Annotated in this window: 46 protein-coding genes and 1 tRNA gene; 27 read left to right on the top strand and 20 right to left on the bottom strand. The window is 67.7% G+C overall.

Going from position 1 to position 48,448, the window contains the following annotated elements:
* Window positions 1–122 precede the first annotated feature (122 nt).
* The 17 genes from motA (at window position 123) to VSO01S_RS27120 (ending at window position 20,302) form a co-directional block, all read left to right on the top strand.
* Window positions 123–986 carry a flagellar motor stator protein MotA gene (motA, locus tag VSO01S_RS12315; protein WP_068642734.1) on the top strand — a complete coding sequence of 288 codons (864 nt, stop codon included), beginning with the start codon at window positions 123–125 and terminating at the stop codon, window positions 984–986.
* A 25-nt stretch (window positions 987–1,011) separates the two neighbouring features.
* A complete protein-coding gene (gene motB / locus VSO01S_RS12310; RefSeq protein ID WP_068642732.1) occupies window positions 1,012–1,881 on the top strand; it encodes a flagellar motor protein MotB in 870 nt (289 codons plus the stop codon).
* Window positions 1,882–1,907: 26 nt separating this feature from the next.
* A complete protein-coding gene (cheA, locus tag VSO01S_RS12305; protein ID WP_068642730.1) occupies window positions 1,908–3,962 on the top strand; it encodes a chemotaxis protein CheA in 2,055 nt (684 codons plus the stop codon).
* Window positions 3,959–5,140 (top strand): EAL and HDOD domain-containing protein, encoded by a 1,182-nt coding sequence (locus tag VSO01S_RS12300; protein ID WP_068642728.1) that lies wholly within the window; start codon window positions 3,959–3,961, stop codon window positions 5,138–5,140. Before cheA ends, VSO01S_RS12300 begins: the two co-directional genes overlap by 4 nt.
* Window positions 5,141–5,264: 124 nt before the next feature.
* A complete protein-coding gene (locus tag VSO01S_RS12295; RefSeq protein WP_068642726.1) occupies window positions 5,265–6,098 on the top strand; it encodes a CheR family methyltransferase in 834 nt (277 codons plus the stop codon).
* A complete protein-coding gene (gene cheD, locus VSO01S_RS12290; protein ID WP_068642724.1) occupies window positions 6,095–6,733 on the top strand; it encodes a chemoreceptor glutamine deamidase CheD in 639 nt (212 codons plus the stop codon). Before VSO01S_RS12295 ends, cheD begins: the two co-directional genes overlap by 4 nt.
* A complete protein-coding gene (locus VSO01S_RS12285; RefSeq protein ID WP_068642722.1) occupies window positions 6,730–7,827 on the top strand; it encodes a protein-glutamate methylesterase/protein-glutamine glutaminase in 1,098 nt (365 codons plus the stop codon). The genes cheD and VSO01S_RS12285 overlap by 4 nt, the downstream gene beginning before the upstream one ends.
* A gap of 31 nt (window positions 7,828–7,858) precedes the next feature.
* Entirely contained in the window at window positions 7,859–8,251 is a 393-nt protein-coding gene (gene cheY / locus VSO01S_RS12280; protein WP_068642720.1) for a chemotaxis response regulator CheY, read from the top strand.
* Window position 8,252: 1 nt separating this feature from the next.
* Window positions 8,253–8,900 (top strand): protein phosphatase CheZ, encoded by a 648-nt coding sequence (gene cheZ, locus VSO01S_RS12275; RefSeq protein ID WP_068642718.1) that lies wholly within the window; start codon window positions 8,253–8,255, stop codon window positions 8,898–8,900.
* Between the two features lie 468 nt (window positions 8,901–9,368).
* Window positions 9,369–10,511 carry a flagellar biosynthesis protein FlhB gene (gene flhB / locus VSO01S_RS12270; protein WP_068642716.1) on the top strand — a complete coding sequence of 381 codons (1,143 nt, stop codon included), beginning with the start codon at window positions 9,369–9,371 and terminating at the stop codon, window positions 10,509–10,511.
* Between the two features lie 14 nt (window positions 10,512–10,525).
* Entirely contained in the window at window positions 10,526–12,619 is a 2,094-nt protein-coding gene (gene flhA, locus VSO01S_RS12265) for a flagellar biosynthesis protein FlhA (RefSeq protein ID WP_068642714.1), read from the top strand.
* Complete coding sequence (gene flhF / locus VSO01S_RS12260; protein WP_068642712.1) at window positions 12,616–15,063, top strand: flagellar biosynthesis GTPase FlhF; 2,448 nt, start codon at window positions 12,616–12,618, stop codon at window positions 15,061–15,063. Before flhA ends, flhF begins: the two co-directional genes overlap by 4 nt.
* Before the next feature lie 27 nt (window positions 15,064–15,090).
* The gene (locus VSO01S_RS12255) at window positions 15,091–15,951 is read left to right on the top strand and encodes a MinD/ParA family ATP-binding protein (protein WP_068642710.1); all 861 of its coding nucleotides are present in this window, start codon (window positions 15,091–15,093) and stop codon (window positions 15,949–15,951) included.
* 53 nt (window positions 15,952–16,004) lie between these two features.
* Window positions 16,005–16,724, top strand: a complete 720-nt coding sequence (locus VSO01S_RS12250) for an RNA polymerase sigma factor FliA (protein ID WP_068642708.1) — start codon at window positions 16,005–16,007, stop codon at window positions 16,722–16,724.
* 229 nt (window positions 16,725–16,953) lie between these two features.
* The gene (locus VSO01S_RS12245) at window positions 16,954–18,690 is read left to right on the top strand and encodes a ShlB/FhaC/HecB family hemolysin secretion/activation protein (RefSeq protein ID WP_245684193.1); all 1,737 of its coding nucleotides are present in this window, start codon (window positions 16,954–16,956) and stop codon (window positions 18,688–18,690) included.
* Window positions 18,691–18,788: 98 nt separating this feature from the next.
* Window positions 18,789–19,478: a DUF6882 domain-containing protein gene (locus tag VSO01S_RS27885; protein WP_218002343.1), complete on the top strand. Its 690-nt coding sequence runs from the start codon at window positions 18,789–18,791 to the stop codon at window positions 19,476–19,478.
* 35 nt (window positions 19,479–19,513) lie between these two features.
* Window positions 19,514–20,302 carry a hypothetical protein gene (locus VSO01S_RS27120; protein ID WP_153305244.1) on the top strand — a complete coding sequence of 263 codons (789 nt, stop codon included), beginning with the start codon at window positions 19,514–19,516 and terminating at the stop codon, window positions 20,300–20,302.
* A gap of 252 nt (window positions 20,303–20,554) precedes the next feature.
* Here the strand turns inward: VSO01S_RS27120 and VSO01S_RS12235 are convergent, their stop codons facing one another.
* The 14 genes from VSO01S_RS12235 to VSO01S_RS12170 all read right to left on the bottom strand — a co-directional run bounded on the left by VSO01S_RS12235 (window position 20,555) and on the right by VSO01S_RS12170 (window position 33,895).
* Window positions 20,555–21,829, bottom strand: coding sequence for an amidohydrolase family protein (locus VSO01S_RS12235; protein WP_068642706.1), 1,275 nt, complete (start codon window positions 21,827–21,829; stop codon window positions 20,555–20,557).
* Window positions 21,830–21,838: 9 nt separating this feature from the next.
* Window positions 21,839–22,345: a DUF411 domain-containing protein gene (locus tag VSO01S_RS12230; protein ID WP_068642704.1), complete on the bottom strand. Its 507-nt coding sequence runs from the start codon at window positions 22,343–22,345 to the stop codon at window positions 21,839–21,841.
* Window positions 22,346–22,361: 16 nt separating this feature from the next.
* Window positions 22,362–23,285, bottom strand: a complete 924-nt coding sequence (locus VSO01S_RS12225; RefSeq protein ID WP_068642703.1) for an ABC transporter permease — start codon at window positions 23,283–23,285, stop codon at window positions 22,362–22,364.
* A 6-nt stretch (window positions 23,286–23,291) separates the two neighbouring features.
* A complete protein-coding gene (locus VSO01S_RS12220; RefSeq protein WP_068642701.1) occupies window positions 23,292–24,353 on the bottom strand; it encodes an ABC transporter permease in 1,062 nt (353 codons plus the stop codon).
* Entirely contained in the window at window positions 24,350–25,918 is a 1,569-nt protein-coding gene (locus VSO01S_RS12215; RefSeq protein WP_068642699.1) for an ABC transporter ATP-binding protein, read from the bottom strand. The genes VSO01S_RS12220 and VSO01S_RS12215 overlap by 4 nt, the downstream gene beginning before the upstream one ends.
* A 22-nt stretch (window positions 25,919–25,940) precedes the next feature.
* Window positions 25,941–26,882 carry a 5'-methylthioadenosine/S-adenosylhomocysteine nucleosidase gene (locus VSO01S_RS12210; RefSeq protein ID WP_245684192.1) on the bottom strand — a complete coding sequence of 314 codons (942 nt, stop codon included), beginning with the start codon at window positions 26,880–26,882 and terminating at the stop codon, window positions 25,941–25,943.
* 5 nt (window positions 26,883–26,887) lie between these two features.
* Window positions 26,888–27,877 carry a BMP family protein gene (locus tag VSO01S_RS12205; protein ID WP_174544726.1) on the bottom strand — a complete coding sequence of 330 codons (990 nt, stop codon included), beginning with the start codon at window positions 27,875–27,877 and terminating at the stop codon, window positions 26,888–26,890.
* Window positions 27,878–27,950: 73 nt separating this feature from the next.
* The gene (upp, locus tag VSO01S_RS12200; protein ID WP_068642695.1) at window positions 27,951–28,580 is read right to left on the bottom strand and encodes a uracil phosphoribosyltransferase; all 630 of its coding nucleotides are present in this window, start codon (window positions 28,578–28,580) and stop codon (window positions 27,951–27,953) included.
* Between the two features lie 53 nt (window positions 28,581–28,633).
* Entirely contained in the window at window positions 28,634–30,049 is a 1,416-nt protein-coding gene (locus tag VSO01S_RS12195; protein ID WP_084241836.1) for a URC4/urg3 family protein, read from the bottom strand.
* Entirely contained in the window at window positions 30,046–31,365 is a 1,320-nt protein-coding gene (locus VSO01S_RS12190) for a GTP cyclohydrolase II (protein ID WP_068642693.1), read from the bottom strand. Before VSO01S_RS12190 ends, VSO01S_RS12195 begins: the two co-directional genes overlap by 4 nt.
* An 83-nt stretch (window positions 31,366–31,448) precedes the next feature.
* A complete protein-coding gene (locus VSO01S_RS12185; protein ID WP_218002342.1) occupies window positions 31,449–31,934 on the bottom strand; it encodes a DoxX family protein in 486 nt (161 codons plus the stop codon).
* A complete protein-coding gene (locus VSO01S_RS12180) occupies window positions 31,931–32,707 on the bottom strand; it encodes an HvfC/BufC N-terminal domain-containing protein (protein ID WP_068642691.1) in 777 nt (258 codons plus the stop codon). The genes VSO01S_RS12185 and VSO01S_RS12180 overlap by 4 nt, the downstream gene beginning before the upstream one ends.
* A complete protein-coding gene (bufB, locus tag VSO01S_RS12175) occupies window positions 32,704–33,564 on the bottom strand; it encodes an MNIO family bufferin maturase (protein ID WP_068642689.1) in 861 nt (286 codons plus the stop codon). Before bufB ends, VSO01S_RS12180 begins: the two co-directional genes overlap by 4 nt.
* Window positions 33,565–33,595: 31 nt before the next feature.
* Entirely contained in the window at window positions 33,596–33,895 is a 300-nt protein-coding gene (locus VSO01S_RS12170; RefSeq protein ID WP_068642687.1) for a BufA1 family periplasmic bufferin-type metallophore, read from the bottom strand.
* A 153-nt stretch (window positions 33,896–34,048) separates the two neighbouring features.
* Between VSO01S_RS12170 and VSO01S_RS12165 the strand changes: the two genes are divergently transcribed.
* Both VSO01S_RS12165 and VSO01S_RS12160 read left to right on the top strand, forming a co-directional pair.
* Entirely contained in the window at window positions 34,049–34,630 is a 582-nt protein-coding gene (locus VSO01S_RS12165) for a sigma-70 family RNA polymerase sigma factor (protein ID WP_068642685.1), read from the top strand.
* Window positions 34,627–35,268, top strand: coding sequence for an NrsF family protein (locus tag VSO01S_RS12160; protein WP_068642683.1), 642 nt, complete (start codon window positions 34,627–34,629; stop codon window positions 35,266–35,268). Before VSO01S_RS12165 ends, VSO01S_RS12160 begins: the two co-directional genes overlap by 4 nt.
* 30 nt (window positions 35,269–35,298) lie before the next feature.
* Here VSO01S_RS12160 and pobA read toward each other — a convergent pair whose 3' ends face one another.
* The gene (gene pobA, locus VSO01S_RS12155) at window positions 35,299–36,483 is read right to left on the bottom strand and encodes a 4-hydroxybenzoate 3-monooxygenase (protein WP_068642681.1); all 1,185 of its coding nucleotides are present in this window, start codon (window positions 36,481–36,483) and stop codon (window positions 35,299–35,301) included.
* Between the two features lie 158 nt (window positions 36,484–36,641).
* Here pobA and VSO01S_RS12150 point away from each other — a divergent pair, with 158 nt between their 5' ends.
* Window positions 36,642–37,418: an IclR family transcriptional regulator domain-containing protein gene (locus VSO01S_RS12150; RefSeq protein WP_169804094.1), complete on the top strand. Its 777-nt coding sequence runs from the start codon at window positions 36,642–36,644 to the stop codon at window positions 37,416–37,418.
* Window positions 37,419–37,464: 46 nt separating this feature from the next.
* A tRNA-Asn gene (locus VSO01S_RS12145) sits at window positions 37,465–37,540 on the top strand.
* A 55-nt stretch (window positions 37,541–37,595) separates the two neighbouring features.
* On the opposite strand, the gene VSO01S_RS12140 is transcribed toward VSO01S_RS12145, so the two are convergent.
* From VSO01S_RS12140 to VSO01S_RS12125, 4 genes are read right to left on the bottom strand one after another with little or no spacing between them, the layout of a single operon-like run.
* The gene (locus VSO01S_RS12140; protein WP_245684191.1) at window positions 37,596–38,309 is read right to left on the bottom strand and encodes a hypothetical protein; all 714 of its coding nucleotides are present in this window, start codon (window positions 38,307–38,309) and stop codon (window positions 37,596–37,598) included.
* A gap of 20 nt (window positions 38,310–38,329) precedes the next feature.
* Window positions 38,330–38,878 (bottom strand): DUF4142 domain-containing protein, encoded by a 549-nt coding sequence (locus VSO01S_RS12135; protein ID WP_068642679.1) that lies wholly within the window; start codon window positions 38,876–38,878, stop codon window positions 38,330–38,332.
* Window positions 38,879–38,938: 60 nt separating this feature from the next.
* Window positions 38,939–40,255, bottom strand: a complete 1,317-nt coding sequence (locus VSO01S_RS12130) for an NAD(P)/FAD-dependent oxidoreductase (RefSeq protein WP_068642677.1) — start codon at window positions 40,253–40,255, stop codon at window positions 38,939–38,941.
* Window positions 40,256–40,257: 2 nt separating this feature from the next.
* Complete coding sequence (locus tag VSO01S_RS12125) at window positions 40,258–41,682, bottom strand: homospermidine synthase (protein ID WP_068642675.1); 1,425 nt, start codon at window positions 41,680–41,682, stop codon at window positions 40,258–40,260.
* A 191-nt stretch (window positions 41,683–41,873) separates the two neighbouring features.
* Between VSO01S_RS12125 and VSO01S_RS12120 the strand changes: the two genes are divergently transcribed.
* From VSO01S_RS12120 to VSO01S_RS12110, 3 genes are read left to right on the top strand one after another with little or no spacing between them, the layout of a single operon-like run.
* The gene (locus VSO01S_RS12120; RefSeq protein WP_068642673.1) at window positions 41,874–42,566 is read left to right on the top strand and encodes an FMN-binding negative transcriptional regulator; all 693 of its coding nucleotides are present in this window, start codon (window positions 41,874–41,876) and stop codon (window positions 42,564–42,566) included.
* On the top strand, window positions 42,563–43,687 hold the full coding sequence (tadA, locus tag VSO01S_RS12115; protein ID WP_084241835.1) for a tRNA adenosine(34) deaminase TadA: 1,125 nt from the start codon (window positions 42,563–42,565) through the stop codon (window positions 43,685–43,687). Before VSO01S_RS12120 ends, tadA begins: the two co-directional genes overlap by 4 nt.
* A complete protein-coding gene (locus VSO01S_RS12110; RefSeq protein WP_068642672.1) occupies window positions 43,684–44,643 on the top strand; it encodes an LD-carboxypeptidase in 960 nt (319 codons plus the stop codon). Before tadA ends, VSO01S_RS12110 begins: the two co-directional genes overlap by 4 nt.
* 27 nt (window positions 44,644–44,670) lie before the next feature.
* On the opposite strand, the gene VSO01S_RS12105 is transcribed toward VSO01S_RS12110, so the two are convergent.
* Complete coding sequence (locus VSO01S_RS12105; RefSeq protein ID WP_245684190.1) at window positions 44,671–44,913, bottom strand: hypothetical protein; 243 nt, start codon at window positions 44,911–44,913, stop codon at window positions 44,671–44,673.
* Between the two features lie 435 nt (window positions 44,914–45,348).
* On the opposite strand from VSO01S_RS12105, the gene VSO01S_RS12100 reads away from it, so the two are divergent.
* The 3 genes from VSO01S_RS12100 to VSO01S_RS12095 all read left to right on the top strand — a co-directional run bounded on the left by VSO01S_RS12100 (window position 45,349) and on the right by VSO01S_RS12095 (window position 48,304).
* Window positions 45,349–46,296: an adenylate/guanylate cyclase domain-containing protein gene (locus VSO01S_RS12100; RefSeq protein WP_068642668.1), complete on the top strand. Its 948-nt coding sequence runs from the start codon at window positions 45,349–45,351 to the stop codon at window positions 46,294–46,296.
* A gap of 239 nt (window positions 46,297–46,535) precedes the next feature.
* Entirely contained in the window at window positions 46,536–46,685 is a 150-nt protein-coding gene (locus VSO01S_RS27115) for a hypothetical protein (RefSeq protein WP_153305243.1), read from the top strand.
* 89 nt (window positions 46,686–46,774) lie between these two features.
* Complete coding sequence (locus VSO01S_RS12095; RefSeq protein WP_245684189.1) at window positions 46,775–48,304, top strand: TolC family protein; 1,530 nt, start codon at window positions 46,775–46,777, stop codon at window positions 48,302–48,304.
* The last annotated feature ends 144 nt before the right edge of the window (window positions 48,305–48,448 follow it).

Raw genomic sequence — 48,448 nt, 5'->3', positions numbered from 1 at the left:
CCGCGCCCTGGGCCGGCCCGGTCTCACCGCCGGCCTGGCCGGCATCAGCATGGCCCGCGCGGCCGTCACCTGATTTCTTTTTGAACTGTTGAACTGGGCCTGCGCGGCCCGAGGGGAACGACGTGCTCGTACTGGTGGGGTATTTGGTGGTGCTGGCCACCGTGTTCGGCGGCTACGGCCTCATGGGCGGGCACTTCGGCGTGCTCTTCCAGCCGGTGGAGCTGCTGATGATCGGCGGCGCGGCCCTGGGCGCCTTCATCGCGGGCAACAAGGGCAAGACCATCAAGGCCACCATGAAGGAGCTGCCGCGCCTCTTGCGCAGCACCAAGCGCGACCGCCAGCTCTACATGGACCTGATGGCACTCCTGTACGAGCTGCTGGCCAAGGCGCGCAAGGAAGGAATGATGAAGCTCGAATCGGACGTGGATGCGCCCGAGCAGAGCGAGATCTTCAGCCGCTACCCCACCATCCTGGCCGACAAGGGCGTGACGGAGTTCCTGTGCGATTACCTGCGCCTGGTGATCAGCGGCAACACCGATGCCTTCGAGATCGAGGCGCTGATGGACCACGACATCGAGACCATTGCGCACGAGGCGCTGGTGCCCGCGCACAGCATTGCGCGCGTGGCCGATGCGCTGCCCGCGCTGGGCATCGTGGCGGCGGTGCTGGGCGTGGTGCATGCGCTCGGCTCGGCCGACCTGCCGCCTTCGGAGATGGGTGCGCTGATCGCGCACGCGATGGTGGGCACCTTCCTGGGCGTGCTGCTGGCCTACGGCTTCGTCACGCCGCTGGCCTCGCTCATCGAGCAGCGCGTGGCCGAGGGCATGAAGGTCTACCAGTGCGCCAAGGTCACGCTGCTGGCCAGCCTGAACGGCTATGCGCCGCAGCTGGCGGTGGAGTTCGGCCGCAAGGTGCTGTTCTCGACCGAGCGCCCGTCGTTCACCGAGCTCGACGCGCACGTGCGCGAAGTCAAGGCCGCCAAGTGATCCGGGGCGCGGGCCTGCAACAGCCATGAAAGAAGAAAAGAAAGTCGTCGTCCGGCGCAAGGGCCGCGGCCATGGCGCCGCCCACCACGGCGGCGGCTGGAAGATTGCCTATGCCGACTTCATGACGGCGATGATGGCCTTCTTCCTGGTCATGTGGCTGCTGTCCATTTCCAGCCCCAAGCAGCGCGAAGGCATTGCGGAGCACTTTCGCATGCCGCTGAAGGTGGCGCTCTCGGGCGGCCAGCAGGTGGCCATGAGCGCCAGCGTGGTGCCCGGCGGCGGCACCGACCTGGCCCACTCCGACGGCGACGTGAAGCGTGCCGCCGACGAGGACGACGCCGACGCCACGCGCCTGGACGCGATGAAGACCAAGCTGGAGGCGATGATCGAGAACAGCCCCGGCATGAAGGCGCTGCGCTCGCAGATCCTCATCGACATCACCGCCGAGGGCCTGCGCCTGCAGATCGTGGACAGCGACAAGCGCCCCATGTTCGACCTGGCCAGCGCCCGCGTGCTGCCCTACATGCGCACCATCCTGCGCGAGCTGGGGCCCCTGCTCAACGAGCTGCCCAACAAGATCACCGTGTCGGGCCACACCGACGCCATCGTCTACAGCAACGACGGTTCCTACAGCAACTGGGAACTGTCCGCCGACCGCGCCAACGCCTCGCGCCGCGAATTGCTGGTGGGCGGCATGAACGGCGCCAAGGTGCTGCGCGTGGTGGGCCTGGCCGACAGCGCCCACCTGGACCGCGACAACCCGCGCAACCCGGTCAACCGGCGCATCAGCATCATCGTGCTCAACCACCAGACGCAGGAGCGCTTCGAGCGCGAGAACACCGGCGAGGCCACCATGGCCATGCCGGCCAGGCCGCCGGCCGGCCAGCCTTCCTGAGCAGTCAATTCGAGAAAAGCAAAGAGATGGATCTCAGTCAATTCACACAAGCCTTTTTTGTCGAGGCCGTCGAGCTGCTGGGCGAGATGGAGCACCTGCTGCTCGAACTCGACGTGGCGGCGCCGGACGCCGAACAGCTCAACGCCATCTTCCGGGCGGCGCATTCCATCAAGGGCGGCGCGGCCACCTTCGGCTTTGCGGCGCTCACCGACACCACGCACCTGCTCGAGACCCTGCTGGACCGCGCACGCCACGGCCAGCTGCAGCTGAGCCTGCCCATGGTCGACGCATTTCTGGAAACGAAGGACGCCTTGCAACAACAACTGACGGCCTACCAGGCAGGCCACGAACCCGAGCCTGAAATGGTGGCGCACATCTGCGCCGTGCTGCAGCAACTCGCGCTGGAAACCGAAGGCGGCGAGGCCGCGGCGCCCGCGCCCGCGCCGGTCGCTGCGCCAGCTCCGGTGGCGGCCCCGGCCGCATCGTCGCAGGAGGGCGTGCTCAACGTCGCCTTCTCGAACCTGTCCGACGGCGAAACCGGCCTGCTGGCCGACGAGCTGGCCAACCTGGGCGAGGTGCTGTCCAGCACGCCCGGCCAGGGCACGCTGCAGGTGCGCCTGCGCACCGCGTGCTCGCCCGACGACATCGTGGCCGTGTGCTGCTTCCTGATCGACGAATCGCAGATCCGCATCGAGCGCGAAGCGGCGGCGCCGGTGCAGGCCGAGGCCGTGCCCGTGGCCGAGGCGGCGCCAGTGGCAGTGGCCGCACCAGCAGGCGATCCGGCGCGCGCCAAGGCGAGCCCCGCTCCCGCCGCCAGCGGCGGCGGTGCATCCGCCAACGCGGCCAGCGCGTCGAAGGAGTCGAGCTCCATCCGCGTGGATGTGGAGAAGGTCGACCAGCTCATCAACCTGGTGGGCGAGCTGGTGATCACCCAGTCGATGCTGACGCAGGCCGCCACCAAGCTCGACCCGGTGGCCTACGAGCGCTTCCTGAGCGGCCTGGGCCACCTGGAGCGCAATGCGCGCGACCTGCAGGAATCGGTCATGTCCATCCGCATGATGCCCATGGACTACGTGTTCAGCCGCTTCCCGCGCGTGATCCGCGATGTGAGCGCCAAGCTGGGCAAGCAGGTGCGGCTGGACACCTACGGCAAGGAAACCGAGCTGGACAAGGGCCTGATCGAGCGCATTGTCGATCCGCTCACGCACCTGGTGCGCAACAGCCTGGACCACGGCATCGAGACGCCAGAGCAGCGCACCGCCAAGGGCAAGGATGCGACGGGGCAGCTGCTGCTTTCCGCGCAGCACCACGGCGGCAACATCGTGATCGAGGTGAGCGACGACGGCGCCGGCCTGAACCGCGACAAGATCCTGGCCAAGGCCCTGCAGCAGGGCCTGGCCGTGAGCGAGACGATGCCCGACGAAGAGGTGTGGCAGCTGATCTTCGCGCCGGGCTTCTCCACCGCCGAGCAGGTCACCGACATCTCGGGCCGCGGCGTGGGCATGGACGTGGTCAAGCGCAACATCCAGGAGATGGGCGGGCATGTGGAGATCATCTCGCGCCAGGGGCAGGGCACCACCACGCGCATCGTGCTGCCGCTGACGCTGGCAATCCTGAACGGCATGTCGGTGAAGGTGGGCGACGAGGCCTACATCCTGCCGCTGTCGTACGTGATCGAGTCGCTGCAGCCGTCGGCCGAGCACCTGCACTCCATCTCCGGCGAAGGCCGGGTGATCAAGGTGCGCGGCGAGTACCTGCCGCTCATCGAGCTGCACCGCGTGTTCGACGTGAGCGGCGCGCTGGACGACCCCACCCAGGGCATCCTGGTCATCGTGCAGGCCGAGAGCGGGCGCTTCGCGCTGCTGGTGGACGAGCTGCTGGGCCAGCACCAGGTGGTGGTGAAGAACCTCGAGACCAACTACCGCAAGGTGCCCGGCATTTCGGCCGCCACCATTCTTGGCGACGGCAGCGTGGCCTTCATCATCGACGTGGGCGCCATGCCGCGCATCCGCCGTGCACAGGCCGCGAGCGCCCTCGCGCTGGCAGATGCTGCGCGCGGTACCGAGGCGCTGCCGGCATGAGTCCGGCGCACGCATCGTCGCCAGGCTACCTTTCGCCGTTCGTGATGCTGGACCTGCGCCGGCGCGTGGTGGGCTACCGCATGACCTGGCGCGTCGGCGGCGGGCCAGGCGCCGACCGGGCGGCCGGCCTGCGGGCCATGGCCGAATGCCTGGCCGAGCACCTGAGCCCCGGGGGCCGCGGCTGGAAACTGGGCCGCACGCCACTGTTCCTCGACGTGACGGCGGACCCCTCGCTGCTGGCCTGCCTGGAATCGCTGCCGCAGGAGAACGTGGTGCTGTGCGTCGGTCCGCAGGACAGCGTGCACGACGCCTTGCCTGCGCTGCAGTTCATGCGCGACCACGGCTACGGCCTGATGCTGCGCGGCGCGGCCGAGCCGCCGCCGCCCGGTTCGCTGCGCGAGGTGTTCAACTATTTCGACGTGGGCGCAGGTCAGGATGCGCAGCTGCTGGAGCGCCTGGCGCAGGAGCAGGAAGAGGGCGGCTCGCCACTGCGGCTCATCCTCACCGAACCCGGCGAGCCGGCGCCGCGCCAGCAGGCCGACGAAGGAAATCTGCAGCCCGAATCGACGCTCATCATGCGCATCATGCAGATGCTCCAGCGCAACGAGGACGTGCGCCAGATCGAGACCGCACTCAAGCACGACGCGGTGCTGACCTACCGGATCCTGCGGCACATCAATTCGCCGGCCATCGGGCCGGGCGTGGAGATCCAGTCCTTGCGCCATGCGGTGACCATGCTGGGCTACGCGCACCTGTTCCGCTGGCTTTCGCTGCTGCTGGCCACCAGCAACTCGGCGGCCAACGCGCCTTTCCTGACCCGCAAGGCCATCATGCGCGGCCGCGCGGTGGAGCTGCTGGGCAAGAGCATGCTCGCGCCCTCCGACGCAGACAACCTTTTCGTGGTGGGCATGTTCTCGCTCATCGACCAGTTGCTCGGCATCCCCATGCAGGAAGTGCTGGCGCGCGTGCAGCTGGCTGAATCGGTGCAGCAGGCCATCCTGCACCGCGGCGGCGTTTACGGTCCGTTCCTCGCGCTGGCCGAGAGCTGCGAGCGCGAATCCGGCGACACCGCGCGCCTGGCCGAAGACCTCTTCATGAGCCCCGGCCAGGTCAACGCGGCCGTGCTGGCGGCGCTGGCGTGGTCGCAGGAAGTGGGCGCGGCAGAGGCGCCGTACTGAATCGTCTTTTTTGTTCCGCGCGCCCTCAACAAATGGTGCGAAGAGGCCGATATATCCAGTACTGATCGGGCCATTGACTTGCAGGCCCGGTCCGTACATTGAAAGCCTCGTACCCAGGGCGACCGTGAACTCAGAATTTCTCTTCACCGACGACGACTTCGCGCGCGTACGGACACTCATCCACCGGCGCGCCGGCATCGCCCTGGGCGAGCAGAAGCGCCAGATGGTCTACAGCCGCCTCTCGCGGCGACTGCGCGAGCTGGGGCTGCCCGAGTTCTCGGCCTACCTGGCGCTGCTGGAGTCCAGGCCGGACGGCGACGAATGGCAGGCCTTCATCAACTCGCTGACCACCAACCTCACGTCCTTCTTTCGCGAGGCGCACCACTTTCCGGCGCTGGCCGATTTCGTCAAGCGACGCAAGCACCCGATCGAGATCTGGTGCGCGGCGGCGTCCACGGGCGAAGAGCCGTATTCCATTGCCATGACGCTCATCGAAACGCTGGGCGCGCAGGCCAGCGGCGCGCGCGTGATCGCCACCGACATCGACACGGCCGTGCTGGCGCGGGCCGCGGCCGGCGTGTTCAGCCTGGAGCAGGCCAGCCGGCTTGGGCCGGAGCGCCTGCGGCGCTTCTTCAACAAGGGCACCGGCAGCAATGCGGGCAAGGCGCGCATCCGGCCCGAGGTGGCGGCCATGGTCAAGTTCTCGCAGCTCAACCTGCTGGACCGCCACTGGTCGGTGAAGGAGCCGGTGGACGCCATTTTCTGCCGCAACGTGATGATCTATTTCGACAAGCCCACGCAGAAGGCGGTGCTCGATCGCTTCGCGCCGCTGCTCAAGCCGGGCGGCCTGCTGTTTGCGGGCCATTCGGAAAACGCGTCGCTGGTGAACCAGGCTTTCCGGCCGCTGGGCCAGACCATCTATTCGCTGGGCGCGCAGCGGGAGGCCGTTGCCGCATGAGCGCTCCTTTCGCCGCGCCGGGCCAGATGGCCAGCCACCACTACTTCGACCGCGACATCGGCTGCCAGGCCGTGAAGCTGCTGCCCTCGGAGTACTACGTGACGCAGGACCACACCGCGCTGACCACCGTGCTGGGCTCGTGCGTGGCCGCCTGCCTGCAGGACGCCGAGGCGGGCGTGGCCGGCATGAACCACTTCATGCTGCCCGCCGATGCCGACGATGCGCCGCGCCGGCATGCCGAGGCCATGCGCTACGGCGAGTACGCCATGGACGTGCTGCTGCGCGAGCTGATGCGCCTGGGCGCCCGGCGTGAGCGCCTGCGCGCCAAGGTGTTTGGCGGCGGCGCCGTGCTTTCGAACATGACCACCCTGAACATCGGCGACCGCAATGCCGACTTCGTGCTGCGCTACCTGCGCGAGCAGGGCATTGCCGTGGCCGCGCAAGATCTGCGCGGCCCGCACGCGCGGCGGGTGTGCTTCATGCCGGCCACCGGCAAGGCGGTGGTGCGCAAGCTGCGCACCCAGGCAGGGGTGGTGCAGATGATCCAACGCGAAGAGCAGGCGCTGATGCGCCAGCTCGCAGGCGACGCCGCCGCCACCGCCACGGCGCGCGCCACAACCGGCAGGCCGGCATGAACAGCAACAACAATCCGAAGATCAAGGTCCTGTGCGTCGACGATTCGGCGCTGATCCGCAGCGTGATGACCGAGATCATCAACAGCCAGCCCGACATGACCGTGGTGGGCACCGCTGCCGACCCGCTGGTGGCGCGCGAACTCATCAAGCAGACCAACCCCGACGTGCTCACGCTGGACGTGGAAATGCCGCGCATGGACGGCCTGGAGTTTCTCGAGAAGCTCATGCGCCTGCGGCCCATGCCGGTGTTGATGGTCTCTTCGCTCACCGAGCGCGGCTCCGAGATCGCGCTCACCGCGCTGGAGCTGGGCGCGGTCGACTTCGTGACCAAGCCCAAGCTGGGCGTGCGCGACGGCCTGCTGAACTACACCGAGCTGATCGCCAGCAAGATCCGCGCCGCTTCGGCCGCGCGCCTGCTGCCTTCGCGCCGTGGCGCCGCCGCGAAGGCGGCCGCGGCCGGGCCGGGCGAGGCGCCGCTGCGCAGCCCGCTGCTCAGTACCGAGAAGCTCATCATCATCGGCGCCTCCACCGGCGGCACCGAGGCCATCCGCGATGTGCTGCAGCCGCTGCCTTCGGACAGCCCGGCGGTGATGATCGCCCAGCACATGCCGCCCGGCTTCACCAAGTCCTTCGCGCAGCGGCTCGACGGGCTGTGCCGCATCACCGTGAAGGAAGCCGAGCACGGCGAGCGGGTGCTGCCCGGCCACGCCTACATCGCGCCCGGCGGCTTTCACCTGTCGCTGGCGCGCAGCGGCGCCAACTACGTGGCCCACCTGGACCAGGAGCCGCCCGTGAACCGGCATCGCCCCTCGATCGACGTGCTGTTCGACTCGGTGGCCCGGCATGCGGGGCGCAATGCCATCGGCGTGATCCTCACCGGCATGGGCAAGGACGGCGCCGAGGGGCTGCTGCGCATGAAGCAGGCCGGCGCCTACACGCTGGCGCAGGACGAGGCGAGCTGCGTGGTGTTCGGCATGCCGCGCGAAGCCATTGCCATCGGTGCCGCGCACGAAGTGGCGCCGCTGCACGAGATGAGCCGGCGCGTACTGGCCCACCTGCGCAGCAGCTTCGGCGAGCGGGTGAATCGAGTTTGAAGCAGTGAAGTGAATTTTTGGAGCAACCCGGATGGACAAGAGCATCAAGATCCTGGTCGTGGACGACTTCCCGACCATGCGGCGCATCGTGCGCAACCTGTTGAAGGAACTGGACTTCCACAACGTCGACGAGGCGGAGGACGGCGCGGCCGGCTACGAGAAGCTGCGCGGCGGCGATTTCGGCTTCGTGGTGTCGGACTGGAACATGCCCAACATGGACGGCCTGACCATGCTCAAGACCATCCGCGCCGACCCTCAGCTGGCCAAGTTGCCGGTGCTGATGGTCACGGCCGAGGCGAAGAAGGAGAACATCATTGCCGCGGCGCAGGCCGGCGCCAACGGCTATGTGGTCAAGCCCTTCACCGCCGCCACGCTGGAAGAGAAGATCGGCAAGATCTTCGAGAAGCTGGCCAAGGAAGCCTGACATGACACAGCCAACGCCCGACGCCGCCGCCGAACATGGCGACTCCGCCGAAGCATTGCTGGGACGCATCGGCCAGCTGACGCGCCAGCTGCGCGAGGGCCTGCGCGAGCTGGGCCTGGACAAGCAGGTCGAGCGGGCGGCGCAGGCCATTCCGGATGCGCGCGACCGGCTCAGCTATGTGGCGGCCACGACGGAGCGCGCGGCGCACCGGGCGCTCAATGCCATCGACCTGGCGCAGCCGCTGCAGGAAAAGCTGGCCACCGGCGCAGGCGCGCTCAACGCGAGGTGGGACGCATGGTTTGCCAACCCCATCGAGCTGAACGACGCGCGCGAGCTGGTGCTGGACACCCGCAGCTACCTGCGCGACGTGCCGGTGACGGCAGAGGCGATCAATGCGCAGCTCATGGAGATCCTGATGGCGCAGGACTTCCAGGACCTGACGGGGCAGGTCATCAAGAAGATGATGGAAGTGGTCAACGATGTCGAGACGCAGCTGCTGCAGGTGCTGATCGACAACTCGCCGCCGGAGAAGCGGCAGGAACTGAGCACGAACAGCATGCTGAATGGGCCGCAGATCAATCCTGGTGCGCCTGATGCTGTCTCTGATCAGTCGCAGGTGGATGATCTGCTCGAGAGCCTGGGGTTCTGAGGTTGGGCGCGCTGCGTCGGCGGGCGGGCGGTGCGTGCCGGGGGCCTTCACGATGTCGGCCCCTTCGGGGCTGCCCTGCGGTGCTCGCGGGAGCGGCCTGCACTGCGGAACTCGCTGCGCTGCTGACGCAGCTCCGCTCAGACAGCCGCAGTGAGTCAGAGGTGGAAGCACGCAAGGTGCCCTTGCGTGCAGGCCGCACCCGCTGCGCTCCTCGGCGACATCGAGGCGGCCCCCGGCACGCACCGCCCGCCCGCCGACGCAGTGGAGAGGTCGTGGGGATTCCTGGCTCCGCGAGACAGGGGCGCGCCAGATCATCACCCACTGAGCCCGGCGGGCAGCGCAGACCGGGTGGCGCATCGCAAGAGAAACAGGACTTTGCCAGGCTTCATCGACAGATTGGTTTGACCCCTCGGCTCGAATAATTTGCTTCGAAGCGAACGCATGTTGCGGCACGCATTCGGAGCATGGATGTCTGAGGAAAGCGATCTCGAAAAAACCGAGCCAGCCTCGCCAAGGCGCCTGGAAAAGGCGCGCGAGGAAGGCCAGGTTGCACGTTCGCGCGAACTCAGCACGCTGATCCTGCTCGGCGCCGCCGTGGCCGGCATCTGGTCCGGTGCCGATTCACTGGGCACCACCCTGCAGCAGGCGCTGCGCCGCGGCCTGCATTTCGAGCGTGCCTCGGGCTTCGACACCTCCTTCATGCTCGTCCAGGTGGGCGACATGCTGCTCGAAGGCCTGCTGGCTGCGCTGCCCATCCTGAGCGTGATGGCCTTCGCCGCACTCGTCGGCCCGATGCTGCTGGGCGGCTGGCTGTTCTCCGCCAAGTCGCTCGCGCCCAACTTCGGCAAGCTCGACCCGCTGGCCGGCATCGGCCGTATGTTCTCCACCCAATCGCTGGCCGAACTGGCCAAGGCGCTGGCCAAGTCGCTGCTCATCGGCGGCGTGGCCTGGGTCGTGATCATGGGCAACATGGACCGCGTGATGGCGCTCATGGCCCAGCCCGCCAGCGCCGCCTTGCCGCAGATGGCGAAGCTGGTAGCGCAGGACAGCGTGCTCATCGTCGCGGCGCTGCTGCTCATCGCGCTCATCGACGTGCCCTACCAGCTTTGGAGCCACTACCGCAAGCTGCGCATGTCCAAGGAAGACCTGCGCCAGGAGCACAAGGAAAGCGAGGGCGACCCGCACATCAAGGCCCGCATCCGCAGCCAGCAGCAGCAGATGTCGCGCCGCCGCATGATGGCCGAGGTGCCCAAGGCCGACATCGTGGTGACCAACCCGACGCACTTTGCCGTGGCGCTGAAGTACGTGGACGGCGACATGAGCGCCCCGCGTGTGGTGGCCAAGGGCGTGGACCGGGTGGCGCTGCGCATCCGCGAGATCGCCAGGGAACACAAGGTGGCCGTGCTCGAGGCGCCGCCGCTCACGCGCGCCCTCTACAAGAACACCAGGCTGGGCCAGGAGATTCCGGCGGGCCTCTATACCGCCGTGGCCGAGGTGCTGGCCTGGGTCTACCGGCTCAAGCGCTGGCAGAGCGAGGGCGGCGACGCGCCGCGCGAGCCTTCCGACCTGCCCATTCCGCCCGAACTCGAATACGCGCCAAAGGCCGACTGAAGAACAAGCACGCCATGAACGCCATGACCCAACTGCTGCGCAACCCTGCGCAGATCTTCGCCAGAGGCCAGTTCAAGGGCCTGGCCGGGCCCATCCTGATCGTGATGATCCTGAGCATGATGGTGCTGCCGCTGCCGCCATTGCTGCTGGATCTGCTGTTCACCTTCAACATCGCGCTGTCGGTGATGGTGCTGCTGGTGAGCATGTACACCATGAAGCCGCTGGACTTTGCGGCCTTTCCGGCGGTGCTGCTGTTCTCCACGCTGCTGCGCCTGTCGCTGAACGTGGCGTCCACCCGCGTGGTGCTGATGCACGGCCACTCGGGCCCCGACGCGGCCGGCAAGGTGATCGAATCCTTCGGCCACTTCCTGGTGGGCGGCAACTTCGCCGTGGGCGTGATGGTGTTCGTCATCCTGGTGATCATCAACTTCATGGTCATCACCAAGGGCGCGGGCCGCATTGCCGAGGTGGGGGCGCGCTTCATGCTCGACGCCATGCCGGGCAAGCAGATGGCCATTGACGCCGACCTGAACGCGGGCCTCATCGACGAGAAGGCCGCGCGCCAGCGCCGCAAGGAAGTGGCGCAGGAATCGGACTTCTACGGCTCCATGGACGGTGCCAGCAAGTTCGTGCGCGGCGACGCGGTGGCGGGCCTGCTGATCATGGTGATCAACATCATCGGCGGCCTGTTCGTGGGCATGATCCAGCACGACATGGCTTTTGCCGCCGCCGGCAAGACCTACACGCTGCTGGCCATCGGCGACGGCCTGGTGGCGCAGATTCCGGCGCTGGTGATTTCCACCGCGGCGGGCGTGATCGTCTCGCGCGTGAGCACCGACGAGGACGTGGGCCGGCAGCTGACCGGGCAGCTCTTTTCCAACCCGCAGGTGATGCTGCTCACCGGCGGCATCATCGGGCTGATGGGCCTGATCCCGGGCATGCCCAGCTTCGCCTTCCTGGCGATCGCCGGCGGCCTGTTCTGGATCGCGCACAAGAAGCTCCAGCGCGCACCGCAGGAGGCCGTGCAGAAGGCCGAGGCCGAGCGCACCGCCGCGGCGCCCGCACCCGAGCAGGCCGAGGCCAGCTGGGACGACGTGCAGCTGGTCGACCCGCTGGGCATGGAAGTGGGCTACCGCCTCATTCCGCTGGTGGACCAGTCGCAGAACGGCGAACTGCTGGGCCGCATCAAGAGCATCCGCAAGAAGATAGCGCAGGAGCTCGGCTTTCTGGTGCCGGTGGTGCACATCCGAGACAACCTGGAGATCGGCCCCAACACCTACATCATCCGCTTGAAGGGCGTGGAGATCGGGCGGGGCGAGTCGTACCCCGACCGCTGGATGGCCATCAACCCCGGCCAGGTGAGCGGCAGCCTGCAGGGCACCGCCACCCAGGACCCGGCCTTCGGCCTGCCGGCGGTCTGGATCGACGGCGCGCAGCGCCAGCAGGCGCAGATCTACGGCTACACGGTGGTGGATGCCTGCACCGTGATGGCCACGCACCTGAACCACCTGATCCAGTCGCATGCCGCCGAGCTGCTGGGCCGCCAGGAAGTGCAGCAGCTGCTGGACCAGATCGCCAAGACCGAGCCCAAGCTCACCGAAGACCTGGTGCCCAAGGTGCTCACGCTCAGCACGCTGCACAAGGTGCTGCAGAACCTGCTGGCCGAGGAGGTGCCCATCCGCGACATGCGCACGATTCTCGACGTGATGGCCGAGCATGCGCCCGCGGTGAAGGACGCGACCGAGCTCACCTCGCTCACCCGCGTGGCGCTGGGCCGCTCCATCACCCAGCAGCTGTTCCCGGGTGACGTGCAGCTGCAGGTGATCGGCCTGGACAGCTCGCTCGAAGGCGTGCTGCAGCAGGCCATGAGCAACAACAGCGGCATCGAGCCCGGCCTGGCCGACAACCTGCTGCGCCAGACCCAGAGCGCCATGCAGCGCCAGGAGGCGCTGGGCCTGCCGCCCGTGCTGCTGGTGCAGCACCCGCTGCGCACGCTGCTCGCGCGCTTCCTGCGGCGCAGCCTGCCGCAGCTGAAGGTGCTGTCGCATGCCGAGATTTCTGACGTTCACACCATCAAGGTCACTGCGATCATTGGAGGAAGAGTTTGACCCGAGCCTTTGACGCGAGCACCGCTGCTCGCAAGTTCTTCGCCGCCACGAGCCGCGAAGCCCTTCGCCTGGTACGCGAGGCGCTGGGCGCCGAAGCCATGGTGCTGACCAACCGGGTGCTGCCGGACGGCGTGGAGATCGTGGCCATGGCCACGGAAGACGTGGCCGAGGCGGTGGAGCATGCGCAGGCCGCGCCCGTTGTGGCGGCCCGCGCGCCCGCCGAATCGCCTGCACCCGCGCCGGAACCGGCAGCGCCTGTGCCGCCGGCCATGCCTGCAGCTGTGGTGCCGCCCGCAGCGGCACCCGTGCCCGTTGAAGCAGCCGCCCCCAGCACCACGGTGCAGCCGGACCCGGTGCTGAGCGAGCTGCACTCCATGCGCGGCATGCTCGAAGAGCAGATGGCCAGCATGGCCTGGAGCGAGCAGCAGCGAAAAGACCCCGTGCGCGGCCGCCTGCTGCGTACCTTGCTCGGCGGCGGATTCAGCGCGCAGCTTTCCCGCGCCATGCTCGAGCGCCTGCCCACCGGCCAGAGCTACGCCCAGGGCATGGCCTACGTGCGCAGCGAGCTGATGCGCGTGATGTCGGTGCGCGAAGACGAGGACGCATTTCTGGCCGAAGGCGGCGTGTACGCCCTCATGGGCCCCACCGGCGTGGGCAAGACCACGACCACGGCCAAGCTTGCCGCCCGCTGCGTGATGCGCTTCGGTGCCGACAAGATCGCCCTGGTCACCACCGACAGCTACCGCATCGGCGCCTACGAGCAGCTGCGCATCTACGGCCAACTGCTGGATGTGCCCGTGTACGCGGTGAAGGATGCCGCCGACCTGCACCTGGTGCTCAAGGACCTGCGCGAGAAGCACCTGGTGCTGATCGACACCGTGGGCATGAGCCAGCGCGACCGCGCCGTGTCCAACCAGATCGCCATGCTGTGCAGCGGCGAGCGGCCGGTCAAGCGCCTGTTGCTGCTCAATGCCACCAGCCACGGCGACACGCTCAACGAGGTGGTGCATGCCTACCGCAACGGCGCAGGGGCGGGCGAGCTGGCCGGCTGCATCTTCGCCAAGGTGGACGAGGCCACGCACACCGGCGCGCTGATCGACACGGTGATTCGCCACCGGCTGACGGTGCACTACGTCTCCAGCGGCCAGAAGGTGCCGGAGAACCTGATGCTGGCTGACCGCGCGCAGCTCGTCGACGGCGTGTTCCAGCCGCGGCGCCATGCCGCACTGTTCACCGCCACCGAAACCGAGAAGGACAACAGCGCCGACGCCGAGATCGCCCAGGCCCAGGCCGAGACGGACCGGCTGCGCGCGCGGTACCAGCGGCTCATCCGCGCCATGGCGCACGATGCCGAGGCGGTGGCCGACGCGGCCGGTGCCCTGGGCAGCGCGGCCGTCGGCTTCGAGCCCGCACGCGAGCTGTGGCGCCAGGCCCGCGACGGCGATGCCGACCAGCGCGCCGTGCTGCAGTCGCTGATGACGCTGGCGCGCGGCGAGGTGGCCGCCGGATGCGAGCGCTACGTGCTTGCCATGAGCGGACAGCTGGGCCTGCAGGCCAGCGACAGCGGCGACCGCTACACCTGCCAGGCCAGCCTGCTGCTGTCGGACCGCGATGGCCGGCCGGTGGCGGCGCCGCGGCAGTGGCTGTCGACGGCGGGCGGACGCAAGCCGGCCCTGCGGCAGGTGCAGTGGCTCGGCGAGCAGGACTTTGGCGACAAGACCGTGGTGCACCTGCTGCCGCGCCTGCCCGGCGCGGAGTTCATGGACCAGTTGCAGGCCGTGCAATGGCTGTCGCGTGTGCCGGCTTCCACCTCGGTGGTGGACCTGCGGAGCGGCCAGCCGGGCGCGCTGGCGAAGCTGGCGTTGGCCTTCGGTCCGGCGCAGCAGGTCATGCACAAGGGCAAGCCCGCGCTGCAGTCGCAGGCCGAGGCGCCGGTGCGCCTGCGCGCCGGTGCGCCAGATGCGCCGGCCCTGCGCTGCGTGGTCACGCGCATTGCCGATGCGCGCAGCGGCAAGCTGCTGGCACAGAGCTACGGCCTGAGCAACCTCTGCAGCGAGGTCGACGCGCAGCAGCTGGCCCAATGGTTCGCCTGGAGCGCCGAGGCCGAGCCCTGCCTGCGCCTTGTCCGCCAGGGCCTGGCCCTGTGCGGCGGCATGGGCGAACCAGGCGATCCGCACATGTTCAAGCGCCTGCTCATCGCAGCGCAGGTGGCCACCACCGTGTGGCGGGTGCAGGTCGCCACGCCGGCCTGGGCGGACGCTGCGCGTGCGCTGCTGGTGCAGCTCACCGGCAAGGCGATGCGGCCGGGCCGCCCGGCTTCTGCGGCTGTGCTCTTCGCCGGCATGGACAAGCTCTTCGCGCTGCTGGAAGCGCTGGGTCCGGATTTCGCCGGCGCCTCTGTGCCCGCCACGGCATCGGCAGCCGTCGCCGAGCCGAGCCACTGAGCACGCGCAACAGAGAAAGAAAACGGCATGAGCAAGATCGTGGCCGACCAGGCCGATGGCCTGCGTCGAATGCTGGCGCGCACGCCCACCCGCGTGCTGGCCTTTGCCAGCATGCTGCGCGGCATGGGCGTGACCTCCGTGGTCATGAACCTGGCCGCCGCGCTGGCGCAGCAGGGCCGCCAGGTGCTGGTGCTGGACGAGCACCATCCGGCGCGTGAGTCGATCGACCAGCAGTGGGGCTTGGCGCCGCACGGCAATCTGGCCGATGTGCTGGCGGGGCGCATGGCTTGCGAGGAAGCGGCCGCCACTGCAGCCTGCGGCGCCAGCGTGCTGCCGGTCATGGACTGCGCCGAGGCCTTCGATCCGCAGCGCCTGCAGCCGCACCAGGTGGTGCTCATCGATGCGCGGCTGGACACGGGCGGCCATCTGTCGCCGCTGGCCCGCACCGCGGGGGAGGTTGTGGTGGTGCTGCGCGCGGATCCGACCGCTATCACCGCCACCTACGCGGGCATCAAGCGGCTGCACTACGCGCATGCGCTCAAGCAACTGCGCTTCGTGCTCAACGGCATTGCGGACGAGGAGGGCGCGCAGCGTATCGCCCACAACATGGCGCAGGTTGGCAGCCGCTACCTGGGCGTGTCGCTGGAGTCCGCAGGTTGCGTGCGCCGCGACGTGCGGCTGGCCGGCGCCCGGCGGCAGCTGCAGTCGGTGGTGGAGGCCTTTCCCGCCAGCGCGGCCGCCGAGGACATGCGCCGCCTCGCGGACGACATGGGGCAATGGCCCTGGCGCCCGGCGCAAGCGCAGCGGCCGAGTTCGGCGCCGGGACCGGCGTCGTACAGCCTGCGGCCCGCGGGCGCGCCGCCGCATCGGCGGGCCGCCGTGGCCTGAGACGCCGTCCGCGCCGACACAAAGTCAAGAGAAGACAAGCAACAAGGAGCTCCGTGTACACCGCACAGGGAACCATCGACAAATCGCATCTCCTGCGCCAGCACCTGCCGCTGGTGCGCCGCATCGCGCTGCAGATGCTGGCCAAGCTGCCCGCCAGCGTGGAACTGGACGACCTGATCCAGGTCGGCATGATCGGCCTCCTGGACGCATCGAGCCGCTACGAGGACAACCGCGGCGCGCAGTTCGAGACCTTTGCCAGCCAGCGCATCCGCGGTGCCATGCTCGACGAGCTGCGCGCCAGCGACTGGGGCTCGCGCAACCTGCGGCAGCAGGCCCGCCAGGTGGAGCAGGCCGTTCGCGTGCTGGAGCACCAGCTGGGGCGGCCACCCACCGAAGGCGAGATCGCCCGGGAACTCAAGCTGAGCCTGTCCGCCTACCAGGGCCTGCTGCAGGACATCCAGGGCGCGCAGCTGCTCTACGTGGAAGACTTCGCACGCGAAGACGGCGACAACCCCGTGCTGGAGCTGCATTCGCGCGGCTCGCACGGCGACGACCCGCTGCAGGCGCTGATGGAAAGCGGCTTTCGCGCCGAGCTGGTGGAGGCCATCCGCAACCTGCCCGAGCGCGACCAGCTGCTGCTGAACCTGTACTACGAGGAAGAGCTGAACCTGCGAGAGATCGGCGCCATTCTCGAAGTGAGCCAGAGCCGCGTCTGCCAGCTGCATTCGCAGGCCATCAGCCGCTTGCGGGCGAGCTTGAAGGACTTGCTATAGATGTTGGCGACGGGGCGACGTGATCTTGGTCACACGCAATAACTGTGGAACGCAACTGAGATTTGTGAACAACGCCCGCTGCTCCGAGTGAATCTTGCCGGACAACCCTTGGGTGACTTTTGATTGACACACACGGGCAACGCCTCCTTACAGAATTCGCGCCGTCAAGCGAAATCAGGGAGGAAAGGCGATGTCGTCGTCGAAAAGGGCGCGGTGTGGTGGAGCGGGCATGTTTCACGCCTCCATGCGCCGGTGCATGGGGCCGGCGGCCGTCATGGCCGGCATGGGAGTGGCAGGAGTGGCGTGGGCACAGGCCAACGCATCCGCGCCGCGCCCCTTCGTCGAAGACCAACGCCAGCAAGAGCGCGAACGGGTGCTGCGCCAGCAGCAGGAAGCAGTCGTGGACGAACGCCTGCAGGCTGGTGCGGCACCCGGGGCTGCGCAGGCGCTGCCTGAGGATGAGTCGCCGTGCTTTCGCATCGAGCGCATCACGCTGGGCGGAGAAGAGGCTGCGCGGTTTCAGTGGCTCATCAGCGAGGCAGACGGGCGTGCAGCCGGCCTGAACGATTCACCCATCGGCCGTTGCCTGGGCACGCAGGGCATCAACACCGTTCTGGCGCGCCTGCAGCAAGTGCTTGTGGCGCGCGGCTGGATCACCACCCGCGTACTGGCTGCGCCGCAGGACCTTTCAACCGGCGCATTGGACTTGACCCTGGTCCCGGGCCGTGTAGCCGCCATTCGCTTTGCAGACCCGGCGGGCGACAAGACGAACCTTCGCTCGGCCGTTCCCATCCAGCCGGGCGACTTGCTCAACCTGCGCGACATCGAGCAGGGCCTGGAGAATCTCAAGCGCCTGCCCACGGCGGAGGCCGACATCCAGATCGAACCGGCCGGCAGCGGCAATGCACGCCCCGGTGACAGCGACCTGGTGGTCAAGTATCGGCAGCAGTTTCCGCTGCGCACCACGCTGAGCCTGGACGACGGCGGGTCCGAGGCCACCGGCAAGACGCAGGGCGGCGCCACCGTCGCCTGGGACAACCCGCTGGGCCTGAACGACCTGGCGTACCTCAGCCTCAACCACGACCTGTTCAACCATGGCGGACAGGGCACGCGCGGCTACACTGCGCACTACTCGGTGCCGTACGGCCATTGGCTCTTCAGCGCCACCGGCAGCGCCAACAGCTACCACCAGACCCAGGCGGGGCTGGACCAGGACTACGTATATTCGGGCGACTCCACCAACCTGGAATTGCGTGCGTCCCGGCAGATCTACCGCGATGCCTCGCGCAAGACCAGTGCTTCCATCGCCGCCTTCCAGCGCAGCAGCAGCAACGCGGTCAACGATGCGGAGATCGAGGTACAGCGCCGCCGCGTGGGCGGGTGGCTGCTGAGCCTGAACCATCGCGAGTTCATCGGCAACGCCACGCTCGACGCCAATCTCTCCTACAAGCATGGCACCGGCGCCTTCAGCGCGCTGCCGGCGCCAGAGGAAGCCTTTGGAGAAGGCACCTCGCGCATGCGCCTGTTCATGGCCGACATGGCGCTCAATGCGCCTTTCACCATCGGCGAGCAGCGCTTTCGCTACAGCGCCTTGTGGCGCGCGCAATGGAACCGTACGCGCCTGACGCCGCAAGACCAGTTCGCCATTGGCGGGCGCTACACCGTGCGCGGCTTCGACGGCGAACTCAACCTGCTGGGCGAGCGCGGCTGGCTGCTGCGCAACGACATCGGCTGGGCTATGGGCGCGACGGGTGCAGAACTCTATGCCGGCATCGACCATGGACAGGTCGGGGGGCCGTCCACCGCCTACCAGCTCGGCACGCGCCTGACCGGTGGCGTGGTCGGCCTGCGGGGTGCATGGCAGGGGCTGAATTACGACGTGTTCGTTGGCGCGCCGATTTCCAAGCCGGAAGGATTCAGGACCGCCAAGGTGACGGCGGGATTCAACCTCAGTTTCAGTTTTTGAGTTTGGCGCGCGTTGCGCCAATAGCCAATGAGGTCCACTGCTTTGTTGGAACTGCCCCGTGGAATGAGGCAGGAACGCGAAGCGTCATCCTTGGAGAGATGACACAGACGAGCTACTGGCGGAAATTCAACGGCAGCGAAATCGAGAATGATCGATTCCCTCCTTTGGACGTCGCCACCTCAGGCTCTAGAGCATTGTTGTTCCTTCGCAAGGATCTGCTCAAGACGACCGGTGAACACATCTGGGGCCTGACCTTCACCCTCTATCCCGATGGAAAGTTCAACATCGAGTACGACTACAACAAGCCCGAAGGCTATGAAGAAGAGCCGCCTCACCAAGCATTTCTCGACCAATGCATGGAAGAGCTGCGCGAGAAGACCGACGCAGCCACTGCCGCCTGGGGCTTGGGGCGTGAAGAGCGCTGGAACATCGATCTTCAGGCCGGCATTCTGAGTTTCCATTTTCCGCAGGGCCAGCAAGTCGACGTTCCGATCCAGGTGGTTGGAACCTACAACCAGGCCGACGGCACCTTCCTGTGGGGCTGGGACCATCCTTCCGTGCCCGAGCCGCTGCGACGCGCGGCGCAAGCAGTTCGCGTCTACGGTCAAGAACAGAGCATCGAGGAGCTCGATCAACGCGAGGTGCGATGCTCGGAAGACCAGGCTTGGGAATTTGCGGCGGTGGCAGCGCATCTGGATAACGCTGTGGGTGCATACAGAGGGGCGACAGGCAAGACGCTGCTCTTCATGACCTTTGGTCGTCCGATGGACGAGTCGTCGCTAGGCTGATCGCGGAACGCAAGCGGGACCTTCCTCATGAGGACGTGGGCACGCAAAGCGAGCTGGTTCGCACCGAAGTCAGCGGCTCCGCGATCGAGCTGAGCGCCAAAGCCAAGGACGGCACACTGGGTACCGTCCTGCTCTCGGGCAGCACGTTCAACACGGCTGGAGCCTTCGGCGTCGAAGCCGACAAGCTCCTGCTGGCCAGCCAGACCACCGAACCAGACCAGCAGCACCGAGACAAAGCGCGACATCGTCTGGCAGAAGGCACGCGAGAGCGGCTCGGTGGACCGGGACACGAACTACGTGCAGATCAACGCCGGCCAGGTGGACCTGTGGGCTGCTGCCGCACTGGACGGTGGAAATCAAATCGGAGAGTGTTTACCGAGGTAAACCGGGCAAGGAGCAAGCAATTGAGTTCAAATTTCTGCCTTGATTTGGCCGCAACGGAATTCGAATTGAACGAATCAGTTCGCGAGCTCTGTGACTATTGCAGTGCCAGTTTTACGCCACTCTGGGATAGTCTGGGAAAAGACCGCCCTTACGCCTTCCGCAAGGAGCTATGTCTCCAAGTAATAGAGCGGATGCTTCGCGAAGACCGATGTCGCCTTTCAACTCTTTCCAACGACCTTGGTGATATCGGTGGGCGATGCGGCTATTGGGATGCGCCAGTCGATGAGATCATGCAAACGCTTCGCTACCACTGGACGCGGTACGAAGGTGTTCCAGTCAGCGACCAGGCCCCGGATGGTTTTGATGACTTCTATTTCTTGGGAGTCATACCCGCATTGCTCTGGCCGCCTTATCACGACCTGGGATGTGAGCAACACTGACGCTTCTTGAATTCAGTCCAGTTCGAGCAGTACTAGCTGACGGTGCGCGTATGTCCGGTTCTTGGCCGACCTCCGGGCATCGGCCCGTCGAGGCACCGTTTGCGGACTCAGGCGAGCACTCCAAGCAGTTCGGGGCGCAACGACTAGCAAGGCTTTGCAGGTTGCTCTTTCGGCAACATACGACACCGCTGCCTTCTGAGCTTCACAAGCACTGCACTAGGGTCATCAAGGACCGATCAGCACCAGCCAGCTTCACTGGTGCATGAACGAAGTACTCCCCGGCCGCCCCTCAAGATGCAGCCCGCTGGCCACCGGCGCACTCTCCGCCACCAGCCGCCCTTTGCGATACACCTTCAGCCGCGCCGCCCGCAGCCGGATCGCCTCCACCGGATCGCGCGCCTGCAGCAGCACAAAGCTCGCATCGCACCCCGCCTCCAGCCCGTAGCCTTGCAGCCCCAGGATGCGCGCCGCATTGCCGGTCACCGCGTCGAAGCACTGCCGGATGCCCGCCTGGCTCGTCATCTGCGCCACGTGCAGCCCCATGTTCGCCACCTCGAGCATGTCGCCCGAGCCCATGCCGTACCACGGGTCCATCACGCAGTCGTGGCCGAAGGCGACGTTGACGCCCGCGGCCATCAGTTCGGGCACGCGGGTCATGCCTCGCCGCTTGGGATAGGTGTCGTGCCGCCCCTGCAGGGTGATGTTGATCAGCGGATTGGCAACAACGCTGACGCCCGCCTCGGCAATGAGCGGCAGCAGTTTGCTGACGTAGTAGTTGTCCATGCTGTGCATGGAGGTGCAATGCGATCCGGTGACGCGGCCTTGCAGCCCGAGTCGCTGCGCTTCGAAAGCCAGCGTCTCGATGTGGCGCGACAGCGGGTCGTCCGATTCGTCGCAGTGCATGTCCACCGGCAGACCGCGTTCGGCGGCCAGCTCGCACAGCAGCTTCACGCTGGCGGCGCCGTCGGCCATGGTCCGCTCGAAGTGCGGAATGCCGCCCACAACGTCGACGCCCATGTCCAGCGCGCGCTTCAGGTTCTCGACGCCGCCCGGGCTGCGCAGCACGCCGTCCTGCGGAAAGGCCACCAGTTGCAAGTCGATGTAGGGCGCCACGCGGCGCTTGACTTCGAGCAGCGCTTGCACCGGCAACAGGCTGGGGTCGCTGGTGTCCACATGGCTGCGAATGGCCAGCAGGCCCTTGGCCACGGCCCAGTCGCAATACGCCAGGGCGCGTTCGATCAGTGCCTCGGTCGTCAGCAGCGGCTTGAGCTCGCCCCACAGCGCAATGCCTTCCAGCAGCGTGCCGCTCTGGTTGACGCGCGGCAGGCCGTAGCTGAGCGTGGCGTCCATGTGGAAGTGCGGGTCGACGAAATGCGGCGTGACGAGCATGCCGCCGGCATCGAGCGTTTCGGCAGCCGGCATGTCCAGGCCTGCCGTGACTTCGGCGATGCGGCCGCCTTGCACGGCAATCGACATGCCGGTGCGGCCATCGGGCAGGGCGGCGTTGCGGATGAGAAGGTCCAGCATGGGCTGCGCCTACACCTTGGCGCCTGCGTAGCGCTGGAACACCTTGGCACCGCCATCGCGCGTCAGCAGCAGCACGTCGTAGGCGTCCTTGCGGTCGCCGTAGACGGGGCCGTCCATGCCCGGCGAGCCGACCGGCATGCCCGGCACGGCCAGGCCGACGGCGGTGGGCTTTTCCTTGAGCAAGCGCTGGATGTCGCTGGCCGGCACGTGGCCTTCGATGGCGTAGCCGCCCACCTGTGCGGTGTGGCAGGAGCCGAACTTGCGGTCGATGCCCAGGCGGCTGCGCGCGGCGTTGTTGCCGGTCTCGTTCACCTTGACGGCGAAGCCATTGCTTTCGAGATGCGAGACCCAGTCCTTACAGCAGCCGCAGCTCGGGTCCTTCCAGACTTCGATGGGTGTTTTCTTGTTGGCGCCGGTGCCCTGTTGGGCAAATGCCGGTGCAAGGCCCGCGGCCAGCGCAGCGGCCAGCAAGGTCCGGCGGGTGTGGTTGCTAGTGGTAAATGCGCTGTTCGTCATGTGTGGAATCTCCTGTTCATCGCTCGCCCTTCCGGTAGGGCTTCATCAGCGCCTGCGGATAGCTTGCCTTTCGGGCGACCAGCACCAGCGCCAGAATCGAAAGCAGGTAGGGCAGCATCAGGTAGAGCTGATAAGGCAGCACGGCGTTCCCCGACTGCTGCAATCTCAGCTGCAAGGCATCGAAGAAAGCGAAGAGCAGGGCGCCCAGCAGGGCCTTGCCCGGGCGCCAGGAGGCGAACACCACCAGCGCCACGCAGATCCATCCACGGCCGTTCACCATGTTGAAGAAGAAGGCGTTGAAGGCCGACAGCGTGAGAAACGCGCCCGCCACGCCCATCAGCGCCGAGCCCGCCACGATGGCGCCGGTGCGCACCGCCGCCACCGACACGCCCTGGCCCTCGGCCGCCTGCGGGTTCTCGCCCACCATGCGCAGCGCCAGGCCCAGCGGGGTGCGGTACAGCACGTAGGCCAGCAGGGGCACGAGCAGGATGGCCAGCAGCGTCAGCTCCGTCTGCGCCGACAGGATGGGCACCGGCAGCCACTCCATCGGCGCAAAGGGCTTGATGGTCGGCGGCGTGTTCACCTTGGGAAAGCTCACGCGGTAGCCGTAGTAGCTCAGCGCCGTGGCCAGCAGCGTGATGCCCAGGCCCGAGACGTGCTGCGACAGCGCAAGCCCCACGGTCAGCAGGGCATGCAGCAGCCCGAACGCAGCGCCGGTCAGCGCGGCCACCGCCACGCCAATCCACAGCGGCGCACCGGCGTACACGGTCAGCCAGCCCGCAAACGCGCCCGCCACCATGATCCCTTCGATGCCCAGGTTGAGCACGCCGGCCCGCTCGCACAGCAGAACGCCCAGCGTGCCCAGCACCAGCGGCGTGGCAATGCGAAGCACCGCCACCCAGAAGGCGGTGTTGCCGAGGATGTCCAGGATCTCGCTCACTTCACGTCACTTCCAGCGCAGCCGGTATTGGGTAAACAGCGCCGCCACCAGCACCGAAATGAGCGAGGCGGCCACGATCACGTCGGCAATGTAGGTGGGCACGCCCACCGCACGGCTCATGGTGTCCGCGCCCACCAGCACACCCGCCACGAAGATGCTGGCGGCCAGCACGCCCAGCGGATGCAGGCCCGCCAGCATCGCGATGACGATGCCCGTGTAGCCGTAGCCCGGCGACATGTCGAGCGTGACGTAGCTGGTGCGTCCCGCCACTTCGATGGCGCCGGCCAGGCCCGCCAGCGCACCGGAAAGCAGCGCGACCAGCACCACGGTGCGCGTCACCGGCACGCCGGCAAAGGCGGCGGCGCGCGCATTGGCGCCCAGCGCGCGGATGTCGAAGCCCAGCACCGTGTGCTTGAACAAGAGCCACACCAGCACCGCCAGGACCACGCCCCAGATGAGCCCGGTGTGCACTCGCGTCTGCGCGATCAGCCGACCCAGTTCCAGGCCGTCCTGCAGCGACACGCTCTGCGGCCAGCCCATGGCGGTGGGGTCTTTCATGGCGCCGTCCAGCAGCGCCGACACGCCCAGCAGCACGATGAAGTTGATGAGCAGGGTGGTAACCACCTCGTCCACGCCCAGGCGCGTCTTCATGAGCGCCGGGCCCAGCAGCAGCAAGGCACCGGCCACGGCGGCCGCCAGCATCATCAGCGGGAAAAGCAGCCACAGGGGCAGCTCGAATCCCGTGCCGCCGTGCAGCCCGCCCACCGCCACGGCCGCCAGCGCGCCGGCATACAGCTGGCCCTCGGCGCCGATGTTGAACAGCCGCGCCTTGAAGGCCACCGTGGCCGACAGGCCGGTCAGGATGAGCGGAATGGCGCGCGTCAGCGTCTCGCTCCAGGCGAACACCGAGCCGAAGCCGCCCTGCACGAGCAGGGCATAGGTGCGGCCTACCGGCGCGCCGGCCCACAGCACCAGCAGCGCGCTCACCAGCATGGTGAAAGCCACCGCGCCGATGGGCGCCAGCAGCAGGGCGCTGCGCGAAGTGGCCTGGCGACGTTCCAGCCTCATGCCTTGGCCTTTGCGCTTGTGCCGGCCATGGCCAGGCCGATGGCCTCGCGCGTCCAGGCCCATGCGGGCCTGGGCTCGCCGATGTGCCCGCCATGCATCACCGCCACGCGGTCGCCCAGCGCCAGCACTTCGTCCAGGTCGTCGGAGATGAGCAGCACCGCCGCCCCGGCGTCGCGCGCCGCGATGAGCTGCTGCTGCACATAGGCCACCGCGCCGATGTCCAGCCCCCAGGTCGGCTGGTGCGCGACGATGAGCCGCGGCGCGGTGGGCCCGTCTTCGCGCGCCGTCTTCGGCGCCAGCAGCGAGCGGCCGAGAATGAGCTTTTGCATGTTGCCGCCCGACAGCGAGCGGGCCGGCGCATCCAGCCCCGCGCCGCGCACGTCGAAGGCCTGTTCCACCCGTTGCGCCTGCTTGCGCGCGGCCGCGCGCCGCACCCAGCGCAGGCCCGGCAGCAGCTTGCGCGAGAAGGCGTCGCTGCGCAGGCGCTCCGACACCACGTTCTCCCACACGGGCAGGTCGCCGATCACGCCCACCGAATGGCGGTCTTCTGGAATGCGGGCCACGCCGCGCGCCACCAGCCGGGCGGGTGCCGCCGGCAGGTTCCGGCCCATGAACTTCACCGAGCCGCGCGCGGCGCGTCGCACGCCGCTGAGCAGCTCTGCGAGCGCCACCTGGCCGTTGCCCGACACACCGGCAATGGCCACGATCTCGCCGGCGCGCAGGCTCAGCGAGGCGTCGTGCAGCGCGTCGCGCCCATCCGCCTGGCCGGGCGCCGCGGTGTCGACGCGTTCGAGCACGCACACGACATCGCCAATGCGCGTGGCGGGCTGGCGCTGCGGCGCCTGCACCGCATGGCCCACCATCCACAGCGCAAGCTGCTCCTGCGTCGTTTCGGCCGTGGCCGCCTGCGCCACCAATTTTCCGTTGCGCAGCACGGCCACGCGGTGCGAGACGCGCAGCACCTCGGGCAGCTTGTGGCTGATGAAGATGATCGACAGGCCCTGCGCCACCATCTGCGCGAGCGTGGCGAACAGGGCTTCGCTTTCCTGGGGTGTGAGCACGGCCGTGGGCTCGTCCAGGATGAGGATGCGCGCGCCGCGGTACAGCGCCTTGAGAATTTCCACCCGCTGGCGCTCGCCCACCGACAGGCTGCCGATCAGCGCGTCCGGCGCTACCGCGAGGCCGAAGCGCCGGGCCACGTCCATCAGGTGTTCGCGCGCGGCCTGCCTGCGCGATATTGGCTGCCACAGCGGCTCGGTGCCCATCAGCACGTTGTCGAGCACGCTGAGGTTGTCGGCCAGCGTGAAGTGCTGGTGCACCATGCCGATGCCCGCCGCCAATGCCGCCTTGGGCTGCCCCGGTGCCAGCGGCTGGCCGAAAACTTCGATGCTGCCCGCGTCGGCCGTGTAGTGGCCGAACAGGATGGACATCAGCGTCGACTTGCCCGCGCCGTTTTCGCCCAGCAAGGCGAGCACCTCGCCGGCATCGAGCGAAAGCGAAATGTCGTCGTTGGCCAGCAGCGAGCCGAAGCGCTTGCTGATGCCGCGCAGCGCCAGGACGGTCAAGGGCGGCCCCTTTTCTCCGGCGTCACGGTTTCCAGGCGGCAAGGAAGGCCAGCAGCACCTTGGCCGAGTTGTCGGCGGCCACGTTCATGAAGGTGCCCATCTCGTTCTCGCCTTCGCCGCCGCCGGCCAGGTCGCTCAGCGAGCGAAAGGCCAGGTAGGGCACGCCGTTGCTGTAGGCCACCTGGGCGGTGGCGGCAGTTTCCATGTCGAGCACGTTGGCCTGGAAGGTCTTGAACGCGTATTCGCGGAAGGCCTTGTTGTCGACAAAGGCCTGGCCCGACACGCCGTTGCCGCCCACCACGAGCTGCGGCTTGTGCGTCAGGCACTTGCCGTTGCCGCCGCAATTGGCGAGCTCCACCGTGCGCAGGCCGCGCGCCACCTCCAGCATCTTCGGGTCGGCCGCAAACCAGAACTGCTTTGCCGGCTCGGATTGGCCGGCCTTGCGAACCTCGACTGGCCGCGGGTAGAGCATGCCGTAGTTGGGCAGCTGCACGTCCTTCATCCAGGGCGGGGCGGCGTAGCGGCCGGGCGCGGCTTCGCGCGCCATCAGCACTTCGAGGTACTGGCCCCATTGCGACGCCACCGTCACGTCGCCGATGTGCAGGCCGGGGTTCACGCCGCCGGCAATGCCCGAGAAGACGATGCTGCCCACGTTGAAGCGGTCGAGCACCAGCTGCGTGTTCATGGCCGCATTGACCATGCTGATGCCCGACAGGAACAGCACCACCGGCTGGCCCTGCAGCGTGCCGGTGGTGAACTCCACGCCGTTGACGCTGTGCTTGCGCGCGTCCTGAACGCGGGACAGCAGCAGCGTGAGTTCCGGCTGGAAGGCGGAGATGACGGCAATGCGCCGCGTGTCGTCCAGGCGCACCGGTGTGCTGCCGGGAACGCTGGCGCAGCCGGCCAGCCACGCGAGCGCGACGGCCGCCAGCACGCGGCGCACGGTTCTGGCGAAGCGGTGCACCGGCACTACTTGGCGCTGCCCGAGGACTTGGGCTGGCCGTCGTCCACCTTCACGGTGAACTTGCCGGCGCGGATGTCGGCCTCCTTGGCCTTGACCTTCGCCACCAGGTCGGCCGGCACTTTCTTCTCGAAGGTGCCCAAGGGCGCCAGCTCGGAGCCCTTGTGCTTCATCATCGAATAGGGGCCGTAGTCCTCCGCGGTGAACTTGCCTTCCTTCACCAGCTTGATGGCGCGGTCTACCGACGGCTCCATATTCCACAGGGCCGATGCGACCACCGTGTCGGGGTACTGCGCTTGCGTGTCGATCACGTTGCCGATGGCGAGCTTGCCGCGCTCCTTGGCCGCGTCCGACACGCCGAAGCGCTCCGCGTACATCACGTCGGCGCCCTTGTCGATCATGGCGAAGGCGGCTTCCTTGGCCTTGGGCGGATCGAACCAGCTGTTGATGAAGCTCACGCTGAACTCCACCTTGGGATTGACCTCGCGCGCGCCGGCCATGAAGGCGTTCATCAGCCGGTTGACCTCGGGAATGGGAAAGCCGCCCACCATGCCGATCTTGTTGGTCTTGGTCATGCCGCCGGCGATCATGCCGGTGAGGTAGGCGGGCTCCTGGATGTAGTTGTCGAACACCGAGAAGTTGGGCGCCTGGGGCTTGAGCGACGAGCCCATCAGGAAGGCCGTCTTGGGAAAGTCCTTGGCCACCTGGCGCGCCGCCTTCTCCACGCCGAACACCTCGCCCAGGATGAGCTGGTTGCCGGCGTTGGCGTATTCGCGCATCACGCGCTCGTAGTCGGCGTTGGCCACGTTCTCGGTGGCCTTGTATTCGATTTCGCCGCGGGCCTCGGCGGCCTTCAGCGCCTTGTGGATGCGGCCCACCCATTGCTGCTCGAAGGGCACGGTGTAGACGGCGGCCACCTTGAGCTTGGCCTGCTGCGCCATCGCCAAGCCGGGCAGGCCCGCGGCGAGCGCCGCGCCCAGCGCGGCCGAGCGAACCATCCAGTCACGTCGTTTCTGCGGTTGCATTCTTCTTCTCCTCGGTCGTTGGTGATTCGTTCTTCTCGGGCGAGCGTTATTTCGTGCCGAAGATGCGGTCGCCGGCGTCGCCCAGGCCCGGCAGGATGTAGCCGTGGTCGTTGAGCTCGCGGTCGATGGCCGCGGTGTAGATCGGAACGTCGGGGTGCGCCGTCTGCATGGTCTTCACGCCCTCGGGGCAGGTCAGCAGGCAGACGAACTTGATGGACTTGGGGTTGAGTTCCTTCAGGCGCTCCACCGCTGCGACGGCCGAGTTGCCGGTGGCCAGCATCGGGTCGACCACCACCACGTCGCGCTCGCTCATCTCGCCGGGCATCTTGAAGTAGTACTCCACCGCCGTGAGCGTCTTGGGGTCGCGGTACAGGCCGATGTGGCCCACGCGCGCGCCGGGCACCACGCTGAGCATGCCGTCCAGGATGCCCGTGCCCGCGCGCAAAATCGAGACGAACACCAGCTTCTTGCCGTCGATGACCTTGGCCTTCATCGATTCCAGCGGCGTCTCGATGTCGATCTCCTGCATGGGCACGTCGCGCGTCACTTCGTAGGCCATGAGCATGCTCAGCTCGTTGAGCAGCCGCCGGAAGCTGTTGGTGGAGGCGTCCTTGCGGCGCATCAGCGTCAGCTTGTGCTGCACCAGGGGATGGTCGATCAGGTGGACATTGCTCATGGTCGAGGAGCGACGTCTGGCGTCGCTGAATTTGCTATTTGGAGGTGCGAAGTCTAGAAGACTGTGCCGTCGCTTTCGATCTGGATGGGTGGCGCACCGTCACGCAAGCGCTGTGCCAGCGCCCGGCCGGTGGCCCAGCTGCCGCCTTCCAGCACGCAGGCCAAGGGTAGCTCTGCCTCGGTGCGATTGAGCTGCGTGCGCACGCGCGGCGCGAGTTCATCCAGCAGGGCGACGGTGAGGGCGCGCCATTCGACGATGAATTCGTCGCCCACCTTCCATGTGCGATCCATGAAGGCCGGGTCCCTGGGCACCAGCACGCCGGTGTCTAGGAACAGCCCGCCGTTGCGGTACTCCGGCAGGCCGGTGAGGGCGTCCAGCCCGCGCACCTTCACCCCAGCCCACTCGAAGGGCTCGAGCAGCGAATAGGTCAGCCATTGCGAGAGCTTGTGGAAGGGCATCCAGCCGCGCGTCAGGCCGGGGCCTTCGACAGCACTGTGGCGCCAGCAGTCGCCCAGCGCCAGGGCCGGGTCGCCGGACGGAATGCGGCCGGGCGAATCGCTGCCGTCGGCCGCCAGGCTGTCGATGCTGTTGGCCGCGGGCCAGATGCCCGAGAGCGTGTCCAGCAGCAGGGTGAGGATCTCGTGCGCCGTGACTTCGGCCGTGGGCGGCGCCGCCGGTCCGAACGGGCCGACCAGCTCGTCGAAAAGACCACCGGGCCGGCCCTGCTCACCGAAGATCTCGGGCTGCTCCTGCAGCGCCTCGCCCAGCCGCCGCAGCAGCATGGCCCGGCCGTTCAGGCCCAGCAGCGGATTGACCTCGCTCACCTGGAAGGCCGAGGCCAGCCGGTCGGTGACCAGGCTGCGCAGGCCGGCCGCATCCGCCTGCAGCGGGCGCTTCGGGTTGGAGGAGAAAAGGCCGGCAGTGAAGGCGTGGAAGCTCGCCACGCCCAGGCCTTCGGAGCGTGCCAGCCGCTGGTCGGTGGCCGGTTCCACGTAATGCCACTGGCTGCCCGCGCCGGCGTCCAGCAGCACGCTCACCACGGCCAGATCGATCTGGGCGCGGGCGCGTTCGTTCGGCGTGGCCGACGGGCCCAGCAGCTTGTCGAGCTGGGCACGCCGGTCGACGCCGCCGGCCTCGAAGTGGCGCCAGCGGCTGTGGTACGGGATGTTGTTCCAGGGAAAGCGCTCGCGCGTGGTCTCGGCCACCAGGCGGGCAGCCTCGTCCAGGGCGCTGGCGTCGTCGCCCATCCTGAACCATGGCGACTCGCCGCGCCGGGCCCGCGCAAGCAGCGCATGCGCGCGTTCGCGCACCGCCTGCGTGGTTCGCAGCACGGCCACGGCGCCGGCGGGCAGGGTGGTGTCGACCTCGAACTCGAGCGTCGGGTCGACATGGCCCGATTCGTCCGCGCTTTGCACCGCACGGTTGCGGGTGGGGCGGTCCGGGTCCAGGCCGTAGTTGTCCCGGCTCATTGATCGAGCCCCCGGCCCTTGGCCTTCTTCAGTTCTTCCGCATCGGGCACCACGCCCGGCGTGAAATAGCCCGCCGCCATCTTCGCGTCCATCTCGACGCGGGCGTCGGCGGGAATGAGCTCGTCCGGAATGTTCACGCGCGTGCCGATCTCGATGCCGGCGCCGGTGATGGCGTCGTACTTCATGTTGCTCATCGAGACCAGGCGGTGGATCTTGCGCACGCCCAGCCAGTGCAGCACGTCGGGCATCAGCTCCTGGAAGCGCATGTCCTGCACGCCGGCCACGCATTCGGTGCGGGCAAAGTACTGGTCGGCCGTGTCCCCGCCCACCTGGCGCTTGCGCGCGTTGTAGACCAGGAACTTGGTGACCTCGCCCAGGGCCCGGCCTTCCTTGCGCGAGTAGGCCACCAGGCCGACGCCGCCGCGCTGCGCGCCCATGATGCATTCCTCGATGGCGTGGGTGAGGTAGGGCCGGCAGGTGCAGATGTCCGAGCCGAACACGTCCGAGCCGTTGCATTCGTCGTGCACGCGGGCGGTGAGTTCGACCTCGGGGTTGGCCAGGTCGGGCGGGTTGCCGAAGATGTAGACGGTCTGGCCGCCGATGGGCGGCAGGAACACTTCCAGGTCGGGCCGCGTGACCAGCTCGGGATACATGCCGCCGGTTTCCTCGAACAGCACGCGCCGCAGGTCGGTCTCGGAGCAGCCGAAGCGCTTGGCCACGCCGGGCAGCCACCACACGGGCTCGATGGCCGCCTTGGTGACGATGGCCGCGCCGTTGGCGGTGAGGAACTTGCCGTCCGCCTTGAGCCGGCCTTTCTGCAGCGCCTCGATCACCTCGGGCAGGATCACGTGCGCCTTGGTCACGGCAATGGTGGGGCGGATGTCGTAGCCGGCCGCCAGTTCATTGGCGAACACGGTCGACACGGTGGCGCCCCAGGGGTCGATGGACACGATCTTGCCCGGCTCCAGCCATTGCGGATACGGGCCGATGGCATCGGTGGGCGAGGTGTTGGTCAGGTCCGCCTTGTGCTGCGGATTGAGCGCGCCCGAGGCCACCGCCAGCGCCCGGTACACGCTGTAGGAGCCGCTGTGCGTGCCGATCACGTTGCGGTGCGATCGCGTGGTGGTGGTGCCCACCACCGGCCCTCGCTCGGCGGGCGTTGGCGCGCCCCAGCGGATGGGCAGCGCGCCGAAGCCGCCGGCGTGCGAGGTCAGCCGTATGTGGCGCGGGCCGGATGGCGTGGGGGAAGGGGAGTTGCCGGCAGCGGCCGGCGCGGGAGTGGCAGGGGTTTCGTTCGCAGTGATGTCGACGGACATTGCAGGCCCTCAAAAACCGCAATGTATCGAGCACCCCCGCCGCTTGCAAGCACGCCCGCGTGGGACGCGCCGGCTGCCCGCTGTCAGCGGATGCCCAGTGCGCGGTCCATTGAGAGAACGCCGGCCCCGCGGCCCGCGATGTACAGCAGGATGGCCGCCCACGACAGGTGCGTCGGCCAGGCGTCGGGGTAGACGAAGAGCTGGATCACCAGCGTCATGCCCAGCAGGGCAAGGGCCGACAGGCGCGTGAACAGGCCCAGCACCAGCAGCAGCGGAAACAGGTGCTCGGCATAGGCGGCCAGATGCGCGCCCAGTTCGGGCGAGAGCAGCGGCAGCTTGTATTCGGTCCGGAACAGCTCGACGGCGCCGTCAGTCACCATCAGGAGGCCCTCGACCTTGGTGCGGCCGGAGTAGAAGAAGATGGCTGCGATGCTCAGCCGGCAGGCCAGTGCCAGCAGGTTGTGCGAGACGATGCGCTCGAGCCAGGCGGCTGCCGTGTTCCAGCGTGCGCGCAGGCCGTCCTTGGCGGCGGCGGGCGGCACGGTCATGGGCTGGGTGTGGTGGTTCATGGCGATTCCTCCGTGTCCGGATTCGAAAGGGCTTGAATGGCGCCGGCAGAAAGCAGGCGCGCCAGCATCGGCATGAGATCGGCCGCCGGGTCCGCAACTTGCGCTTGTTCGACGGCTTCACCGAAGGCGAGGCCCGCCTTGCAGGCATCCAGGAATGCGCAGTCGGCACGGCCGGCAGGCAGCCATTGCACGGTGGCGTGCGGTCGGGTGAGCAGGGCACCGTCGCCATGCCACGGCAAGTCTTCTTGCGCTTCGACCTTCGACCGGTTGCGCTCCCAGATGGCGTAGATGGGCTGCGCGTCGAACCAGGCCCAGCGCGCCGCCGGGTGGGGCTGCAGGCGGCAGGCGCCGAGGGCTTCCGGGGGCAGTTGGGCAAGCTGCGCGGCGCTCAGGGTTGGCGCGTTGGCGGCAATGTGCGATTCGGTCCAGAAGCGGTCCAGGCGCGCCACGCCCGGCAGGTAGTCGAGTTCAGCAGCTGGTTCGAAGGCGTGCAGGAAATCTGCGAACGACTCGCCGTAGTTGAACAGCGAGCTGTCCTGCGGCGGATGAGCCGCCACGAACAGCGCGGCGGCGGAGCGGAACCAGTCGCGGCCCACCAGTCGGGCCACGCTGGGATAGTTGGCCTCCAGCGCGTCGATGCAGCCCTTCATGACGGTGTTGCGATACACCGCGAAGGCGGGTTGTTCGGACCAGGGCGCCGGCGCCGATGGGGCGTGCCCCGTCAAGGCCTGAATGAAGTCTGCCTGGAAGCGTGCGAGGCCGGGGCTTGTCATGCCGTTGCCTCTTGATCTTTCCGGGCTGGCTGTACGCGCAAGAGTTCCTCGCAGGCTGCTTTCCCTTCCGCCAGAAGCGCCTCGAACTCAGGCAGGTTGCCGTCGCGCTCGATGAGCGTCGGCAGCGGGCCGGTGCGTTCGATGAGCCGGCGATACAGCGCCCACACCTCGGGCGAGATCGCTTCGTCATGCGAATCGATGAGCAGCGCCTTGCCCAGGGTCGGGTCGGCCGAGTAGCCGGCCAGGTGGATCTCCATGATGGCCGGCGCCGGAAAACGGTCGATGTAGGCCACCGCGTCGAAGCCCAGGTTGTTGGCCGAGACGTGCACGTTGTTCACATCCAGCAGCAGCCCGCATCCGGTGCGGCGGACCAGCTCGGCCAGAAATTCGATCTCGTCCCACGCCTGGCCATCGAGTTGCAGATAGTGCGACGGGTTCTCGATGGCAATGCGCCGGCCCAGCGCCTGCTGCGTGCGGTCGATGTTGCGCACGACGTGGTGCAGGGCCTCGGTGGTGCGGACGAAGGGCAGCAGGTCCGGAAAGTACTGGCCGCGCCAGCGCGACCAGGCCAGGTGCTCCGAAACCAGCGCGGGCTCGATGCGCCGGGCCAGTTCGGCCAGGCGCGCGAGGTGCGCGGAGTCGGGCGCCTCGGCGCCGCCCAGCGAGAGCGAAACACCGTGCAGCGACACCGGGTGCGCCGCACGGATGCGCTCCAGCCACTGAAGGCGCGGCCCGCCCATGACGAAGTAGTTCTCCGGATGCACCTCGAACCACAGGCCCGGCTGCGTGCAGGCGAGGGCGGCTTCGAAGTGCTCGGGCTTGAGGCCCAGGCCTGCCCGAAGAACTGGCTGCGTCATGGGAGGCTTGCCTTGTGTACCAGGACCGGGATCAGGACTTGATGGGCGTGAGCGAGCCCATGCCCTTGGGCGTCTTGATGGTGGTGCAGGTGCCCACCGGGACGTTCTTCCAGGCGTTGCCCTGGTAGTCCATCTTGGAGGTGCCGGCACAGGTGGTGCCGGGGCCGGCGGCGCAGTCGTTCTTGCCGGCCATGGAGACGCCGTAGCACTTCTCCATGGCGGCCTTGTCCTGCGGCATCTTGTTGTCTTGCATCTTGTCCTGGGCCATGGCGGCGCCGGCCACGAGGGCGCTGAGGCTGAGGGCGGTGACCGCAAAGGGACGCATGTTCATGGATAAGCTCCTTGGTTGGGTGATTGGTGGGTTCAAGACCGCACTCGATGATGCGCGGTCGAGTCTAGTTCGCGGAGTTTTCGCCGCCCGTTACACCAGGCGGCAAAATCGGCCCCGATTTCTTTTTCCTGGGTCCTGTAACCAACAGTCTTCATGTCACGAACACAAGAGAGTGATCGGGCGCGGATGGTGGCGGATGTCGAAGCAGCTCTGAAAGGTTTGTTCCTGCAGGGGCTGGGCGGAGACGCGGCGGCCTATCGCGCCTTCCTGGACCAGTTGAGCAGGCATTTGCGGGCCTTCCTCGCCCGGCGCCTGTTCGGATGGCCCGATGACGTCGAAGACCTTGTTCAGGAATGCCTTCTTGCCATGCACAACCAACGCCACACCTATCAAAGCGATCAGCCGCTGACGGCCTGGGTGCATGCCATTGCGCGCTACAAGATGATCGACCTGCTGCGCGCCAAGTCCGTGCGCGAGGCGCTGCACGATTCCATCGACGACGCGGACGACCTGTTTGCCGACGACGAAGCCAGCCCCGGCGAGGCCCGGCGCGATTTGCAGACGCTCCTGGCCACGCTGCCCGAGCGCCAGCGCGAAGCCATCGTTCGCACCAAGCTCGAAGGGCTGTCGGTGGCCGAGACAGCCAGCCTCACCGGCATGTCCGAATCGGCCGTCAAGGTCAACGTGCACCGCGGCCTGAAGGCGCTGGCCGCATCGATCAAGGGGGCCGCATGAAGACCGACGACCTCATCGGCATGCTGGCCACCGGCATCGAGCCGGTCCCCCGGCGCGCCGCCACGCGCCGGCTGGCCTGGGCCCTGGCCGCCGGCGTGCCGCTGGCTGTGGCGATCATGCTGGCAGGCTACGGACCGCGGCGTGACCTGGTGCAGGCCATGTTCTGGCCCATGCTCTGGGTGAAGATCCTGTTTCCGGCCTTCATTGCCTGGGGCGGTTTCCTGATGGCGCAGCGCCTGGCCCGGCCGGGCGTGCGCGTGGGGCTGTCGTGGCTGCTGCTCGCGGTCCCGGTGCTGGTCGTCTGGACTATGGCGCTGCAAAGCTGGTTCTTCCAGCCAGCCGGCGAGCGGATGCCCTTGGTGATGGGGCAGACCTGGCGCACCTGCGCCATGAGCATTGCGATGATCTCGACGCCGACGTTCGTGGCCGGGTTCGTGGCATTGAAGGGGCTGGCGCCCACCCGGCCGGCGTGGGCTGGCGCGGCGGTGGGTGCTCTGGCGGGCGGCGCGGGCGCTGCCGTCTATGCGCTGCACTGCCCGGAGCTGGCCGCGCCCTTCCTGGCGGTCTGGTATGTGGCGGGCATCCTGATCCTCGTCGCGCTGGGGGCGCTGCTCGGCCCCAGGGTGCTGCGCTGGTAGTCGCTCCCCGCGAACGCCGCGCCTAGAAACCTAGAAGTCTTCCAGCGGCAGGCCGACGTAGTTCTCGGCCAGGGAGGTCGATGCAGCCTGGGAGTGCACCAGGTAGTCGAGCTCGGCTTCCTGGATCTTCTGGCCGAATTCGCCCGTGTCCGGGAAGCGGTGCATGAGCGATGTGAACCACCACGAGAAGCGCTCGGCCTTCCACACGCGCCGCAGGCACAGGTCGGAATAGCGGTCCAGGGCCGAGTTGCTCTTCTCGCGGTAATGGATTTCCAGGGCGCGAGACAGATAGCCCACGTCTGCCGTGGCCAGGTTCAGGCCCTTGGCGCCGGTGGGCGGCACGATGTGCGCCGCATCGCCGGCCAGGAACAGGCGGCCGAAGCGCATCGGCTCGGCAACGAAGCTGCGCAGGGGGGCAATGCTCTTTTCCAGAGAGGGGCCGGTGACCAGGCGCTCGCGCGCCTCGGGGTCGAGCCGGTTGCGCAGTTCGTTCCAGAAGGCCTCGTCGCTCCAGTTCTCGACTTTTTCCTCCAGCGGCACCTGCACGTAGTAGCGGCTGCGGGTGGCGCTGCGCATGCTGCACAGGGCAAAGCCGCGCGGGGTGTTGGCATAGATGAGCTCGTGCGATACCGGCGCCACGTCCGCCAGCACGCCCAGCCAGCCGAAGGGGTAGACCTTCTCGTAGGTGTGGATCGCGTTGGCCGGCACGCTGGCGCGGCTCACGCCGTGGTAGCCGTCGCAGCCAGCGATGAAGTCGCATTCGATCTCGTGCGTGGCGCCGTCCTTCTGGTAGCGCACGCGCGGCGCGGTGCCGTCGAAATCGTGCAGGCTCACGTTGGCGGCTTCGTAGATGGTCGTCAGCCCCTCGGCCTCGCGGGCATGCATCAGGTCGCGCGTGACCTCCGTCTGGCCGTACACCGTCACCTGCTTGCCCCCGGTGAGCCCATGCATGTCGATGCGATGCCGCGCGCCCTTGAACAGCAACTCGATGCCGCGGTGCGGCAGGCCTTCGGCGTGCGCGCGGGCATCCACCCCGGCGCGCGCCAGCAGGTCCATGGTCACCTGTTCCAGCACGCCGGCGCGGATGCGGCCCAGCACGTAGTCGCCGCTCTGGCGCTCGACGATGATGTTGTCGATGCCGGCCTTGAAGAGCAATTGCCCCAGCAGCAGGCCGGCCGGCCCGGCCCCGATGATGACGACTTGGGTCTTTTTCATGATGCGTTTCGCTCCAGTCTCCGAATGGACGCAAGCGTAGGACGGCCCGCCGGATGCAGCTACGGCCGGGTGCACCCCTTTGTGCGATGATGAGACGCCGTGCGCGATCATCGCGCAGTGCGGCGCTTGCAGTCTCCCTCCCACCCAATGCCCGCGACATGACCATCGACATCGCCAAGGCCGACTTCATCGAAGGCATTGCCAAGGGCATGGCCGTGCTGGAGAGCTTCGACACCGAACGCCAGCGCCTCAATGCCACGCTGGCCGCCGAGCGCGCCGGACTGACCCGCGCCGCGGCGCGGCGCCACCTGCTCACGCTGGCCCACCTGGGCTATCTGGAAACCGACGGCAGCTATTTCTGGATGTCGCCCAAGGTGCTGCGTTTCTCGGGCACCTATCTATCTTCTTCGCGCCTGCCGCGCACACTGCAGCCCACGCTCAACCGCCTGGCCGCGCAGACCCAGGAGTGGTTCTCGGTGGTGGTGCTCGACGGAGATGAAACAGTCATCGTGGCGCGAAGCGGAACGCCCAGCACGCCCACGCGTGTACTTGCCTATGGCCTTCACCTGGGTGCGCGCCTGCCGGCCCATGCCATGTCCACCGGCCGCGTGCTGCTGGCCGCCATGAGCGGCGCGGAGTTGTCGCGCTGGCTCAAGGGCCGCACCCTGCCACGTCTCACGCCGCACACCATCACCCAGGCCAAGGCGCTGCGCGAGGAAATCGCCAGGGTGCGCGCGCAGGACTATTGCATTGCCACGGAAGAGCACGAGATCGGCGTGCAGGCGCTGGCGGTGCCACTGCGCAACATGCACGGAAAGACCGTCGCCGCACTCAACGTTGTTCTATCTGGCACCATGCGAAGCAATGCAGTTCTTGAGAGAGAATTGCTGCCTCTCCTGCAGACCGCCGCACACGAAGTTCGAAGTTTGTTGTGAGCGAGTTGAAGAAGCCGAAAAAAACACGCTATAATCTGAGGCTTGTTCCCCGATAGCTCAGTCGGTAGAGCGCCGGACTGTTAATCCGTAGGTCCCTGGTTCGAGCCCAGGTCGGGGAGCCACTACAAACCCTAGTGGTTCTTGAACGCCTCGCCATCGAAAGATGGCGGGGCGTTTTCATTTGCGCTCGGTCTTTTCCCTGTCCGCCAATGCGCAGCCAAGTGCCAGGCCGATGGCCAGAGCCGCATAGACATACGTCATCGACTTGCGGCTGAGGTGGTGCTCGAAGCCCGGGCGCAGCCGCTGCGGCGTGATCGTGTAGTCGATGGCGCACGCGGCGGCCGCGGTCGCGCCGGCGCCGGCGAGTCCTGCCGCCCAACCACCGGTGGCATTCGGTCGCTTGGCCTTCAGCCAGGCGTAGAGCAGGGCCCACAAGGTCGCGCTGGCGTGGTGGATGGCGTAGCCCACCAGCGTGTGCCTCATCGTCGGCCGCCGTTCCCGAAGCGCCTCCTGTGTCCAGAACACATGGCTGACTGCATTGGTCGGCGCCACGTAGCTGCCCACGTCGGATCGGCCCCGCCAGGCCAGCACAGCCGTCGACGCCACGCTGGCGCACGCACCTGCAACCAGGCCCGTGCGCAAGACCGCGCCCCACGGTGGGGCCGGCTGAGCGCCGCTGGCGTCTGGCGCCCGCTGTGTGCGGGCGGCAGCGGGCTCGGCCTTCGTCACGTTCACGGACACGGGGTCGCTGGCCGGAAACGATTCCTCGATGCCGTGGTCGATGGCGCCTTCGTCCGGCGCGTGGTCCACGGGGCGCGTCGGCTGGACGGTCGGCGCATCGTGCTTCGCGTTGGTGGGAAAGGGGTAGGGCGCGGTGCTCGGGTGGTCCATGGGGCAGTCTCCGGTGTCTCTCAGTGCTTGCCTGCCAGCTTCTGCGCATGTTCCAGATGCCTGGACACCACGGGTGTGGTGTCGGCCGCGTACTTGCGCAGGTCGGCGTCCTTGGCGCCTTGCTCGACTTTCTTGAGCAAGGCCAGGGTCTGTTCATGGTCGGAGACGGCCATCGAGGCGTAGCGCTTGTCGAAGCTCTCGCCGTTCATGGCCTGCAATGACTTGGCCGCGGCTGCGTGCTTGGCATCGGGCTCCTTGGGCAGTTGCACGCCCTTGCGGCTGGCCAGCGCCTGCAGCTTCTGCAGCGATTCGGTGTGGTCCTTGACCATCATGGCGCCGAAGCTCTTCACATCCTCCTTGCTTCCCTTCTGCTGGGCGAGCTTGCCGGTCTCCACCTCTGCAAGGTTGCCTTCGCCAAGGTCTTTCATGAATTGCTGATCGGCCGCGGCGGGCTTGTCCTGGCTGCTGCCTGGCGACGCGGCCTGCGCCTGGACGGGTGCTGGCTGTACGGCGTAAAGCGCGGCGGCTGCGGTGAGCGCAAGCGCGGTACTGAGAATTGGGACGGACATGAGGTTTTCCTTTCATGCGCGGAAAACCCGCGCCGTGGCATCTCCCGGCAATCGGCGCGCCTACAGGGCATCGCGCAGCCGGTAATACAGCATGCCCAGCACCAGGGCCGGGGTGCGAAGGCGTGTGCCGCCGGGAAAATGCGCGTGCTTCAGGCGGGCGAACAGGTCGAAGCGTTCGGCCTGCGCCTGCACCGCTTCGGCCGCCAGGCGCCCCGCCATGCCCGCCATGGCCAGCCCGTGCCCCGAAAAGCCCTGCAGGTAAAAGATGTTGGGCGCCAGCCGGCCGAAGTCCGGCGCCTTGTTCATCGTCAGGTCCACAAACCCGCCCCACGCATGCGTGACTGACAGGTCGGCAAGCGAAGGAAAGACCCGCAGCATGCTGCCGCGGATGCGCGATACCAGCCGCCGCGGCGTGACGCCGCTGTAGCTGTCGCCGGCGCCGAACAGCAGGCGGTGGTCCGCCGAGAGCCGGAAGTAGTCGAGCACGAAGTTGTTGTCCGACACGGCGCAGGCACTGGGGATGAGCGCTTTCGCGCGTGCCGCGTCCATCGCTTCGGTGGCGATCATGTAGGTGCCCACCGGCATGATGCGGCCCGAAATTTCCGGCGCCAGCGCATCGCCGTATTCGCCCAGGTACACGTTGCCGGCAAGGATGAGGTGCCTGCAGCGCAGTTCGCCCTGTCCGGTCTTCACCAGCGGGCGCTCGCCGCGCTCCAGGCGCAATGCCGGCGAGTTCTCGAAGATGCGCACGCCGGCGCCGTGCGCGGCCCGGCCCAGTTCCAGGCAGTACTTCAAAGGGTGCAGATGTCCGGAGACAGGATCATGGACCGCGGCGTCGAAACGTTCGCTGGCAATCCATTGCGGCAGGTCCTTCTTGTCGATCCACTGCAGCGGATGTCCCCAGTCGCGGGCCAGCGGCTCCATCCAGCGCCGCAGGGCCCGGGTGCGCGAGGGCTTGACCGAGACGGTGAGCGCGCCCGGTTGCCAGTCGCACGCCATCTCGTAGCGTGCGATGCGTTCGCGCAGCAGCGACACCGCTTCGACCGAGACATCCCAGGCCATCCGGCTGCGCGCCGCGCCCAACTGATGGCAGATGGCCTCTTCGCCGTCGCTGCCGAAGCCGGCCAGCACCTGCCCGCCATTGCGGCCCGAGGCACCCCAGCCCAGGCGCTGCGCCTCGAGCAGCACCACCGCGAAGCCGCGCTGCGCCAGCTCGAGTGCGGCCGACAGGCCGGCATAGCCGCCGCCGATGACACCGACATCCGCTTCCCAGTGGCCGGTGAGCGTGGGCTGCGGCGCCGGCCGCTGCACGCTGGCTTCGTACCACGACGATTCGACCAGCCCGAGTTCCTTCTGCAGCAGCGTGGCAGCGGGCATTTTTAGTGGACCCGGACATTCAGGAACTGCCAGGGATCTTCCTCGTCGATCGGTTCGTCGAACAGCGGGCTGCGGTCCTTCAGCGGCGTCCAGTCGCCGAACACGCCGGCCACTTCGCCCAGCAGCGGCGCAGCCACCGAGAGGACGAGCCGGTGGTCGAGGTCGTCGGGCTCCACCACACCGGCGTCCGGGTTCTGCAGCGCCCAGGCCATGCCGCCCAGGATGCCGGCCACCACCTGCAGGCTGGTCGCGCTGTTGAACGGCGCAAGCTGGCGCGCCTCGTCGATGCGCAGCCGCGAGCCCAGCCAGTACGCGCCGCGCGAATTGCCTCCGAGCAGAACGCCCAGTTCGTCCATGCCGGTTTCGATGTCGTCGCGCACCAGGCGGTGCCGGCGCTGCGCATGCCAATGGTGTCCGGCCAGTTCGTGCAGGGAAAGCACGGCGTCGTCGCAGGGGTGGTAGGCGTAATGGACGGTCGGCCTGTAGACCACCTTGCCGTCCTTGCGAAGCGTGAGATGGTCGGCGATGGAGATCGACTCGGCATGCGTCACCAGAAAGCCGTGATAGGGCCCTTCCAGCGGTGTCCAGCTTCGCACGCGGGTGGCGATGCCGGGCCGCGCGAGGTAGATCGCCGCATCGCTGCCGTGGCCGTGCCGGTGGGCGTCGGGTGGCCAGTGGCGCTCGTGCGTGCCCCAGCCCAACTCGGCCGGCTGCAGACCTTCGTCGATGAAGCCGTCCACCGACCAGGTGTTGACGAATTCGCCGCGCTGCTTGCGCTCGCGCGCCGCCTGCGTGTCGCGCTCGGCAATGTGGATGGTGCGGATGTCCAGCGCCTGTGCCAGCGCGGCCCATTCCTCGAAGCAGGAGGGCAGGGTGTCCGGCGGCTTGTCGTTGGCCTGTGCCACATCCAGCAGCGCCTGCTTGACCAGCGCCGACACCAGCCCCGGGTTGGCGCCCTGGGTGATGACGGCGGTCGGGCCTTGCCGCTTGTCGAGCCGGTACGCCAGGACTTCTTCCCGCAGGCTGTAGTTGGAGCGTCTCGACAGCGGCAGCGACGGGTCGTCGTAGCGGCCCGGCCAGGGCTCGTTGCAGGTGTCCAGATACAGCGCGCCGCGCTCCCGGCATAGCCGGATGAGCGCCAGGCTGGACACGTCCACCGAGAGATTGAGCAGGAAGTCGCCTTCGTCCAGCAAGGGGCCGAGCACCGTCTCGTAGTTTCCTTCGTCCAGCCGGTGCGCCAGGACCTTGACGCCCAGCTCCTGTGCGACGCCGCTGTGGTCGGCAGACGGCTTGACGATGCACACCCGGTCGGGCCGAAGGCCCAGCCGCTCCATCAGGACGCCCAGGCAGGCCTGACCAATGGAGCCGAAGCCCACCATCACGAGCTTGCCGCGCAACCGCGCGATCGCGTTCCTGCCTGTCTTCATGCCAGGCAGTGGCAAGCGGAGGGCCCACTGCGGGTGCGGGCCGGCCGGCACCCGAGCGCCGCCCGCTGCAGCTATTGCGGCAAGTTTTTCAACCGGCACCGCCGCTGACGGCCTGCGCGCGGGCCATCGGCCCAACCCGAGGCCAGCCGCCGCTGGCACACTAGCGCGTTGCCCTACGAACCGCGCATGCCATGTACCTGCCGCCGCAATTCAACGAGAAGGACCGCGCCGTCGCCGCAGAGCTGATGCGTGCGAGCCCCTTTGCCAGCCTGATCACCACCGATGACGAAGGGCTGCCTTTCGTCACCCACCTTCCGCTGGTGCTGGAAGCGCGGGGCACGGACGACCTGCGGCTGTGGGGACACTGCGCCAAGCCCAATCCTCAATGGCGCCATCTGCAGGCCAGGCCTCGCGCGGTGGTCACCTTCCTGGGGCCGCATGCGTATCTGTCGCCGTCCGTCTATCCGGACCTGGCGCGGGTGCCCACCTGGAACTACCTGGCGGTGCATTGCGTGGTGCAGGCGCGCCTGGTGGATGCGCCCGACGAAAAGGACGCGCTGCTCAAGCGCCTGATCGGGCAGCACGAGCCGCCCTACGCGCAGCAATGGAGCGAGCTGGGCGAGGAGTTCCAGCACAAGATGCTCGCCGGCATTGTCGGCTTCGAGCTGTCGGTGGTCGACCTGCAGTGCAAGATCAAGCTCAACCAGCATCGGCGCGAATCGCACGTGGAAATGCATGCCCGCTATGCCGCCGGCACGCCCGACGAGCAGGCGCTCGCCGGCTGGATGCGGCGCCTGGGCCTGCAGGTGGATGCCATGCCGTCGCTGGAGGATCTCGACGCCGCCATGCAGCCGCCGCGCGCCATGCCCGACGAGGCCCAGTGAGCAGCGACGCGGGCAAGGCGAGCCAGCCGCGGGACGACGCGCACTGGATGTCGCTCGCGCTGGACGAGGCGCGGCTGGCCATGGCGGCGGGCGAGGTGCCGGTGGGCGCGGTGCTGGTGAAGGACGGCATGCTGCTGGCGCGCGGGCGCAACGCCCCGGTGGCCGGCCACGACCCCACGGCCCATGCCGAGATCGCCGCCTTGCGGGCCGCCGCGCACGCGCTGGGCAACTACCGCCTGGACGGCTGCGAACTCTTCGTCACCCTGGAGCCCTGCGCGATGTGCGCCGGCGCCATGCTGCATGCGCGGCTGGCCCGCGTCGTGTTCGGCGCGGCCGACCCGAAGACCGGTGCGGCCGGCTCGGTGCTCGACCTGTTCGCCAAGCCCGAACTCAACCATCAGACGGTGGTGCAGGGCGGCGTGCTGTCCGGCGAGTGCGCCCAGTTGTTGCAGGCGTTCTTCCGCGGCCGGCGCGAGCATGCCCGCGCCGTGGCGCAACCGCTTCGCGACGATGCGCTGCGCACGCCCGAGTCCTGCTTCAGCGCGTTGCCCGCTCCGTGGCCGGAGATGCAGGTGGCGGATCTCCCGGCGCTGGAGGGCCTGCGCCTGAACTATCTGGACACCGCGCCGGACGCGCCCGCCGGCACGCCGGCGTGCCTGTGCCTGCATGGCGCGGGACTGTGGAGCCACCATCTGCACACGCTGGTCGGCGCCTTGCAGGCGGCGGGTGCGCCGCGTGTGCTGGCACCCGATCTCATCGGCTTCGGCAAGAGCGACAAGCCCAAGCGCGAGGCCTTCCATGCTCTCGAGCGGCATCGCGACGTGCTGCGCCAGCTGCTGGACCGGCTGGACGCGGACCGCGTGGTGCTGATCGCCTGCGAAAGCATGCGGCCTCTGGCCGAGGCGCTGGCAGCGGCCGACCCTGGACGCGTGCTGGCGCTTCTCCCCGCAGTCGAAAGTACGGCGCCTGAACTCGAGGAGGCGCGCCGCGCGCCGTTTCCGGACCGCGGCTTCGAGGCCGCGCTGCGGGCCTTCGGCCGTCCGCGCAAGGCGCGCCAGGTTTCGCAGGACGAGGCGCAGTCCCTCGCGCGCCGGGCAATGGGATACTTCGCGCCGACATGAGCAAGAACAAGCACATCTATATCTACTCCCCCTCCAGCGCGGTGCGCGACAAGGCCGCCTTCAAGCGCGGCGTGGCCCGGCTCAAGGCGCTGGGCCACGAGGTGGAAATCGACGAGGCGGCGCTCAAGAGCCACCAGCGCTTTGCCGGCGACGACGCCACCCGCCTTGCCGCCATTGGCCGCGCGGCGGCCAGCCGCGCCGACGTGGCGCTCATCTCGCGCGGCGGCTACGGGCTCACGCGCATCCTCGACGCGCTGCCCTACAAGGCCATCGCCAAGGCAGTCGAGCGCGGGACCGAGTTCGTGGGGCTGTCGGACTACACGGCGCTGCAGTGCGCTGCGCTGGTCAAGACCGGCACCGTGACCTGGTCCGGCCCGGCGCTGGGCGAGGACTTCGGTGCCGAGGGCGGTGCCGACGACATCATGGAAGCCTGCTTCGACGACCTGCTGCACGGCCAGGGCGAAGGCACGGGCTGGCGCCTGCCTGCCCGCGATGCCGAGGTGGGGGAGAAGCTGCGCAGCATCCACGGCGCAACGCTGTGGGGCGGCAACCTGTGCGTGCTCACGGCCCTGCTGGGCACGCCTTACTTCCCCCAGGTGGACAAGGGCATGCTCTTTCTCGAAGACGTGAACGAGCATCCCTATCGGGTCGAGCGCATGCTCGACCAACTGCGCCACGCTGGCGTGCTCGCCCGTCAGAAGGCCATCGTGCTGGGCCAGTTCACCGGCCAGAAGAAGGTGCCCCACGACCGCGGCTTCGGCATGCACGCCGTGGTCGACCGGTTGCGCACGCTGCTGAAGGTGCCGGTGCTGACCGGCCTCCCATTCGGGCATGTGCCCACCAAGGTGCTGCTACCGGTGGGCGCCAAGGTCGAACTCGCAGCCAGCGGCCGCGACGTCTTCATGGTGTGGGGGCATCGCCATGCGCATGAAGGAGATCACGGCCATCATCACTGATGGCTGGCGCGCGGCGAAGGGAGCGTTTCAGGAAGCGATGCGCCGATGCGCGCGAGGGCCCATGGCGTCGGGCAGGCGGCCGCGGAACATGCTGTTGATCTGCTTCATCTGCAGGCGGGCAGCGCCTTCGCCGTCCAGATCGCTCAGCGCCGTCATCACGTCCTGGCGCAAGTACCAGAGCGCTTCCAGGTCATCGGCGAACTGCACGCGCTGGGCCACCCGGCTGACGGCGCTGCCGCCGTGCAGGCGCAGCATGTTCAGCATGGCCATCCGGATCTCACCGGCACGCCGTTCCTCGGACTGGCGCAGACCAGGGACAGGCAGAGGCAGAAGGCGAATGAGCTTGCGCAGAGACACCATGATGCGGGGAGGTTCGGAAGGTGAATAAACGTTAACTATTGAGCGCAGACTAAGGGGGTGACGCTCCGGGCACAAGCGCGTAAACCGCAAATCATGTTTAAAAACAACATACTTCACACAATTGCTCATCAGGTTTCGCAGGAATGACAACCTCCGTACTACTTTTTGTGGAGTGCTGTTACTTCCGGCCCCGTGTCCCCGTGATATGAACCTTTGTGTTGCGTCCAGTCACCAAATGCCACACCTTTTTTTCAATTTGCAAGCTCTTTGGTTCACATCCTCTTCGGGAATGTGACTATTTGCCATAATGGTCTCGCGATTGCGCGAAAGCATCTCTAGCACTACATGGGCTCTCAAACCACGGTTGTCTTCGCCGATTTGACCGGCAGCACGCGCGTGTTCGAAGCCATCGGCAATGCGCGGGCTACCGAGACGGTCACGCGCCTGATCCAATGGATCGGCGGCGTGTGCGAGATGCATGGCGGCCGTGTCGTCAAGTCGCTGGGCGACGGCGTGTTCGCCGTGTTCACCAATGGCGGTTCCGCCACCACGGCCGTCCTGGAACTGCAGCGCAACCACCACAAGCGGCTGCAGACCTGGCCGGCGCCTTTGCGCATGGAACTGCAGATCGGCGTGGCCAGCGGCGAAGTGGTGGAGGTGGACGGTGACTGCTACGGCGACGCCGTCAACCTGGCTTCTCGCCTGAGCGATCTGGCGGGGCCCAGCCAGATCTGGGCCACCGAGGCGGTCATCGACGACCTGGGCAACGTCGACGCGCGGCACCGCAACCTCGGGCCCATCAACATCCGCGGCAAGAACGAAATGCCGGTGGTCTACCGCATCGACTGGCAGGACGAGGTGTCCGACTTCCTCACCATGCCGGCCACGCTGGTGCCGCCGCCGCGAATCCCCGACTCCACCTTCGGCCAGATCGAGCTGAGCTGGCTCGACGTTCGCACGCTGTTTCGCGCGGCCGAACTGCCCATTCACCTCGGGCGCGTGGACGAGGCGCAGTTCGTGGTGAACGATCCGCGCGTGTCGCGGCTGCATGCACGCATCGAGGCGCGCAACGGCAGCTGCGTGCTGGTGGACGTGAGCACCTATGGCACCTGGGTGCGCTTTCACGGCACGGCTGGCGCCAGCGGCGAGATCGCGCTGCGCCGCGAAGAATGCGTGCTGCACGGCAGCGGCGAGATCGGCCTGGGCGCGCCGCTGAGCGACTTCAGCGCGCCGACCATTTCCTTCAATACCACCGGCGGCAACGTGCAACTGGCCCAACGCGGCTTGCGCTGAGCCCGCGCGTCTTTGTCTCATTGCGGCCGACGAGCGTGTTCGGCCATGCAACGCGGTCTTCAATCGACTCGAAGTCGAGTATCCTCCGGCTCGCAGAGCGTTGGGGCAAGCGCCTGCATGTAGTACTTGCCGTGTAGGTAGTACTTGTGCTGGGTCGATGGTCGATGTGATCATGCGCCAGGCATCAAGGCGCGGCTGTCGCGCCAACAGCGGTATCGAAGACAGCAGGGGGACGATGAATGAGTTTTTTTGCGACGCTGATCGGCTCGGTGGGTGAGCCGATCGGCCCCGCCGCCGGGCTGGCGGCCGATCAGGAGCATCTGGTCGTTTCGCAGTTCCGACTTTCTTCCATGCGGTTCGACGGCGGACCGGTACAGGGCCCCTCCTAGGCCACGTGTTGCCCGTTTGCGGCCCGGTCCTGCCCCGGGTCTTCCACGCCGTCATTCATTCAGGAAAGAAACAGAAGAAGCCTATGCCGATGCAGACATTGAAGACACCCGTTTCGCTGTGCGTTGCCTTGTTCCTCGCCGCATGCACATCGGTCGTCAAAGAGCAGCCCTACACGGAAGACGAGAACAGCGCCCGCGCCAAGGCCGACCAGGTCAAGATGTATGCGGATCAGGAGCCGGTGACCGGCCCCATCAGCTTCTACGAGGCCGCCGCGCGAGCCCTCAAGTACAACCTGGACTACCGCCTCAAGCTGATGGAGAGCGCGCTGTCGGCCAACCTGCGCGACGTGTCCAGCCACGAGATGCTGCCGCGCCTGGTCGCGTCGGCCGGCCGCACCGGCCGCAGCAACGATTCGGGCGGCACCTCCATCGGCATCGAAGACCGGCAGGTGAGCTTGCGGCCCTCCACCTCCGAAGAGCGTTACCACAACATCGCCGGCCTGGGCCTGAGCTGGAGCACGCTGGACTTTGCGGTGGGCTACTACCGCACCGCGCAGCGCAACGACCAGATCCTGATGGCCGAGGAGCGCCGCCGCAAGGTTGCGCAGAACGTGCTGCAAGACGTGCGCAGTGCCTATTGGCGCGCGCTTGGCGCCCAACGACTGCTGCCGCAGGTCGATGGGCTGCTCGCGCGCACCAATGACGCACTGCGCCAGGCGCGCGAGGCGCAAGACCGCGGCCTGCTGCCGCGCCAGGAGATCCTGGCCTACCAGCGCGCCTTGCTCGACTCGGTGTCGCTGCTCACGCAGCGCCGGCAGGACCTGGAGTTCGCGCAGGCCGAGTTGCGTGCCCTGATGTCGCTGCCGCCCAATCAGCCGATGCAGTTGGTGGATACGCCCGACCCGCGGCTGCCCAAGCTGAGCGCCGACCTGTCGCAGCTGGAGCAGGTGGCGCTGGTACGCCGGCCCGAGATCCAGGAAGAGTGGTATCGCCAGCGCGTGAACCAGCGCGACATCGAGATCGCCAAGGCCCAGCTGTGGCCCAGCGTGGGCGTGGACCTGTCCACGCGCTACGACTCCAACCAGTACCTCTACAACAACCACTGGCAGGCGGCCGGCATCGAGGTGTCGATCAACCTGCTGCGCCTGCTGCAGCTGCCCGCGTTGAATGCCTCGCAGCAATCGCAGAAGGACACCGACGAGATGCGCCGGGTGGCGCTGTCGATGGCGGTGCTCACGCAGGTGCGCATCGGCGCGCTTCGCTACGGGCTGGCCATGCACGAGCTGCAATTCGCCGAAGAAAGCCTGGTGGTGGACACCAAGCTGCTGGACTACGCGCGCTCGGCCCGCAAGACCTCGCTGGGCTCCGAACTGGAGCTGATCCGCGCCGAAGGCCGGTTCCTGCTGTCGCGCTACCAGCGCGAGGCGGCGCAGTCGACCGCGCAGGCGGCCTGGGGGCGGCTGTACAACTCGGTCGGCCTGGACGTGTTCCCCACCACCATCCAGAGCTACGACATCAAGTCGCTGGCGCAGGAAATCGAGAAGATCACGCTGACGATGGAAAACCAGCGCCTGCGCGGCGCCGTGTCGGGCGAGAACAGCCCGCGCCTTGCCCAGTGATGCGCTTGTTGGATGCAGACCGGCTCGAAGCAGGAGCGTGCGAATTGAATCAACCGCCGGCCAAGTCGCCACGAACCCGATGGGCCGCGGCCCTGTGCCTCGGCCTGGCGGCCGCGTGGCCGGCGCTGGCGCAGCAGCAGCCGG

The organism is Variovorax soli NBRC 106424 (assembly GCF_001591385.1).
Taxonomy (GTDB): domain Bacteria; phylum Pseudomonadota; class Gammaproteobacteria; order Burkholderiales; family Burkholderiaceae_C; genus Variovorax; species Variovorax soli.
This window is presented reverse-complemented; position numbering and strand designations above follow the sequence as displayed.

Excerpts from the sequence above, each read along its gene's own strand:
- motB (WP_068642732.1), top strand. The coding sequence starts at position 1,012 with ATGAAAGAAGAAAAGAAAGTCGTCGTCCGGCGCAAGGGCCGCGGCCAT.
- cheA (WP_068642730.1), top strand. The coding sequence starts at position 1,908 with ATGGATCTCAGTCAATTCACACAAGCCTTTTTTGTCGAGGCCGTCGAG.
- VSO01S_RS12300 (WP_068642728.1), top strand. The coding sequence starts at position 3,959 with ATGAGTCCGGCGCACGCATCGTCGCCAGGCTACCTTTCGCCGTTCGTG.
- cheD (WP_068642724.1), top strand. The coding sequence starts at position 6,095 with ATGAGCGCTCCTTTCGCCGCGCCGGGCCAGATGGCCAGCCACCACTAC.
- VSO01S_RS12285 (WP_068642722.1), top strand. The coding sequence starts at position 6,730 with ATGAACAGCAACAACAATCCGAAGATCAAGGTCCTGTGCGTCGACGAT.
- cheY (WP_068642720.1), top strand. The coding sequence starts at position 7,859 with ATGGACAAGAGCATCAAGATCCTGGTCGTGGACGACTTCCCGACCATG.
- cheZ (WP_068642718.1), top strand. The coding sequence starts at position 8,253 with ATGACACAGCCAACGCCCGACGCCGCCGCCGAACATGGCGACTCCGCC.
- flhB (WP_068642716.1), top strand. The coding sequence starts at position 9,369 with ATGTCTGAGGAAAGCGATCTCGAAAAAACCGAGCCAGCCTCGCCAAGG.
- flhA (WP_068642714.1), top strand. The coding sequence starts at position 10,526 with ATGAACGCCATGACCCAACTGCTGCGCAACCCTGCGCAGATCTTCGCC.
- VSO01S_RS12255 (WP_068642710.1), top strand. The coding sequence starts at position 15,091 with ATGAGCAAGATCGTGGCCGACCAGGCCGATGGCCTGCGTCGAATGCTG.
- VSO01S_RS12245 (WP_245684193.1), top strand. The coding sequence starts at position 16,954 with ATGTTTCACGCCTCCATGCGCCGGTGCATGGGGCCGGCGGCCGTCATG.
- VSO01S_RS27885 (WP_218002343.1), top strand. The coding sequence starts at position 18,789 with ATGACACAGACGAGCTACTGGCGGAAATTCAACGGCAGCGAAATCGAG.
- VSO01S_RS12235 (WP_068642706.1), bottom strand. The coding sequence starts at position 21,829 with ATGCTGGACCTTCTCATCCGCAACGCCGCCCTGCCCGATGGCCGCACC.
- VSO01S_RS12230 (WP_068642704.1), bottom strand. The coding sequence starts at position 22,345 with ATGACGAACAGCGCATTTACCACTAGCAACCACACCCGCCGGACCTTG.
- VSO01S_RS12220 (WP_068642701.1), bottom strand. The coding sequence starts at position 24,353 with ATGAGGCTGGAACGTCGCCAGGCCACTTCGCGCAGCGCCCTGCTGCTG.
- VSO01S_RS12205 (WP_174544726.1), bottom strand. The coding sequence starts at position 27,877 with ATGGTTCGCTCGGCCGCGCTGGGCGCGGCGCTCGCCGCGGGCCTGCCC.
- upp (WP_068642695.1), bottom strand. The coding sequence starts at position 28,580 with ATGAGCAATGTCCACCTGATCGACCATCCCCTGGTGCAGCACAAGCTG.
- VSO01S_RS12195 (WP_084241836.1), bottom strand. The coding sequence starts at position 30,049 with ATGAGCCGGGACAACTACGGCCTGGACCCGGACCGCCCCACCCGCAAC.
- VSO01S_RS12190 (WP_068642693.1), bottom strand. The coding sequence starts at position 31,365 with ATGTCCGTCGACATCACTGCGAACGAAACCCCTGCCACTCCCGCGCCG.
- VSO01S_RS12185 (WP_218002342.1), bottom strand. The coding sequence starts at position 31,934 with ATGAACCACCACACCCAGCCCATGACCGTGCCGCCCGCCGCCGCCAAG.
- VSO01S_RS12180 (WP_068642691.1), bottom strand. The coding sequence starts at position 32,707 with ATGACAAGCCCCGGCCTCGCACGCTTCCAGGCAGACTTCATTCAGGCC.
- bufB (WP_068642689.1), bottom strand. The coding sequence starts at position 33,564 with ATGACGCAGCCAGTTCTTCGGGCAGGCCTGGGCCTCAAGCCCGAGCAC.
- VSO01S_RS12170 (WP_068642687.1), bottom strand. The coding sequence starts at position 33,895 with ATGAACATGCGTCCCTTTGCGGTCACCGCCCTCAGCCTCAGCGCCCTC.
- VSO01S_RS12165 (WP_068642685.1), top strand. The coding sequence starts at position 34,049 with ATGTCACGAACACAAGAGAGTGATCGGGCGCGGATGGTGGCGGATGTC.
- VSO01S_RS12160 (WP_068642683.1), top strand. The coding sequence starts at position 34,627 with ATGAAGACCGACGACCTCATCGGCATGCTGGCCACCGGCATCGAGCCG.
- pobA (WP_068642681.1), bottom strand. The coding sequence starts at position 36,483 with ATGAAAAAGACCCAAGTCGTCATCATCGGGGCCGGGCCGGCCGGCCTG.
- VSO01S_RS12150 (WP_169804094.1), top strand. The coding sequence starts at position 36,642 with ATGACCATCGACATCGCCAAGGCCGACTTCATCGAAGGCATTGCCAAG.
- VSO01S_RS12140 (WP_245684191.1), bottom strand. The coding sequence starts at position 38,309 with ATGGACCACCCGAGCACCGCGCCCTACCCCTTTCCCACCAACGCGAAG.
- VSO01S_RS12135 (WP_068642679.1), bottom strand. The coding sequence starts at position 38,878 with ATGTCCGTCCCAATTCTCAGTACCGCGCTTGCGCTCACCGCAGCCGCC.
- VSO01S_RS12130 (WP_068642677.1), bottom strand. The coding sequence starts at position 40,255 with ATGCCCGCTGCCACGCTGCTGCAGAAGGAACTCGGGCTGGTCGAATCG.
- VSO01S_RS12125 (WP_068642675.1), bottom strand. The coding sequence starts at position 41,682 with ATGAAGACAGGCAGGAACGCGATCGCGCGGTTGCGCGGCAAGCTCGTG.
- VSO01S_RS12120 (WP_068642673.1), top strand. The coding sequence starts at position 41,874 with ATGTACCTGCCGCCGCAATTCAACGAGAAGGACCGCGCCGTCGCCGCA.
- VSO01S_RS12110 (WP_068642672.1), top strand. The coding sequence starts at position 43,684 with ATGAGCAAGAACAAGCACATCTATATCTACTCCCCCTCCAGCGCGGTG.
- VSO01S_RS12105 (WP_245684190.1), bottom strand. The coding sequence starts at position 44,913 with ATGGCCATGCTGAACATGCTGCGCCTGCACGGCGGCAGCGCCGTCAGC.
- VSO01S_RS12100 (WP_068642668.1), top strand. The coding sequence starts at position 45,349 with ATGGGCTCTCAAACCACGGTTGTCTTCGCCGATTTGACCGGCAGCACG.
- VSO01S_RS27115 (WP_153305243.1), top strand. The coding sequence starts at position 46,536 with ATGAGTTTTTTTGCGACGCTGATCGGCTCGGTGGGTGAGCCGATCGGC.
- VSO01S_RS12095 (WP_245684189.1), top strand. The coding sequence starts at position 46,775 with ATGCAGACATTGAAGACACCCGTTTCGCTGTGCGTTGCCTTGTTCCTC.